The organism is Longimicrobium sp. (genome assembly GCF_035474595.1).
Lineage (GTDB): Bacteria > Gemmatimonadota > Gemmatimonadetes > Longimicrobiales > Longimicrobiaceae > Longimicrobium.
Genome location: NZ_DATIND010000107.1, coordinates 57672 through 112938 on the forward strand (window position 1 = coordinate 57672; position 55267 = coordinate 112938).

Annotated in this window: 56 protein-coding genes and 2 pseudogenes (2 of these 58 only partly in view); 37 read left to right on the forward strand and 21 right to left on the reverse strand. The window is 70.4% G+C overall.

What is annotated here, in order from left to right; all coding sequences use genetic code 11:
- Positions 1 to 558 carry the final stretch of a threonine ammonia-lyase gene (gene ilvA / locus VLK66_RS19280; RefSeq protein ID WP_325311098.1) on the forward strand. Its footprint begins 651 nt before the window's first position, so only the last 558 of its 1209 coding nucleotides appear in the window; the start codon falls outside the window, past its left edge; the stop codon is at positions 556 to 558.
- A 513-nt stretch (positions 559 to 1071) separates the two neighbouring features.
- On the opposite strand, the pseudogene VLK66_RS19285 reads toward ilvA, so the two are convergent.
- A pseudogene (locus VLK66_RS19285) lies at positions 1072 to 2262 on the reverse strand (IS4 family transposase); the annotation flags it as partial.
- 178 nt (positions 2263 to 2440) lie between these two features.
- On the opposite strand from VLK66_RS19285, the gene VLK66_RS19290 reads away from it, so the two are divergent.
- Together VLK66_RS19290 and VLK66_RS19295 are read left to right on the forward strand one after the other, a co-directional pair.
- Positions 2441 to 2755 carry an HNH endonuclease signature motif containing protein gene (locus VLK66_RS19290; RefSeq protein WP_325311099.1) on the forward strand — a complete coding sequence of 105 codons (315 nt, stop codon included), beginning with the start codon at positions 2441 to 2443 and terminating at the stop codon, positions 2753 to 2755.
- Positions 2756 to 3088: 333 nt separating this feature from the next.
- Positions 3089 to 3580 carry a hypothetical protein gene (locus VLK66_RS19295; protein ID WP_325311100.1) on the forward strand — a complete coding sequence of 164 codons (492 nt, stop codon included), beginning with the start codon at positions 3089 to 3091 and terminating at the stop codon, positions 3578 to 3580.
- 130 nt (positions 3581 to 3710) lie between these two features.
- Here the strand turns inward: VLK66_RS19295 and hisIE are convergent, their stop codons facing one another.
- Positions 3711 to 4394 carry a bifunctional phosphoribosyl-AMP cyclohydrolase/phosphoribosyl-ATP diphosphatase HisIE gene (hisIE, locus tag VLK66_RS19300; protein ID WP_325311101.1) on the reverse strand — a complete coding sequence of 228 codons (684 nt, stop codon included), beginning with the start codon at positions 4392 to 4394 and terminating at the stop codon, positions 3711 to 3713.
- 152 nt (positions 4395 to 4546) lie between these two features.
- On the opposite strand from hisIE, the gene otsB reads away from it, so the two are divergent.
- Positions 4547 to 5344 (forward strand): trehalose-phosphatase, encoded by a 798-nt coding sequence (otsB, locus tag VLK66_RS19305; protein WP_325311102.1) that lies wholly within the window; start codon positions 4547 to 4549, stop codon positions 5342 to 5344.
- Positions 5345 to 5647: 303 nt separating this feature from the next.
- On the opposite strand, the gene VLK66_RS19310 is transcribed toward otsB, so the two are convergent.
- Positions 5648 to 5809, reverse strand: coding sequence for a hypothetical protein (locus VLK66_RS19310; RefSeq protein ID WP_325311103.1), 162 nt, complete (start codon positions 5807 to 5809; stop codon positions 5648 to 5650).
- 152 nt (positions 5810 to 5961) lie between these two features.
- On the opposite strand from VLK66_RS19310, the gene hisZ reads away from it, so the two are divergent.
- The 6 genes from hisZ (at position 5962) to VLK66_RS19340 (ending at position 10683) form a co-directional block, all read left to right on the forward strand.
- A complete protein-coding gene (gene hisZ, locus VLK66_RS19315) occupies positions 5962 to 6945 on the forward strand; it encodes an ATP phosphoribosyltransferase regulatory subunit (RefSeq protein ID WP_325311104.1) in 984 nt (327 codons plus the stop codon).
- Positions 6942 to 7595, forward strand: a complete 654-nt coding sequence (gene hisG / locus VLK66_RS19320) for an ATP phosphoribosyltransferase (protein ID WP_325311105.1) — start codon at positions 6942 to 6944, stop codon at positions 7593 to 7595. Before hisZ ends, hisG begins: the two co-directional genes overlap by 4 nt.
- A gap of 213 nt (positions 7596 to 7808) precedes the next feature.
- Positions 7809 to 9095 (forward strand): histidinol dehydrogenase, encoded by a 1287-nt coding sequence (hisD, locus tag VLK66_RS19325; RefSeq protein WP_325311106.1) that lies wholly within the window; start codon positions 7809 to 7811, stop codon positions 9093 to 9095.
- Positions 9096 to 9256: 161 nt separating this feature from the next.
- Entirely contained in the window at positions 9257 to 9661 is a 405-nt protein-coding gene (locus tag VLK66_RS19330; RefSeq protein ID WP_325311107.1) for a DUF6941 family protein, read from the forward strand.
- A 92-nt stretch (positions 9662 to 9753) separates the two neighbouring features.
- The gene (locus tag VLK66_RS19335; RefSeq protein WP_325311108.1) at positions 9754 to 10332 is read left to right on the forward strand and encodes a hypothetical protein; all 579 of its coding nucleotides are present in this window, start codon (positions 9754 to 9756) and stop codon (positions 10330 to 10332) included.
- A gap of 129 nt (positions 10333 to 10461) precedes the next feature.
- Complete coding sequence (locus VLK66_RS19340) at positions 10462 to 10683, forward strand: hypothetical protein (RefSeq protein WP_325311109.1); 222 nt, start codon at positions 10462 to 10464, stop codon at positions 10681 to 10683.
- A gap of 532 nt (positions 10684 to 11215) precedes the next feature.
- Here the strand turns inward: VLK66_RS19340 and VLK66_RS19345 are convergent.
- The 9 genes from VLK66_RS19345 to VLK66_RS19385 form a co-directional block, all read right to left on the reverse strand.
- Positions 11216 to 12307 (reverse strand): hypothetical protein, encoded by a 1092-nt coding sequence (locus tag VLK66_RS19345; protein WP_325311110.1) that lies wholly within the window; start codon positions 12305 to 12307, stop codon positions 11216 to 11218.
- Positions 12304 to 13404: a quinone-dependent dihydroorotate dehydrogenase gene (locus tag VLK66_RS19350; protein WP_325311111.1), complete on the reverse strand. Its 1101-nt coding sequence runs from the start codon at positions 13402 to 13404 to the stop codon at positions 12304 to 12306. Before VLK66_RS19350 ends, VLK66_RS19345 begins: the two co-directional genes overlap by 4 nt.
- A 124-nt stretch (positions 13405 to 13528) precedes the next feature.
- Positions 13529 to 14596, reverse strand: a complete 1068-nt coding sequence (locus VLK66_RS19355; protein ID WP_325311112.1) for a DUF2235 domain-containing protein — start codon at positions 14594 to 14596, stop codon at positions 13529 to 13531.
- 162 nt (positions 14597 to 14758) lie between these two features.
- The gene (locus VLK66_RS19360; protein ID WP_325311113.1) at positions 14759 to 15568 is read right to left on the reverse strand and encodes an N-acetylmuramoyl-L-alanine amidase; all 810 of its coding nucleotides are present in this window, start codon (positions 15566 to 15568) and stop codon (positions 14759 to 14761) included.
- A gap of 160 nt (positions 15569 to 15728) precedes the next feature.
- Positions 15729 to 16493: a creatininase family protein gene (locus VLK66_RS19365; RefSeq protein ID WP_325311114.1), complete on the reverse strand. Its 765-nt coding sequence runs from the start codon at positions 16491 to 16493 to the stop codon at positions 15729 to 15731.
- A 43-nt stretch (positions 16494 to 16536) separates the two neighbouring features.
- A complete protein-coding gene (locus VLK66_RS19370; RefSeq protein ID WP_325311115.1) occupies positions 16537 to 17007 on the reverse strand; it encodes a nucleoside 2-deoxyribosyltransferase domain-containing protein in 471 nt (156 codons plus the stop codon).
- Between the two features lie 101 nt (positions 17008 to 17108).
- A complete protein-coding gene (locus VLK66_RS19375; RefSeq protein WP_325311116.1) occupies positions 17109 to 17471 on the reverse strand; it encodes a DUF3574 domain-containing protein in 363 nt (120 codons plus the stop codon).
- Between the two features lie 76 nt (positions 17472 to 17547).
- On the reverse strand, positions 17548 to 17751 hold the full coding sequence (locus tag VLK66_RS19380; RefSeq protein ID WP_325311117.1) for a hypothetical protein: 204 nt from the start codon (positions 17749 to 17751) through the stop codon (positions 17548 to 17550).
- A gap of 151 nt (positions 17752 to 17902) precedes the next feature.
- Positions 17903 to 19846 (reverse strand): ATP-dependent metallopeptidase FtsH/Yme1/Tma family protein, encoded by a 1944-nt coding sequence (locus VLK66_RS19385; protein WP_325311118.1) that lies wholly within the window; start codon positions 19844 to 19846, stop codon positions 17903 to 17905.
- Positions 19847 to 20200: 354 nt separating this feature from the next.
- On the opposite strand from VLK66_RS19385, the gene VLK66_RS19390 reads away from it, so the two are divergent.
- The 8 genes from VLK66_RS19390 to VLK66_RS19425 all read left to right on the forward strand — a co-directional run bounded on the left by VLK66_RS19390 (position 20201) and on the right by VLK66_RS19425 (position 26143).
- On the forward strand, positions 20201 to 20524 hold the full coding sequence (locus VLK66_RS19390; protein ID WP_325311119.1) for a hypothetical protein: 324 nt from the start codon (positions 20201 to 20203) through the stop codon (positions 20522 to 20524).
- A gap of 212 nt (positions 20525 to 20736) precedes the next feature.
- The gene (locus tag VLK66_RS19395; protein ID WP_325311120.1) at positions 20737 to 21957 is read left to right on the forward strand and encodes an acetyl-CoA C-acetyltransferase; all 1221 of its coding nucleotides are present in this window, start codon (positions 20737 to 20739) and stop codon (positions 21955 to 21957) included.
- 61 nt (positions 21958 to 22018) lie between these two features.
- A complete protein-coding gene (locus tag VLK66_RS19400) occupies positions 22019 to 22834 on the forward strand; it encodes a hypothetical protein (protein WP_325311121.1) in 816 nt (271 codons plus the stop codon).
- Positions 22835 to 22842: 8 nt separating this feature from the next.
- Entirely contained in the window at positions 22843 to 23190 is a 348-nt protein-coding gene (locus tag VLK66_RS19405) for a hypothetical protein (RefSeq protein ID WP_325311122.1), read from the forward strand.
- Between the two features lie 311 nt (positions 23191 to 23501).
- On the forward strand, positions 23502 to 24386 hold the full coding sequence (locus VLK66_RS19410; RefSeq protein WP_325311123.1) for a 3-hydroxybutyryl-CoA dehydrogenase: 885 nt from the start codon (positions 23502 to 23504) through the stop codon (positions 24384 to 24386).
- A gap of 183 nt (positions 24387 to 24569) precedes the next feature.
- Positions 24570 to 24740, forward strand: a complete 171-nt coding sequence (locus tag VLK66_RS19415) for a hypothetical protein (RefSeq protein WP_325311124.1) — start codon at positions 24570 to 24572, stop codon at positions 24738 to 24740.
- A gap of 167 nt (positions 24741 to 24907) precedes the next feature.
- Positions 24908 to 25426: an AAA family ATPase gene (locus VLK66_RS19420; RefSeq protein ID WP_325311125.1), complete on the forward strand. Its 519-nt coding sequence runs from the start codon at positions 24908 to 24910 to the stop codon at positions 25424 to 25426.
- Positions 25427 to 25654: 228 nt separating this feature from the next.
- Positions 25655 to 26143 carry a hypothetical protein gene (locus VLK66_RS19425; protein ID WP_325311126.1) on the forward strand — a complete coding sequence of 163 codons (489 nt, stop codon included), beginning with the start codon at positions 25655 to 25657 and terminating at the stop codon, positions 26141 to 26143.
- Between the two features lie 130 nt (positions 26144 to 26273).
- On the opposite strand, the gene VLK66_RS19430 is transcribed toward VLK66_RS19425, so the two are convergent.
- Entirely contained in the window at positions 26274 to 27143 is an 870-nt protein-coding gene (locus VLK66_RS19430) for a hypothetical protein (RefSeq protein ID WP_325311127.1), read from the reverse strand.
- A 385-nt stretch (positions 27144 to 27528) separates the two neighbouring features.
- Here VLK66_RS19430 and VLK66_RS19435 point away from each other — a divergent pair, with 385 nt between their 5' ends.
- The 6 genes from VLK66_RS19435 to VLK66_RS19460 all read left to right on the forward strand — a co-directional run bounded on the left by VLK66_RS19435 (position 27529) and on the right by VLK66_RS19460 (position 33207).
- Positions 27529 to 27705 (forward strand): hypothetical protein, encoded by a 177-nt coding sequence (locus tag VLK66_RS19435; protein WP_325311128.1) that lies wholly within the window; start codon positions 27529 to 27531, stop codon positions 27703 to 27705.
- 208 nt (positions 27706 to 27913) lie between these two features.
- Entirely contained in the window at positions 27914 to 28717 is an 804-nt protein-coding gene (locus tag VLK66_RS19440) for a carbon-nitrogen hydrolase family protein (RefSeq protein WP_325311129.1), read from the forward strand.
- 40 nt (positions 28718 to 28757) lie between these two features.
- A complete protein-coding gene (locus VLK66_RS19445; protein ID WP_325311130.1) occupies positions 28758 to 29264 on the forward strand; it encodes an HXXEE domain-containing protein in 507 nt (168 codons plus the stop codon).
- Between the two features lie 247 nt (positions 29265 to 29511).
- Positions 29512 to 30801, forward strand: coding sequence for a hypothetical protein (locus tag VLK66_RS19450; RefSeq protein ID WP_325311131.1), 1290 nt, complete (start codon positions 29512 to 29514; stop codon positions 30799 to 30801).
- Positions 30798 to 32555 (forward strand): peptidoglycan-binding protein, encoded by a 1758-nt coding sequence (locus VLK66_RS19455; protein ID WP_325311132.1) that lies wholly within the window; start codon positions 30798 to 30800, stop codon positions 32553 to 32555. Before VLK66_RS19450 ends, VLK66_RS19455 begins: the two co-directional genes overlap by 4 nt.
- 211 nt (positions 32556 to 32766) lie before the next feature.
- On the forward strand, positions 32767 to 33207 hold the full coding sequence (locus tag VLK66_RS19460; protein WP_325311133.1) for a hypothetical protein: 441 nt from the start codon (positions 32767 to 32769) through the stop codon (positions 33205 to 33207).
- A 100-nt stretch (positions 33208 to 33307) separates the two neighbouring features.
- On the opposite strand, the gene VLK66_RS19465 is transcribed toward VLK66_RS19460, so the two are convergent.
- The 3 genes from VLK66_RS19465 to bla form a co-directional block, all read right to left on the reverse strand.
- Positions 33308 to 34855 carry a hypothetical protein gene (locus tag VLK66_RS19465; protein WP_325311134.1) on the reverse strand — a complete coding sequence of 516 codons (1548 nt, stop codon included), beginning with the start codon at positions 34853 to 34855 and terminating at the stop codon, positions 33308 to 33310.
- Between the two features lie 97 nt (positions 34856 to 34952).
- Complete coding sequence (locus VLK66_RS19470; RefSeq protein WP_325311135.1) at positions 34953 to 36269, reverse strand: hypothetical protein; 1317 nt, start codon at positions 36267 to 36269, stop codon at positions 34953 to 34955.
- Between the two features lie 39 nt (positions 36270 to 36308).
- Positions 36309 to 37295 (reverse strand): class A beta-lactamase, encoded by a 987-nt coding sequence (gene bla, locus VLK66_RS19475; protein WP_325311136.1) that lies wholly within the window; start codon positions 37293 to 37295, stop codon positions 36309 to 36311.
- 152 nt (positions 37296 to 37447) lie between these two features.
- Here bla and VLK66_RS19480 point away from each other — a divergent pair, with 152 nt between their 5' ends.
- The 7 genes and pseudogenes from VLK66_RS19480 (at position 37448) to VLK66_RS19510 (ending at position 42704) form a co-directional block, all read left to right on the forward strand.
- A complete protein-coding gene (locus VLK66_RS19480; RefSeq protein ID WP_325311137.1) occupies positions 37448 to 37747 on the forward strand; it encodes a GNAT family N-acetyltransferase in 300 nt (99 codons plus the stop codon).
- Positions 37748 to 37936: 189 nt separating this feature from the next.
- Positions 37937 to 38242: a hypothetical protein gene (locus VLK66_RS19485; protein WP_325311138.1), complete on the forward strand. Its 306-nt coding sequence runs from the start codon at positions 37937 to 37939 to the stop codon at positions 38240 to 38242.
- A gap of 262 nt (positions 38243 to 38504) precedes the next feature.
- Positions 38505 to 40160 carry an FAD-dependent oxidoreductase gene (locus tag VLK66_RS19490; RefSeq protein WP_325311139.1) on the forward strand — a complete coding sequence of 552 codons (1656 nt, stop codon included), beginning with the start codon at positions 38505 to 38507 and terminating at the stop codon, positions 40158 to 40160.
- Between the two features lie 312 nt (positions 40161 to 40472).
- Positions 40473 to 41114, forward strand: coding sequence for an NADPH-dependent F420 reductase (locus VLK66_RS19495; protein ID WP_325311140.1), 642 nt, complete (start codon positions 40473 to 40475; stop codon positions 41112 to 41114).
- A 48-nt stretch (positions 41115 to 41162) separates the two neighbouring features.
- Positions 41163 to 41855: an SDR family oxidoreductase gene (locus VLK66_RS19500; protein ID WP_325311177.1), complete on the forward strand. Its 693-nt coding sequence runs from the start codon at positions 41163 to 41165 to the stop codon at positions 41853 to 41855.
- An 88-nt stretch (positions 41856 to 41943) separates the two neighbouring features.
- Positions 41944 to 42222: pseudogene (locus VLK66_RS19505) on the forward strand (HU family DNA-binding protein); the annotation flags it as partial.
- Positions 42223 to 42308: 86 nt separating this feature from the next.
- Positions 42309 to 42704: a hypothetical protein gene (locus VLK66_RS19510; RefSeq protein ID WP_325311141.1), complete on the forward strand. Its 396-nt coding sequence runs from the start codon at positions 42309 to 42311 to the stop codon at positions 42702 to 42704.
- 352 nt (positions 42705 to 43056) lie between these two features.
- Here the strand turns inward: VLK66_RS19510 and VLK66_RS19515 are convergent, their stop codons facing one another.
- The 4 genes from VLK66_RS19515 to VLK66_RS19530 form a co-directional block, all read right to left on the reverse strand.
- Positions 43057 to 44316: a hypothetical protein gene (locus tag VLK66_RS19515; RefSeq protein WP_325311142.1), complete on the reverse strand. Its 1260-nt coding sequence runs from the start codon at positions 44314 to 44316 to the stop codon at positions 43057 to 43059.
- Between the two features lie 385 nt (positions 44317 to 44701).
- Positions 44702 to 46045 (reverse strand): radical SAM protein, encoded by a 1344-nt coding sequence (locus VLK66_RS19520; protein ID WP_325311143.1) that lies wholly within the window; start codon positions 46043 to 46045, stop codon positions 44702 to 44704.
- Positions 46046 to 46137: 92 nt separating this feature from the next.
- Positions 46138 to 46716, reverse strand: a complete 579-nt coding sequence (locus VLK66_RS19525; RefSeq protein ID WP_325311144.1) for a Uma2 family endonuclease — start codon at positions 46714 to 46716, stop codon at positions 46138 to 46140.
- A 99-nt stretch (positions 46717 to 46815) separates the two neighbouring features.
- Positions 46816 to 47910 carry a PA0069 family radical SAM protein gene (locus VLK66_RS19530; RefSeq protein WP_325311145.1) on the reverse strand — a complete coding sequence of 365 codons (1095 nt, stop codon included), beginning with the start codon at positions 47908 to 47910 and terminating at the stop codon, positions 46816 to 46818.
- Positions 47911 to 48159: 249 nt separating this feature from the next.
- On the opposite strand from VLK66_RS19530, the gene VLK66_RS19535 reads away from it, so the two are divergent.
- Positions 48160 to 48765, forward strand: a complete 606-nt coding sequence (locus VLK66_RS19535; RefSeq protein WP_414676511.1) for an SGNH/GDSL hydrolase family protein — start codon at positions 48160 to 48162, stop codon at positions 48763 to 48765.
- A gap of 74 nt (positions 48766 to 48839) precedes the next feature.
- Here VLK66_RS19535 and VLK66_RS19540 read toward each other — a convergent pair whose 3' ends face one another.
- On the reverse strand, positions 48840 to 49877 hold the full coding sequence (locus VLK66_RS19540) for a hypothetical protein (protein WP_325311147.1): 1038 nt from the start codon (positions 49875 to 49877) through the stop codon (positions 48840 to 48842).
- Between the two features lie 290 nt (positions 49878 to 50167).
- On the opposite strand from VLK66_RS19540, the gene VLK66_RS19545 reads away from it, so the two are divergent.
- From VLK66_RS19545 to secF, 5 genes are all read left to right on the forward strand, one after another.
- Positions 50168 to 50566: a hypothetical protein gene (locus VLK66_RS19545; protein ID WP_325311148.1), complete on the forward strand. Its 399-nt coding sequence runs from the start codon at positions 50168 to 50170 to the stop codon at positions 50564 to 50566.
- On the forward strand, positions 50566 to 50934 hold the full coding sequence (locus tag VLK66_RS19550) for a helix-turn-helix transcriptional regulator (protein WP_325311149.1): 369 nt from the start codon (positions 50566 to 50568) through the stop codon (positions 50932 to 50934). Before VLK66_RS19545 ends, VLK66_RS19550 begins: the two co-directional genes overlap by 1 nt.
- A gap of 139 nt (positions 50935 to 51073) precedes the next feature.
- Entirely contained in the window at positions 51074 to 52672 is a 1599-nt protein-coding gene (locus VLK66_RS19555) for a TldD/PmbA family protein (protein WP_325311150.1), read from the forward strand.
- 425 nt (positions 52673 to 53097) lie between these two features.
- Positions 53098 to 54675 (forward strand): protein translocase subunit SecD, encoded by a 1578-nt coding sequence (gene secD, locus VLK66_RS19560; RefSeq protein ID WP_325311151.1) that lies wholly within the window; start codon positions 53098 to 53100, stop codon positions 54673 to 54675.
- A 12-nt stretch (positions 54676 to 54687) separates the two neighbouring features.
- Positions 54688 to 55267 carry the 5' portion of a protein translocase subunit SecF gene (secF, locus tag VLK66_RS19565; protein ID WP_325311152.1) on the forward strand. The gene runs 461 nt beyond the window's last position, so 580 of the gene's 1041 nt are visible here — the first part of the coding sequence; it begins with the start codon at positions 54688 to 54690; its stop codon lies beyond the right edge, outside the window.

A 55267-nucleotide genomic window follows, 5' to 3' on the forward strand; every position in this document is an offset into this window, starting at 1 on the left:
CGGGTGACCATTCCGCCGGCGGAGACGATCGCCGACGGGATCGCGGTGCGCATCGTGGGCGAGAACACCTTCGGGCTGATCGAGAAGTACGTGGACGAGCTGGTGGCGGTGGACGAGGAGGAGATCGCCTCGGCGGTGCTGCTGCTGCTGGAGCGCGAGAAGACGGTGGCCGAGCCCGCGGCGGCGGCGTCCGTCGCCGCCGCGGTGTACGGGCACCTGGGCGGGCTGGTGGGGAAGAACGTGGTGATGCTCCTTTCCGGCGGGAACGTGGACGTGACGCTGATCTCGCGCATCATCGAGCGCGGGCTGGTGAAGGACGGGCGGATGGCGCGGATGAACGTGCGCGTGAAGGACCGCCCGGGAACGCTGGCCACGCTGACCGCGTGCCTGGCCGAGAGCGGCGCGAACATCGTCTCGCTGGAGCACCGCCGCGGCCACGGCGAGATCTGGGTGACCGAGGCCGAGGTCGCGCTCACGCTGGAAACGCGCGGCCCGGACCACGTCGAGGACATCGCGCGGAAGCTGGGGGAGGCGGGGTATGTGGTGGAGCGGGAATGAGTGCTGAGTGCTGAGTGCTGAGTGCTGAGTGCTGAGTGCTGAGTGCTGAGTGCTGAGTGCTGAGTGCTGAGTGCTGAGTCCTAAGTCCTAAGTCCTAAGTCCTAAGTCCTAAGTCCTAAGTCCTAAGTGCTCGGGGATGACTGAATTCTTCGCGCGAGAGAGGCTTTGAAGGCGAATGAATTCGCGGCAACAACTGCACAAAGTCGCTGCGCGACTGCGGCCGCGGCATTGGTGTGGCGAGACGAAGCCCATGCGGCTGGAGTTATTCGGGCGACGGCGCCAGCCGGATTGCGAGGATGGTTCCGTGGGAGTCCGCGAAGGCGCAATACCGTTCAGTTAAGGATCAGCAGCACGGGCGCTTCTACCTTCCTGGACGGCTCAGTTCGCCTCCGGACTGGATACGGGCTCTGCTTGCGCTTCACCCCACGCTTGGCTGTCCGGTGCCGCCTTTCGCCGACGTCCACCTCCAGGATCTCCCGCACCACGGCCGCGTGTGCCCTTCGCCATGCCCGAGGGGGGAAGGGCCGCGAATCGCGGCAGGGTCCGGCGGACCACGTTCACCGTGTGGGTGAAGGAGATCCGGTCCGGGTCCCGGCCGGCCGCCAGCGCCGCCTCGTGCATCAGCCCGCGCAGCGCGAAGTGGGCCAGGAGCAGACCATAGACCTCCTGCTTCAGCAGGTCCGGCGTCTGGCTGCGCAGCACCGTGCGCGCGCCGCGCAGGTGCGTCTTGAACTCGTCCAGCGCGGTCTCGAACTCCCACCGCTCATGATACAGCGCCGCGAGCTCCGCCGCGGGGGCCGCCTGCCAGTCGAGGATCGTGGTGACCAGGCGGACCCGCTCCTCGCTGCCCAGCACCTCGTATTCGAGCACCCGCACCGGGATGCCTTCGCCCTGCGGCTTCCCCCGGTTCCACTTCGGGTAGAGGCGGCTCAGGTACGAGCCGTCGGGCAGCATCTCCTCGATCGGGAAGCGGATCTTCTCCCGCACCCGCCACACCAGCTGGGCGCCCGTCTTCACCGCCTGCTCCCAGAGCGCGTAGCCGGGGAAGTAGCGGTCGGCCAGGCAGAGCATCCCGGGACGCAGGTGCGGCACCACCTCGCGCGCCAGCGTGATCTCGCCCTTCTCGTAGCTGTCCAGCGCTGCTCCGAAGAGCACGTGCGTTCCCACCTCCACCAGCCCCACCCCGCGCAGGCGCGGGTACGCCGCCTCTCCGCCCGAGGGCGACTCCGGCCGTGCGAACGCGGCCCGGTTCGCCTCCGTGTCCGGCACTTCCAGCGTGAACCCGTCCAGCGCCACCACCCGCCAGTCCCGGTAGAAGGCGCCCCGGGTCTGCTCCGTCGCTACCGGTTTCACCACCCGCTCGTAGAGCTGCTTCATCGGCTCCATGCCCAGGCGGCTGCGCGCCTGCGAGATCGCGGCCTTGCCCGCCGTCCGGATCTCGCGCCGCCCGCCGAAGATCGCCTTCAGCCCCTCCTGCAGCACACGCAGCACCTCGCGCGTGTCCTGCGGGCGGAAGAGCCCCAGCGCGATCACGTAGTACATCAGCACGTGCGCCGGCAGCGCGCGCTCCCGCTGGCTCTCGCGTCCCGTCTCCTTCAGCACCTCGCGCACGACCTCCAGCGGGAACCGCGTCGTCAGCACCCCGATGTTCATCAGGTCTGTCAGGCGGTCGCCTTCCTGCCGTACTTTCTTCGAGCGTGCCATGGCGTCTCCTCGGCTCGGGGTCGGAGACAATATAGCACGCGTGGAGATCTAAGTGAACGGTATTGCGCGAAGGCGGACTTTGTGCAGTTGTTGCCGCGAATTTATTCGCCCGGTATGGTGAGGGCGAGCCGATGCCTCGGCAGATGGATGATGAAGCAGGCGTGATGGAGCAACCGTGATGGACGCGGCCGATCTTTCGCTGCGGGACCGGATCTTCGCGCGCGACGAGTACCGGTGCGTGTACTGCGCGGGCCTGTATCCGCCGGAGCAGCTGTCGCTGGACCACGTGCAGCCCCGCATGCGCGGCGGCGACAACTCCGAGGGGAACCTCGTCACCGCCTGCAAGGCGTGCAACACGCGCAAGGGCTCGCTCGCCGCGTGGGCGTGGCTCGCCGACCTCCCCCCCGAGCGCGCCAACTTCCTCCGCTTCGCCACCGCCGTCTGGCCACGCCACCGCCGCGCCGTCGAGGAGGCGGCCCGGCGGAAGGGGTGATCGTTCCGCATCGCCCATCCCATCTTCTTCCCCTGATCGCGGGTGCCGCACGGCGCCCGATCCTCCCCGGCTGGGTTCCGACATCTGTTTCGCAACGCCGAACGTTGTCGGAGGAAAACTGCAGTTTGCCTCGAATCTCCCTAAATCATTGAGGATGATGCGTGTATCCCGACGGAAACGTTTGGGAACGATGCGTGCATGGCGCGGTGAGCGAGCGCTCATGGCCGCCGATATGCATACCTCCGCACCGGGCCGGGGGATCGGCAGGCCGCATCCGCGGCGGGCCGAATCCGCCACGGCGTGCATGGGGCAGGGATGCAGGGAGAAGACGCAGTGCCGCGAAGCAGGATCCACCAGATGGAGCGCGTGCTGGCGTTCGCCACGCGCTTTCTGGACGAAGTCCGCGAAGACATCGCCCGCGCCCGAATGGACGACTCGGACACGCCCCCGAGGATCCGCAGCGTCCACGAGCGGCCGGGGCACGCCACCCCGGAGTTCCGCACCCTCACCATCCCCATCCCCGACGGCTTCGGGGGCATGTCGCCCGAGGTGCTCTCGGGGGCGATCGCCAGGTTCGCCGCCAGCAAGAAGCCGGACTGCCTGCTCCTGGCCTTCGACGCCGAGAACGGGGACGGCCCGGTGCTGATCGCCGAGGCGCGCTGCCGCTACGGGACGCGGCTGTTCTGGATGCAGCCGTACACGGTGGGCGGGTCGCACGGCGTGGAGTGGGGCGAGCCGGTGGGCGGCGGCTGGAACGACCCCGGCGAGGAGGAGATGATCCTCGACGGCGCGTTCTCGGGGGTGAAGGTGGCGGCGACCGTCTGAACGAAGTACAAAAGTACGGAGTACTGAAGTACGAAACGACCCTCGTCCGGTCTTGGCGAGGGTCATCCGTATTTTCGCGGGACCGACGACCCCAGATCTCACGCCGCGTGAGATTCAGGGATGCCGGGGCTCAGCCGACTTCGGAAGATCTGCGCGATGCCGGGTCGGCCGATCCCTCGCGCGGCTGCTGGCCGAAGCGGCGGTCGAACTCGGACCACAGGTCGTCGAGGGGGAGGCCCTTCGCGCGCCAGAGCACCAGGAGATGGTAGAGCAGGTCGGCGGACTCGCTGCGCAGCTGCTCGGTGCCGTCGTTCTTGGCGGCGATGATGGTTTCGGTGGCCTCTTCGCCCACTTTCTTCAGGATCTTGTCGATCCCCTGCGCGAACAGGTAAGTGGTGTACGATCCCTCCGGCCGCTCCACGTCCCGCGCGGCCACGATCTCCTCGACGCGGGCGAGCACCGGGCGCGAATCATCCCCCTGCCGCAGCTCCTCTCCGTCCACCGCGCGGAAGAAGCAGCTGCGCTCGCCGGTGTGGCAGGCGGGGCCCGTCTGCCGGACGCGGTAGAGCACGGCGTCGGCGTCGCAGTCCACGCGCACCTCGTCCACCTCCTGGGCGTTTCCGCTCGTCTCGCCCTTCTTCCACAGCTCGCCGCGCGACCGGCTCCAGTAGTGCGCGCGGCCGGTCTCGCGCGTCAGCCGCAGCGCCTCGGCGTTGGCCCAGGCGAGCATCAGCACCTCGCCGGTGCGCGCGTCCTGCGCCACCACGGGCACCAGGCCGCGGTCGTCGAAGCGGATGGAGTCGAGCCAGGACATCAGGAACCGGGTGCGAAAGTACGAAGGTGCGAGACTGCGAAAGTGTTGGGGGATGCGGCTCCGGGGCCGATCCCCTACCTTCGGCGCGGAACGTACCGGCGGGCGCGGCGGGGGGCAACCGGCCGCGCGATCTCCATCTCCCGATTCGCTGGATGACGATGCTTCCTCATGCGCTGGAGCGGGTCGCGGGGTGGGCCGAGGCGTGGCGCCGCACCGGCAGGCTGGTGCTGCTGCTGGACTTCGACGGCACGCTGGCGCCGATCGTGGACCGCCCCGAGCTGGCGGCGATGCCGGACTTCACGCGCCGCGCGCTGGAGCGGCTGATGGCCATGCCGGGCGTGGAGGTGGCCGTGGTCAGCGGGCGCGGGGAGGCGGACGTGCGCGAGCGTGCGGCCATCCCCGGCATCGCCTACGCGGGAAACCACGGCATGGAGATCCACGGCCCGGGGATCGACCGCATCCACCCCGAAGCGGCCGCCGCTCGCCCGGTTCTGGAGCGCGCCGCCCGCGAGCTGCGCGACGCCATCGCCGGCATCCCCGGCGCATTCGTGGAGGACAAGGAGCTGACGCTGTCGGTGCACTTCCGCCTGGCCCCGCGCGAGCGGCTGGGGGAGCTGCACGAGATCATCCGCCGCGTGGTGGACCCCCTCCCCGGCGTGCACCTGACGGAAGGAAAGCAGGTGATCGAGGTGCGGCCGAACGTGGATTGGAACAAGGGAAAGGCTGTGCTTTTCCTGCTGGAGCAGATGCACCCCCCCGCCGGCGCGCCCGTCCTCTACTTCGGCGACGACCGCACCGACGAGGATGCCTTCCGCGCCTTGCGAGACGCCGATGCCGGCGAGGGCGTCCTCATCGCCGAGCAGGTGCCGGAAGAGAGCGCCGCGTCGTCGTATCTCCACGCGCCAGCGGAGGTTGGGGAGGTGTTCGCGCGGCTGGCGGAGGCGGGATGATCCCCGGCAACCCCCAATGGAATTGGGGGGCTACAAAAGCACAAAGTCCCTGCGGGACTGCTGGGCAGCATTGGTGTGCGGGGGATGGCTTGGCTCGGGCCTTGGTGTTCTTGCGATCTGGATGCAGAGATGCTTCCCCCTAGCGGGGATGCCCGCCAGCAGTCGCGCAGCGACTTTGTGCGGTTGTAGCCCCCCAATTCATTGGGGGTAAGCGAGGTGGCATGCACCGGACGGGGGATAAACACACCGCGGGGGCCCCGGTTGGGGCCCCCGCGAGTGTCTGCTGATCGGTCCGGCCCGTGCTTACGCGACGGGGCGGCGGCCGGCGATGATGCGCCAGGCGATCACGATCACGGCGATGATCAGCAGGATCCAGGCAACGCTCTTCAGCGCCGCGATCACGCCGCCGACGCCAAGCAGGCCGAGCAGCAGCAGCACGATGGCGATGATCAGGATGATGTCCACAAGTGCCTCCCCTCAAGGGTGAATTCGGGTACTGCACCTTCTCGCCGGGGGATAAAGCAAGCGTTGTGCCGAAACCGTAAATTCGGTGCCGATCCGGATTTGCGCCGAACCCGCGTTGCCCCCTCCGCGGGGCGCCGATATCTTCCGCCGCCATGCCGACTTCCCTTCTCGCCCAGGTGCCGCCGGGCTCGCTGGATCTGCTCGCCGGCGACGTGCGCCGCCGCCGCCACGTGCAGCGCGAGTGGTTCGCGCTGGCCGAGGCACACGGCTACCAGGAGGTCATCCCCCCGACCTTCGAGTACGAGGAGGTGTTCACCCGCAGCGCCGGCCCCGAGCTGGCGTCGCGGCTGATCCGCTTCGTGGACCGCGACGGGCGCCTGGTGGCACTCCGCGCGGACTTCACCTCGGCGATCGCCCGCGTGGTCGCCACGCGGCTGGCGGACGCGCCGCTCCCGCTGCGGCTGGCGTATGCGGGGAAGGTGTACCGCCAGGAGCCCGAGGCCGTCGGACGGCGGCGCGAGATCTTCCAGCTGGGCGCGGAGCTGATCGGCGACCCGTCGCCCGAGGCGGACGTGGAGGCACTGCGGCTGGTGATCCTGCAGATGCGCGCGCTGGGGCTGGGCGAGTTCCAGATCAACCTGGGCGACATCCGCTTCGTGCGGCCGCTGCTGAACGGGCTGCCGCCGGAGCAGGCCGAGGCGCTTCGCATCGCCATCGACCGCAAGGACCGCGCGGCGCTGGCCGCCAGCGCGCGGGAGATGGGCGCGCCCGCCGCGGTCGCCCGCGCGCTGGTGGAGCTCCCCGAGCTGATCGGCCGCGGCGAGGTGCTCGCCCGCGCGGGCGCGCTGGCATCGGGCCCGGAGGCGGAGGACGCGATCGAGCGCCTGCGCCGCGTGGACGCGCTGCTGGCGGACGACGAGCGGCGCCACGTCGTCTACGACCTGGGCGAGATCCGCGGGCTGGGCTACTACTCGGGGATCCAGTTCGAGGTGTTCGTGGCGGGCGTCGGCCGCGCGGTGGGGTACGGGGGGCGGTACGACGGGCTGCTCGCGCTTTACGGCGCCGACCGCCCGGCCGTGGGCTTCGCGCTGGAGACGGACGCGCTGGCGGATTTGCTGGCCGTGGAGCCGTCGTGAGCCGCGCGCTCCGCATCGCCCTGCCGAAGGGGCGGATGATGGACGAGGCGCTGCGGCTGTTCGAGGCGATGGGATCTCCCGTCGACCCCGCCGCCCGCGACTCCCGCCGCCTGATCCTTCCCTCCGCCGACGCGCGCTTCGAGTTCCTGCCGGTGAAGAGCGGCGACGTGCCTGTCTACGTGGAATCGGGCGTCGCGGACGCGGGGGTGGCGGGGCAGGACGTGCTGGAGGAGGCGCAGCCGGACGTGCTGCGCCCGCTGGACCTGGGGTTCGGCGGATGCCGGCTCTGCGTGGCGGCGCCGGAGGGCGCGCCGTATCCGCGCATCGCGGGGGGCGGCATTCCGCGCGTGGCCACCAAGTACGTGGAGAGCGCGCGCCGCTTCTTCGCCGCGCGGGGAACGCAGGTGGAGCTGATCCGCATCTCCGGCTCGGTGGAGCTGGCGCCGCTGCTGGGATTGTCGGACTGGATCGTGGACCTGGTGCAGACCGGGCGCACGCTGGCCGAGAACGGGCTGGTGGTGGTGGACGACGTATCCTCATCCACCGCCCGCCTGATCGTGAACCGCGCCAGCCACAAGCTGCGCCTGGACGAGCACCAGCGGCTGATCGCGGACCTGGCGTCGGCGCTGGAGCGGGGAGCCGGATCGTAGCCGGGGCCGGGCGCGATGAATGGATTTGTCGCCCGCCCGGGCTGGGAAGGGCGAATGAATTCGCGGCAACAACGGCCCGAAGTCCGCCTTCGCGGACTGCTGTCCAGCATCCTGCCGGCACACGGGCATCTGCGCATGCGTCGGGGGATGTAGGGTGTGACGAGAGCCCCCGGCGGGCTGCGGAATAGAGAGGGAGCAGTGCTGAACATCCGGATGATTCGCTCCGCGCCGCCGTTCGCGGAGCTGCGGGAGATGGCGGCCGCGGCGTCGACCGACGATCCGCAGCTGCGCGAGGCGGTGGCGCGCATCGTGGGCGACGTGGCCGCGCGCGGCGATGCGGCGCTGGTGGAGTACACGCGGCGCTTCGACAACCTGGAGGTGGCGACCGGCGCGGAGCTGCGCATCGGCGCGGACGAGCTGGAGCGCGCCGCCGCCTTCATCGATCCCGAGCTGCTGGCGTCGCTCGGGCGCGCGGCGGAGAACGTGCGCCGCTTCCACGAGCGCCAGCGCGAGCACGGCTTCGTGGACTGGCTGCCGGACGGCTCGCTCCTGGGCCAGCGCATCACCCCGCTGCGCCGCGTGGGGATCTACGTTCCCGGCGGCCGGGCGGCGTATCCGTCGTCGGTGCTGATGAACGCCATCCCCGCCGCGGTCGCGGGGGTGGACGAGATCGCGATGGTGTCGCCGACGCCGGGGGGCGAGGCATCTCCCGTGGTCCTTGCCGCCGCGCACGTGGCGGGGGTGACGGAGGTGCTGCGCATCGGCGGGGCGCAGGCGGTCGCGGCGCTGGCGCACGGCACCGAGACGATCGGGCGCGTGGACAAGATCGTGGGGCCCGGCAACAAGTGGGTGGCCGAGGCCAAGCGCCAGGTGTTCGGCCTGGTGGACATCGACATGATCGCGGGGCCGTCGGAGATCCTGGTGATCGCGGACGAGTGGGCGAACCCCACGCACGTGGCCGCGGACCTGATCGGGCAGGCGGAGCACGACCCCGACGCCATCGCCTGGCTGGTGACGAGCTGCCCGTCGCTCCCCGAGGCGGTCGTCGCCGAGCTCGACCGGCTGCTGGAGCGCAACCCGCGGCGCGACGTGGCCCGCGCGGCGCTGGAGGCGAACGGCGCCATCGTCGTCGTCACCTCGCTCGCCGACGCGGCGGCCGTGGCCGACCTGCGCGCGCCGGAGCACCTGGAGCTGCTGGTGGCCGAGCCGCTGGCGCTGGCGGGGCGTATCCGCAATGCCGGCGCGATCTTCCTGGGCGCGCACTCGCCCGAGCCGATGGGCGACTACTTCGCCGGGCCCAACCACGTGCTGCCGACGGGCGGAACGGCGCGCTTCGCCAGCCCGCTGGGCGTGTACGACTTCGTGAAGCGCACCAGCCTGATCGGCTACTCGCCCGAGCGCCTGCGCGCGCACGCGGCCGACGTCATCCGCCTGGCCGAGGCCGAGGGGCTGCACGGCCACGCCGAAGCCGTCCGCGTGCGGCTGAGCGGGGAATCGTAGCGCCGAATCCTCCCGGAAGGGCGAATGAATTCGCGGCAACAACGGCCCGAAGTCCGCCTTCGCGGACTCCCGGTGCGGGCATCGGCGCGCTCGGCGAGCCGTTGGGCGGTTTCGTACTTCCGTACTCTCGTACTTTCGTACTTCTACCTGAACTCTCGCACATGAAGATTCTCTACGCCCTCCTCTGCGAATCCGCCCAGGAGCGCCCCGACGGAAGACTCGATGTCCACGGCGTGTTCCACCAGCTGTACGCGCCCGGCTTTCCCGCGCAGCAGGAGCGGATGACGTTCGCCGTCGCGCTGGAGTGGGAGGCGCACGAGCGCGGCCGCATCGAGTTCTCCATCGAGCTGGTCGATCCGGCGCGCAGCCCCGTGCTCAGCATCACCGGCCACACCGAGGTGGCGGAGCAGCAGCCCATGCAGGGCCCGCCGCAGACGCGCGTGGTGATGCCGCTGGACAACGTCGTCTTCCCCGCCGAGGGCACCTACGCCTTCGAGCTGGTGGTGGACGGCGAGCGCCAGCGCCTGACCCCGCTGCACCTGCTGAAGGACACGGCGATGAACTGAGCGGGTCGATGGAGACGGGTGTCAGTTCCGGGCGGATCGGGGCGTTCTACGGGTGACCGCAGCCACGACCCACCGCCCGCCGGGAGATGCCGATGATCCAGATGCTCCGTTCGCGCTTTACCGCCGTTCTCGCCGCCGCCGGGCTCGTGGCGGCGTCCGCCTCGTGCGCGGAGACGTTCATCCCGCGGCTGGAGCCCGGGAGCGCGCTGTTCGAGGTGGAGTACACGAACGCCGCGTGGGGCAGGCGGTGGAACGGGTTCTACGTCGACGCGCAGGACCGCGTCTATTCGTACGACCTGGGCGACGCCCGGTTCGACCTCGAGGGGAGCGGCGACGAGTTCACGGCCGCCGAGCTGGCGGCGAAGTACGCGCACGACGCGAAGCTCGTCACCACGCTCGCGCCCGGCGAGGCGCTGGCGCGGTACGATGGCGTGCGCGCGGTGCTGACCACCCCGCTCACCGCGCCGCGGGGCATGTGCGCCGACGCGGGGACGCTGCGCTTCAGCGCGCTGGTCTACGACGCGCGCACCGACACCTACCATCGCGTCCTCCTGCACCAGAGCGGCGACGTGGCGCAGGCCAACCTCTCTCCCGTGGCGCTCAACCTGTATCACTGGCTCAGTGGCGTCACCGGCACAAGCTCCGGCGCCTGCGACCCGTTCGACGCCTGACCGGAACGGGGGATGGAGATGCGAAGGGCCGCGCGTGCAGCGCGGCTCTTCGCGCATCTCCGGACGGGGTGCGCTCCTTGCGGCGCAATCCGCCGAGGATCGAGAAACCCGTGACGAGGAGATGAAGCGATGTCCATGATGGACGAGCTCGTAGGCCAGATCAGCCAGCGCACCGGCATCCCCGCCGACAAGGCGCAGGAGGCGGCCCGCACCGCCGTGGAGTTCCTGGATTCGCGCCTCCCCGCGCCGATCGGCGGCAACCTCGCCAAGATCGTGCAGGGCGGCGGCGGCGGGATGCCGGACCTCGGCGGCCTCGCGGGCGGCCTCGGCGGGATGTTCGGGGGGAAGTAGATCGAAATCAGAAGGGCCGGCGCCGATGGGGTGCCGGCCCTCTTTCCTCGTTCGATGCGCTTCCCAGGGCACGCCCGGAGAGACGTCATCCTGAGTCGAACACCGCGCTGTGCGGGACCACGATGGATGAAAGGGAGGCGTCCTCCGGAGCCGGGCTTTCGACCCGAACAGCCTCGCGCAGTTTGCGAGGCTTCCCGTAGTTGTTGCTGCGACTTCAGTCGCCGGTGACCGGCTGCGCCCGGAACTTTCCATTCAGGCCGGCCACACCGCAATCGGCCGCATGATGAATACTCTGCAGGCCGAAGGATCTGTAGCCCGCCAAGCACGTCAACAGAGGATGCATACCGAGGTTCGTTCCCGCAGCGTGTCGACACGCATGCGAACGAAGCGCAGGTGTGATTCGCAGAGTGACGGGTGAGACAGGCGATAGATCCTTCGGCCTGCGAGCATTTGCGTGGGGACAGCTACCGTGTGGCCGGCCTCAGGATGACGTCGGGGCGGGGACGAACCGGGCGAGAGGTCCATCGTCCTGTCACACCGCGTACAGCGCGCGGTCCAGCAGGCGGACGAACGTCGCGGTCTCGCGGAACCAGTGGATGGGGTGCAGCCAGGCGCCGGTGGAGTGCGCGAACAGGCCGGTGATGGTGGCGGGCGCGGCGACGTGCGGCGGAAGCATGGAAACCAGCCGCAGCGTTTCGGTGAAGGGGATCAGGCGGTCCTGCCGGCCGTGGCTCAGCACCACCTTTGCATGGAGATTCGGGAGATGCGGGCGCGGATCCAGCCCCGGGTCGTGCTCCAGCGCCGCCGCGGTGAAGCGCGCCGCCAGCTCCCCCGCCGCCTCGACGTCCACCGCGACGTCCGTCTTCGGCGCGATGGTCCGCCACACGCGCCGCTCCTCGGGCGTGAAGCCGCGCGAGAGCTCGTCCTTCATGGCGTCGTAGTGCGGGCCCCACGCCCACTCGCCGCGGCGGCCGCACTCCACCGCCAGGGCCAGCGCGGCGTCGGCCAGCCGTCCCATCTCCCGATATTCGTCCAGCAGCGTCAGGTAGTTGCCGACCACGATCCAGCGGCCGTACGGGTCGGGGTCGAGGGTGTACTCATCCCCCCGCCACTCGTGGCGGCCGGTGAACAGGCAGCGCAGCATCCGCCCCAGGTCGCAGTATCCCCCGAAGCCCACCACCGCCTTCAGGTGCCCGCGCATGGCCTCGTCCGCCGATGCCATCAGCACCTGCGTGGCGCCGAAGGAGAAGCCGATGGCGCCCACGCCGCCCGGCCGCACCTCGCGCATCCCGTCCAGGTGCAGCACGCCCGCCTCCACCGTGGCGCGCGCGGCCTCCACGTCCAGCCGCAGCTCGCGCCACGCGGGGACGTCGGGGACCAGGACGACGGCGCCGGACGCGGCCAGCGAGCGGACGAAGCGCAGCATGGAGACGTGCCGGCGGCCGGGGACGGTGAGGCCGTGCAGCACCACCCATCCCGGCGCGGGGTGATCTCGTTGTCCGGGCGGGAGATACAGCGTCGCCTCGCGCTCCTCGCCGGCGACGCGCACGGTCGTCTCCACCTCGCGGACGCCGCGCGCGCCGGCGACCCACGCGCGCAGGAACTTCGCGGTTCGCGCCTTCATCGGTGCGCGCTCCCGATGGCCTCTTCCAGCGTGCGCATCCCCTCGCGGCGCAGGCGCTCGCGCAGGCCGATGCAGATCTCCCGCGCCACCAGCGGGCCGCGGTAGATGAAGCCGGTGTAGAGCTGGACGAGCGCCGCGCCGGCGCGCACCATCTCCCACGCGTCGTCGGCGGTGAAGATCCCGCCCACGCCCACGATCGGCATCGCCCCGCCCGCCGTCCTGCGGATGAGGGAGACGACCTCGCGCGCGCGGGTCCGCAGCGGCGCGCCGCTGACGCCGCCCGCGCCCAGCGCCTCCACGCGCGCGGGCGCCGTCCGCAGCCCGTCGCGCGAGACGGTGGTGTTCGTGGCGATGATCCCCGCCATCCCCTCCTCGCGCGCGATCCCCACCGCCTCCTCGATCTGCGGGTCGGTGAGGTCGGGGGCGATCTTCAGCAGGACCGGCCGCGCCTCGCCCGCGCGCGCCGAAGCCAGCTCGCCCGCGCGGCGGCGGAGGGCGCGCAGGAGGTCGCGCAGCGGCGCCGCGTCCTGCAGCTGCCGCAGCCCCGGCGTGTTGGGCGAGCTGACGTTGACCACCAGGTAGCGCGCGAACGGCTCCAGCAGCTCCAGCGAGCGCAGGTAGTCGCCCGCCGCGTCCTCCAGCGGGGTGACTTTGCTTTTACCGAGGTTGATGCCGAGCACCGGCTCGATCCGCGTCCGCCCGAGCCGCGCGGCGACCGCGTCCGCGCCGGGGTTGTTGAAGCCCATCCGGTTCAGCAGCGCGCGGTCGGCGGGGAGGCGGAAGAGGCGCGGGCGCGGGTTTCCCGGCTGGGCGTGCGCGGTGACGGTGCCGATCTCCACGAACCCGAAGCCGAGCGCGCCCAGCGCGTTGAACATCTCGCCCGTCTTGTCGAACCCCGCCGCCAGGCCGACGGGGTTGGGGAAGCGGATGCCGAAGCGCTCGATGGCCAGCGCCGGATCGTCGATGGCGACGGCGGAGCGGACGAGCGCGCGCAGCGGCGGGGGAGCGAGCGAGAGGTCCAGCAGCCCGCTACCGACGTGGTGCGCCGTTTCCGCCGGGAGGGTGAAGAGGAAGGGGCGCAGCAGGTCGTAGAGCATCGGCGCGGGGGCGGCGGGCGTACGCAGGCCCGGACCGCGCGTTGCGGTCCGGGCCGTCTGTCATCCGCCGAAGCTAGATGCGGCGCGCGGCGGCGGCAAGCGAGGGCCGCGTGCGTCTCGGTGGCTACGCCGGCGGCGGAGGCGGGTTGCGGTCCAGGAACTTCCGCAGGTTCGGCGGATCGTAGCGCGGGTCGAGGGGGGCGCTCAGGCGCTGGTACACGCTCGGGTGGATGGCCTGGTTGCTCGCCAGCTCGTTCTTCTGCTTGTCGAGAACCTTGTTTCCAATCTCCCGCTCCAGCTTTCCCAGCACTTTCCAGTGGCCCAGCGAGTCGACGATCTCGCCCTCGAAGCTGCCTTTGACTCTCGATTGGACGAACTCGCTGTCGAACTGCAGCCCGGTACTCTTCGCCTTCTCCACCATCCACTCGAACGCGATGTCGGACAGGCCGGCGTCGGGGTAGCCGCCCCCCACGTTGGAATGCACGCCGCAGAACCACACCTGCTCGAAGTGCCGCCTGTCCTCCAGGTGCGAGCCGGCCTTGATCCCCCACAGCGTGGGCTCGAACGGCTTGCGCTGCTCGTCGATGGAGAGGGCGTGGAACGCGTAGTCCACGGTGCTGCTGAGCGCCACGTCGTGAAACTCGAAGCGCTTCCTGGCGATGAACCGCATCGCGCCGGGGATGCCCAGCGACCCCACCGTGTCCCACACGCCGATCATCTTGATGCGAACCGGTATGCTGTATCTCTCGCGGAACTGCACCGCCTCGTCGTCGTCGGGATGGACGCCGCTGCGGTAGAAGTTGAACGCCTCGGGGATGCGGTGGGTCTCGTTCGGCTTCAGCACGCCGCACTTGCGGATCATTCCGCCCAGGCTGCGCGCGGTGAACGCGCCGCGGCTGAACCCGAACAGGTAGATCTCGTCCTCGTGCTCGTAGTTGTCGACCAGGAAGCGGTAGCAGTCGCAGATGTTGCGCTCCAGCCCCACGCCGAATCCGCCGCCCAGCACCTTGTCCAGCAGCCCGAACCCGGTCCCCACGCCTTCGTGGTAGAAGACGATCTGCGACACGCCGTCGTCGCCGGTGGAGCAGACCGCCCGCGCCATCTTGGTCACGTTGGTGGGGACGGGCGTGCCGTGCGCGGTCTTGTCGGGGGTGTTCCAGGTGCCGTCGGCACAGATGACGAGGCGTCTCATCGGTGGGGTCTCCGGGGCGGATGCGTTCGCGGCGGAAAGGACGGACAGAATTAGAGGGGAGCGATGAAGGGTTTTTCCAGCGATGATTGCACGACCGGCCGGGTGGCGCGGGCCCGGAGCGCGTTCGGCGCGCTCCGGGCCGTTCCGATCAGGGGATGGGGATCAGCCGCCCGTTCCCGCCGGCGTGGCGACGTTCGCGACGGGGACCGTGCCCAGCGCGGCGATCACGCGCGCCCAGTCGAACGCGGGGCCGATGTCCCACTTGCCGTAGCTCTCGGGCTGGTAGTTCACGTGCGTGGTGATCCCGCGGAACTTGGCGACGTCGGCGTACACGTCGTAGCGCTTGGCCTCGGGGAGGAAGGCGGCGGGGACCTTGTAGGTGGCGGTCAGGTAGCGCAGCAGCCGGGTCAGGCTGGCGTACTGCGCCTCGGCGAACGCCGCGTAGCGCGTGCGCTTGCGGAACGGCTGCGGCAGCGTGACGTACGCGTCCCTGTCGGCCACGTTGCAGTACGGCGCGCCGTATGGGTCCAGCAGCGTGTCGCCCTTGGGCGTCAGGTAGCCCACGTTCGACAGCTCGATCCCCACCCCGCTGCTGCTCATCTCCTTGTTCCCGCCCTGCGCCTTGGGACCCAGGTGGTACGACCAGTACTTCGACGAGAACAGCTGGTAGATGGTGCCGTCGCGGGCGATGACGAAGGGGGTGGAGACGTGGTTGCCGGGCCTGGTCAGCGCCGCCAGGTCGCCCTTGAGGTACCCGGCCGTGAAGTGCACCACGATGCGCTGCTTGGGCTTCTCCTCCTTGTAGAAGAAGCTCTCGTCGCCGTTCGCGGGCTTGCAGGTGACCACGTCCAGCGTCTCCACCGTGCCGGGGATGGTGACCTTGGCCGGCGTGAGCGAGAACTTCTTTCCGTCCGAGTCCACGCCCTTGGCGCGGAAGTCGGCTTCGTGGGCGGGGATGTTCTTGTAGTTCATGGCAGGGCTCCGGGGATGGAGACGGGGAAAGGCGGCGCCGTTGGACGCGGCGCGCGAGGATACCGCCGATGATATGATACGCGCCCCGGCGGCGTCTGTTAAGCTTCGCGTCGCCAGACGTTTGTCCGCCGCTGTCGAGCGGGCGCTCCCGGATCCGGCGTCAGGTGTAGAGGTCCGCGGGGTCGGCGGATGCCAGCTCCACCAGGAAGCCGGCGATGCGCGCGGTGACGGCGGCGAAGAAGGCGGCGCCCTTCTCCGGCGTGGAGGCGCGCGGGTCGCCCACGCCGGTGTCGGCGCTGATCCTGGTCCAGGGGCGCGGGGCCCACGCCCAGCCTTCGCGAAAGCCCGCGATGCGAGACTTCCGCTCCGCGCCGTCGCCGGCCTGGTCGAGCGGGAGGACGAGATCGGGGGCGAGATGCATCACCACGCTCGTCTCCAGCTCGCCCGCGTGGTCGCCGGGCTCGCGGAAGAACGGCCGCGGATCGACGCAGCTCCACCAGTCGAGGGTGCAGAGGAAGACGTTCACGCGCGGCTGCAGCTCGCGGATCATGGCGCGGAAGTCGTTGCCGCCGTGCGCGTTCAGCACCAGCAGCCGGCGGACGCCGTTCCCCGCCAGCGTGGCCGCCACGTCGGCGAGGATGGCCGCCTGCGTGGACGGGTTCAGGTTGATGCAGAGCGGGATGTCGAGCTGCCCCGTCTGCACGCCGAAGGGGATGGCGGGGAGGACGACCGCCTTCGCGCCCGCCTCCCACGCGATGCGCGCGGCCTCGGCGGCCACGCTCTCCGCGGCGATGACGTCGGTGGCGTACGGGAGATGGTAGTTGTGCGCCTCCGTGGCGCCCCACGGCAGGACGGCCACGTCGAACGCGGTGCCGCGCACCGACTTCCAGCTCGTCTCGCCCAGGATGTACGGTCGTCCCGCCACGATCACGCGTCCCGCGGAAGGTGGAGCACCCGGCCCGCCGGGCTCACAGGGTGCTCGCCCACGACCGGACGGCCGCGGCGAGCTCGTCGAGACTGGAATGGACCGTGTGGTCGCCAGGGCGCGCCAGCTTCAGTTGCGTCTCTACGTCGAAGCGCCGCTCGTAATCCGGGTGCGCACCCACGAAGAGCGGGTCCGCCCGCTCGCAGTACTTGCCCAGCTCGAACAGCGTGATGGGGCAGAGGGTTTCGGGCGGGAACCAGAAGAGCCGCGCCCGCGCCAGCCGCAGATGGTGGTGCTCCCACTCGATCTGGAAGCGGCCCATCGCGGGGTCGGCCACGTCGAAGTCCCTGCGGCGCGGGTTGATCGCCACGATCCCCGAGCCGGCCAGCCGCTCGGCCATCCACTCCTGCCAGTTCCCGCACCCGGTGATCCCCCCGCCCAGGAACAGGGTGCGCCGCAGCATCCCGGGATCGTCGGTCTGCAGCATCGCGGGGCATTGAACGTATGCGTCCATCGATGCGGCAGGGGGGTGAAGGCGGACAAGACGCCGGGGGATGAGGCGGTCGCTCGAACGTAGCCGTCCGGCCGCGGCAGCGGCAAGCCGGGATGGAGACGCTACTCGTAGAACCGCATCCGCACGGGGGTGGTGATGCGGAGCACCGCGTCCTGGCGGAAGCGGCGCTTGTACTCGTCGGCGATGTCGCGCAGCGCCGCGTCGACCTGCGGCGATGCGGCGTGGATCACCTCGACGACCATCGACTGCTCGTGCTCCAGCGTGCCGCGCGAGTCCAGCCACTGCCCCTCCGCGCGCCACACCGACAGCCCGTCGGGAAAGCGTGGCGTCACCACGTCGCGCAGGAACGCCGCCCACTCCTCGTCCGTCACCATCCCCCCGCCGGGAATCGACCGCCCGAAGAACAGCCGGTCCGCCACGGTGTCGGCATGGGCGACGGCCGCGGGCGCGCTCCCCGGCGCCACGGCGACGGCGGGCGCACACGCAGTTGCCAGTCCGGCAAAGAGCACAATCCAGGTTCCTCGCATCGTAGCCTGTCAATCAGGTGCTGGTGTTCCGCGCTGCGCGCAGCTTTGCTGCCGCGCTGTCGAGCCTAGCGTGCTTCTCTGGGCGCATCTGGAAGAGGGCTGCGTGATTACCGAGCGGATCAGGTGGTGTACTGCGCGGATTGTCGATGTTGTACTTCGCGTACCTGATGGATTCGAGAACTTCCGAGATCTCCTCTGCATCAAGATCAACGAGCATGACTTAGCTCCTTACTCAATTCTCTGGGATGTGAGCAGGAAAACAGATACACCGGATCACACCTTGGCGGAAGAATCTCCGGCAGTACCATGGCACGAAGGCCCGGACGGCGCCTGCCGTCCGGGCCTTCGAACATCGGTCTCGGCGGTGATCAGACCGCGGCGGCCAGCGCCTCGCGGGGCTCGCCGACGCCCATGGGGAGGAGCGCGGCGGGGCGGGAGAGGCCCGCCTCCTCCATGATCTCCACCGCCTCGGCGCCGTCGATGGTTTCGCGCTCCAGCAGCGCCACGGCCAGCGCGGCCATCGCCTCGCGGTTGGCGGCCAGCAGCTCCACCGTCTGGCGGTACAGGCGGTCCAGGATCGCGCGCACCTCGCGGTCCATGGCCGCGTGCATCTCGGGGCTCAGCGAGCCCGGCTCGCCCTCGTGGATCATGAGACCGGTGTCGGGCCCCATTCCCAGGTGGTACACCATCTTGCGGGCGATGCCGTTCACCTGCTGCAGGTCGCTCTGGGCGCCGCTGGTCACCGCGTGCGCGCCGAACACCAGCTCCTCGGCCGCGCGCCCGGCAAGGCCCTTCATGATGAGGCCCTCCAGGTAGTTGCGGCGGTACAGGAAGCGGTCGTCCTCGGGCGAGAAGAAGGCCACGCCCAGCGCCTGCCCGCGCGCCTGGATGGTCACCTTGTGCAGCCCGTCCTCGGGCGCGCACACCACGCCGGCCAGCGCGTGCCCGGCCTCGTGGTAGGCCACCGTGCAGCGCTCGCGGTCCAGCGCGCGGAAGCCCTTGCGCTCCTTGCCCAGCAGCATGCGGTCGCGCGCCTGCTCCACGTGCGCCCAGCGCACCAGCGTGTCGCCCTCGCGCGCGGCGGCGATCGCGGCCTCGTTCAGCAGGTTGGCCAGCTCCGCGCCGCTGGCGCCGGGCGTCAGCCGGGCGATGCGCGACAGGTCCACGTCGGCGGCCAGCGGCACGCGGCGGCGGGTGGCGTGCAGCCGCAGGATCTCCTCGCGGCCGCCGGCCGTGGGCGGGCTCACCGAGATGGTGCGGTCGAAGCGGCCCGGGCGCTTCAGCGCCTCGTCCAGGTCCTCGGGCCGGTTGGTCGCCGCGATGACGACCACGCCCGCCAGCGGGTCGAAGCCGTCCATCTCCACCAGCAGCTGGTTGAGCGTGCGGTCGTCCTCGTTGTGGCTGCGGTTGCGCCCGCGCTTGCCGCCCAGCGCGTCGATCTCGTCGATGAAGATCACGCCGCCCTTCTTGCGCGCCTTCTTGAACAGCGACTTGATGCGGTGCGCCCCCATCCCCACGATGAAGCCCGTGACCTCCGAGCCGGAAAGGGAAAAGAAGGGCACCCCCGCCTCGCCGGCCACCGCGCGCGCCAGCAGCGTCTTCCCGGTTCCCGGCGGGCCCACCAGCAGCGCGCCCTTGGGGATGCGCGCGCCCAGCGCCGCGAACGACTCGGGGCGGCGGAGGAACTCCACCATCTCGCGCAGCTCCTCGGCGGCGCCCTGCGTCCCCGCCACGTCCTCGAAGGTGGTGTCGCTCTTCCCGCCCTGGCCCAGGTCGCCGCTCTGCCCGCCGCGCATCTGGCGGAAGAGGAAGAAGACGATGCCCACCAGCACCAGCACCTCCAGCGCCATCCCGATCGTCTTCTGCACGCGCGAGCCGTCGGGCGCGGGCGCCAGGGTAATGGTGACGCCGTGCGCCTGCGCCTGCTGCGCCAGCGCGTCCACCGTCTGCACCGGATAGGCGACGGTGAAGTCGGGCGCGTCCGTCCTTACCCCGCCCGCGCGCTTCCACGTGCCCTGCACGTCCGCGCCGGGGCGCACGGTGATGGACTGCACGCGCCCCGCCTCGATCGACGAAAGCAGCTGCGAGTAGGCCACGGTGGGAAGGTCCGGCTCGCGGAAGCCCAGCCAGGTGCGCCACCCGCCGTACGCGAGCAGCGCCAGCAGCACCAGGCCGCCCAGCACGCGCGCCAGCACCGGCGAAACCGCCAGCTCCAGCCGGTTGCGCGGCTGCTCGCCGGTTGCGGCGGCGGGTTCCTGCCGCGGGGCCGGCTCCTGCCGGGGCGTTTCGGAATCGGGGAGGTTGGAAGCCATCAGGATACTGCGATTGCTCGTATGGAGATGAAAATCGGGCGGACGCCGGCCCGCGGCTCCGCCAGAATTCGTAAGTCCGGGTCGCGCCGGCCGGATGGGGTACCGCGGATCAGGGGGTGGGGTTCCCGCGAAGTCGCGATCCGGCCACGACTTGCGAAAGATAACAAGAGCGCGCCCGGAAGGGGAGCCCGGCGTCCCCCATCCGCGCGCGGCCTCCACTTCCCGCACCGGCCGGTTGCGGCTCCGCGCGGCGGACCGTAGATCAGGCGCGAGAAACGGATGCCGGTCGCGTCCGCGTTCTCCGGCCCGTTCCGAGCGGGCCCCACGCCACCCCTCGCACCCCCGGAGCCGCCGATGCGGAGCAAACTGAAGCTCGACGTGGAACAGCTGCAGGTGGAGTCGTTTTCCGTGCAGGAGGCGCGGGTGGAGCGCGGAACGGTGCACGGCCTGATGAGCGACGCGCCGCAGGTCTGCATCAGCGAGGACCCCTCGTGCAACGCGCAGCCCAGCTGCGACGGCACCTGCGCCAGCTGCAACGGGAGCTGCGGGTACAGCTGCGACTACACCTGCGGGTACACCTGCGAATACAGTTGCGGGTGGACGTGCGGCTCCACCTGTGAGCTCAGCTGCCGCTGCGGCAACACCCTGACCGGCGATCACGACGACGTGACCTTCTAGATCGCCGAGCCCGCCCGCCGCAGGCGCCCCGGCCCCGCTCCTCCCGGAGCGGGGCCGTTCCGCGGGGCGCCCCCCGCGCCCGCCGGAGCGGTGAACCGGGCTCACCCCCGCGGGCCGGAAGTCCGCTTGACGCAACGATCTCGGGCCGGTATTCTGCCCCGCTTCCCTTCCGGCTGTCAGGTCAATCCGACGCAACGAGGTCAGATCCGCATATGGCTACGCAGGGCAAGGATACAGACGTCGTCTTCCTCTCCGCCAAGCGCACGGGGATGGGCACCTTCGGCGGCGCGCTGAAGGACTTCTCGGCCACCGACCTGGGCGTCTTCGCCGCCAAGGGGGCGCTGGACGCCGCCGGCGTGAACGCCGCCGACGTGGGGCACGTGGTGTTCGGCAACGCGCTGCAGACCAGCGCCGACGCCATCTACCTGGCCCGCCACATCGGCCTGCGCGCCGGGCTGGGGATCGAGGTTCCCGCCCTCACCCTCAACCGCCTCTGCGGCTCGGGGTTCCAGGCCATCGTCACCGGCGCGCAGGAGATCCTGCTGGGCGAGTGCGAGGTGGCGCTGTGCGGCGGCACCGAGAGCATGTCGCAGGCGCCGCACGTGATCCGCGGCGCGCGCTGGGGCGACCAGCGGCTGGGGCCCGCCGGCAAGTTCTACGAGGACCTGCTGTGGGAGGCGCTCACCGACCCGTTCGCCGGGTGCAGCATGGCGGTGACGGCCGAGAACCTGGCCGACCTGCACGGCATCAGGCGGGAAGACGTGGACGCCTATGCCTGCACCTCGCAGACGCGCGCCAAGGCGGCGTGGGACGCGGGGCACTTCACCGAGGAGCTCACCCCCGTCACCATCAAGACGCGCAAGGGCGAGACGCAGTTCATGGCCGACGAGCACATGCGCCCGGAGACCACGCCGGAGTCGCTGGGCAAGCTGAAGCCGTACTTCAAGGAGGGCGGCACCGTCACCGCCGGCAACGCCTCCGGGATCGGCGACGGGGCGGCGGCGGCGGTGATCGCCAGCGCCGGGTACGCCGAGCGGAGCGGCCTGCAGCCGATCGGCCGCCTCGTCTCTTGGGGGATCGCGGGGGTGGAGCCCAAGCACATGGGGATCGGCCCGGTGCCCGCGTCGCGCGCCGCGCTGAAGAAGGCGGGGATGGAGCTGGAGCAGATGGACCTGGTGGAGGTGAACGAGGCGTTCGGCAGCCAGTACTGCGCGGTGGAGAAGGAGCTGGGCCTCGACCGCGAGCGCACCAACGTCTCCGGCGGCGCCATCGCGCTGTCGCACCCGCTGGGCGCCAGCGGCGCGCGCATCACCGTGCACCTGCTGCACGAGCTGCGGCGCCAGGGGAAGCGCTTCGGGCTGGGCACCGCCTGCATCGGCGGCGGCCAGGGGATCGCGGTCGTGGTCGAGGCCTTCCCCGCAAAGAACTCCTGATCCGCGCCCGCGCCGCCGTCCGTCACTGCCGACGGGCGGCGGCGCGCCGCATGAACCGTCCATGAGCGACCAGCATCCCGTCCCCGGCGGATCGAACCTGCCCGCGCGCAAGCTGTCCTCCACCGAGCTGGAGGCGGTGATCAAGCGCGCGGTGGAGCTGCAGACCGCGCGCGAGACGGAGATGACCGACGGCCTTTCCGACGCCGAGGTCGTCCGCATCGGCAAGGAGCTGGGGATCGAGCAGCACCTGGTGCGCCGCGCCATCTCGGAGGTGCGCAGCCGCCCGCCCGAGGAGCACGGGCTCACGGCGGCGATGATGGGCCCGGGGATCGTCCGCGCCGCGCGCACCATCCGCCGCCCCGCGGTGGAGCTCGGCATCTTCCTGGAGAAGTACCTGCTCGAGGCCGAGTTCATGGTGGTGGAGCGCCGCTTCCCCGACCGCACGCGCTACGTCCGTGCGCAGGGGATCGGCGCCGCGGTGGGCCGCACCCTTGGCAAGGTGGGAAGCCGCGTGGCCCCGCTGGACCTGCAGACGGTGGACGTGGGCGTGGCGCTGGCGGACGAGGACTCGTCGGTGGTCACGCTGCAGGTGGACCTCTCCACCGGCCGCACCTGGGGCGCGGTGGGCGGGCTGCTGGGCGGCACGGCGGGCGGCGGCGGCCTGGCGCTGGCGGTGCTGGCGACCACGGCGCCGCACATCCTGGCGCTGGCGGGGGTGGGCGTGCTGGCGGCGGGGGTGTTCGGGTCGCGGGGGATCTACCGGATCGTGGCCCGGACCATCCACAACAAGCTGGAGGCGTTCCTGGACCGCCTGGAGCACGGCGAGCTCCGCCTGCCGCAGCAGAAGCAGGAGTGGCAGAAGCGCTTCGGGCTGTGAGGCGGCAGATGCGATCCCTCCGCTCGTCCCCGGCCGCCGCGGCGATGCTGGTCGCGCTCGCCGCGTGCGGGCGCGATCCCGCGAAGGCGGTGCTGGGCGAGTGGAGCAGCGGCACGGGGCGGATGGTCTTCTATCCCGACGGCCAGCTGCTGATCCAGCAGGCCGGCAGCGCCGCCACGGCCTCGGAGGCGCGCTACGAGCTCACGGGCAGGCGCCATCGCCTTCTCCGCATCCGCGCGCTGGCGTCGTCGCCCACGGACTACGCGGTCGAGGTGTCGCGCGACAGCCTGGTGCTCTGCGCCCAGGCCCGCCCCGCCGAGTGCTTCCGCATGAGCCGGGTGAGGACGGATCGCTGAGGCAAACGCGTGGAAGAGACGTCATCCTGAGGCCGGCCACTCTGGACGTGCGGCATGCGCGAGCGTCGGCAGGCCGAAGGATCGATAGCCGAGGCCGGCACTGCGCTTCGGAGACGCTGCAGCGGTGTCACCGTCATGAGCAGCGGCGCGTCCGAAGCCGACATGCGAGGCAGGCTATGGATCCTTCGGCCTGCAAGCGATGGCGCGGAAGGCCAGGTCGGCGTGGCCGGCCTCAGGATGACGTCTCTCCAGGTGTGACGGGATAAAAGCTGTCCGAACATCTTGAACAACGAACCTGTCAGGAGATACAGATGGCCGAGATCAAGCGCGTGGGCGTGCTGGGGTGCGGACTGATGGGGAGCGGGATCGCGCAGGTGTGCGCCGCCGCCGGCTACGAGACCATCGTCCGCGAGGTCAGCGACGAGGTGGTGCAGAAGGGGATCGGCGGCATCGGCAGGCAGCTGGGCAAGCAGGTGGAGAAGGGGAAGCTCGCCGCCGAAGACCGCGACGCGCTGCTCGGCCGCCTGCGCGGCACCTCGAACCTGGAGGACCTGAAGGACTGCGACATCGTCATCGAGGCGATCGTCGAGAACCTGGACCTGAAGAACGAGATCTGGCGCACGCTGGACGGCCTGTGCCCGGCGCACACCATCTTCGCGTCGAACACCTCGTCGCTCACCATCGCCGACATGGCGGCGGCCACCAAGCGGCCGGAGCGCATGGTGGGGCTGCACTTCTTCAACCCCGTGCCGGTGATGAAGCTGGTGGAGGTGGTGAAGACCATCGCCACCGACGCCGCGGTGTTCCAGACCGCGTTCGACTTCGCGAAGTCGCTGGGGAAGGAGCCCATCGTCTGCAAGGACAACTCGGGCTTCGTGGTGAACCTGCTGCTGGTGCCGTACATGATGGACGCCATCCGCGCGCTCTCGGAGGGCGTGGCCAGCATCGAGGACATCGACAAGGGGATGCGGCTGGGCACCGGCTACCCGATGGGCCCGTTCGTGCTCTCGGACTTCGTCGGCCTCGACACGCTGGACAAGATCGGCGACATCATGTTCAACGAGTACAAGGAGAAGCGCTACGCCTCGCCGCCGCTGCTGAAGCGGATGGTCAGCCTGGGCTACTACGGCCGCAAGAGCGGCAAGGGCTTCTACGACTACTCGGGCGACGAGCCGAAGCCGATGCCGCTGGTGTGATCGGCGGGTGCGGGATGATGGACGGGGGAGGGCGCCGCGAACGTGGCGCCCTTCTTCGTTTCCATCCTTTTCGACGTCACCGTCATTCCGTTCCTTTTGTGACGTAGGTATGGTTCTTGTAATGAGTTACGCGCAATTCCGGTCGGGGGACCGGACGGGGAAATCTTCAAGGGGAGGGTGATCATGAAGAAGCTGACGCTGAACCTCGAGACCTTGGACGTGCAGAGCTTCGAGCCCGTCGGCGCGCGGCAGCAGGCCGGGGGAACCGTATTCGCGGCGGCCTCGCCCTCGAACACCTCACCGGCATGCTGCTACACCTTCGGCTGCGGCGATTCGATCCAGCAGGCCTGCTGAGGCGTTTCGCCCCACCGATGATCGTGAACGAGGGGCGCCGCGGCCGCGGCGCCCCTCGCCGCATTCCGCGGACGCGCGCCGCTCGGGGGAAGATTGCGCCGGGGAGGGCTCCCGATCACATTCGCCTGGGCGAAAACGGACCATGCTCGCCGTCACCATCGGGCATCATGAACGACTTCGCGGCAGGGACGCGCATCGCGATCCTCGGCAACTCCGGCTCGGGGAAGTCCACGCTGGCGCGGCGGCTGGCGGCGGAGACCGGCGCCGCGGTGCTGGACCTGGACACTGTGGCGTGGGAGCCGGGGAAGATCGCCGTTCCCCGTGAGCCGGCCGCCGCCGCCGACGACGTGCGGACATTCTGCGGCACGCACGCGCACTGGGTGGTCGAGGGATGCTACGCCCGCCTCGTCCGCGCCACCTTCGCGTTCCGGCCGCGGCTGGTCTTCCTCGATCCCGGCCTGGAGCAGTGCCTGGCCAACTGCCGGGCGCGGCCGTGGGAGCCGCACAAGTACGCGTCGAAGGAGGAGCAGGACGAACGGCTGGCGTTCCTGCTCACGTGGGTCGCCGGCTACTACACGCGCGACGGCGACCTGTCGCTGGCCGGCCACCAGGCGCTCTACGACGCGTACGACGGGCCGAAGCAGCATCTCCGCGCGCTGGCCGAGGCCGGGCCCGCGCCGGTGTGATACCGGATCTGGCTATCATCTGTGCATTACAATCGCACAGAGAGAGACGTCATCCTGAGGCCGACCACACCGTCGTTGCCCCTGCACGAGCGATTGCAGGCCGAAGGATCTATAGGCAAGGTCGCACGTGCTTCCGGATTGCACGATCGATCTCCGAATCCGGTATGACGCTTCGCGGTACGACCGATGTCACACCGCTGGTGATGGTCCCCTCTCCCGGAGATGACGATGAAGATTCTGAGCGTGGCGGCATTGGCGGTCCTGCTGGCGGCCGGCTCCGCGACGGCGGATGCCGCCCCGCGGGTGCGCGCCTCCGCGGTGCAGGCCGATTCCGCCCACACGCCCGCGCGCGGCAGCGCCGAGCGGGCGGCGATCATGGACGCGCTGCGGGCGCACCGGCGGCGGTTCGACGCGCGGCCCGTCATCTTCGTGGTCAACCATCTCCGGGTGCAGCGCGGATGGGCGTGGGCGGCCGTCGCGCCGCAGTCGCCGGACGGGCGTTCGCGCTACGAGGAGGAGAGCGCGCTGCTGCGCCTGCGCGCCGGCCGGTGGCAGGTGGTGGAGCTGATGCCCGCGTTCGGCGAGCGCGAGGGCACGCCCGACGAAGAGGATTGCGCCTGGTTCCAGCACCTGCGCCGCCGCCTCCCCGCCGTTCCCGCCGCCATCCTTCCGGCCGAGGGACGGCGGCCCTGTCTCGCGCCGCATCACGGCCACTGATCGGCCGAGGAGCCGGCGAGGATCGATTAGGGCTCCCCGTCGCGTTCGTCACGACGACGCGGCCGGCAGGCGAAAACGAACAGGGGCGCCGCTGCGATGCGGCGCCCCTGCTCGTATCACCCCGGATGGATCACCAGCTCAGGTTGGCGGTGCGGCTGAAGGAGAACGAGCCGTCGGCCCACACCCCCGAATGCGTCGTGGTCGGGGTCCCGTGCGCGGGCCAGAAGTAGCCCACGTCCCAGGTGTCGTACGCGCTCTGGGTGGGGCAGTGGAAGCAGAAGTTCTGCGCGCCCGGCGAACCCACCTCCGCGCGGGCCTGGAGGAAATCGATGTTGGTGAGCGGGCTCCCGCCGCTGCAGCCCCCGCCGCCGTCCGCGCCGTACGCGGCGATGCTGGTCCCGGCCTCGTACCAGCGATGGAACCCGCCGTGATAGAGTGCCCACGGGCTGAACGAGAAGCAGCGCCATGCGAACGGCGATGCGGCGTACGCGCTGGGAACGAGGAAGTCGAGGAGCTTGCCGCCGAGCGACGCCTGCCGCTCTCCTCCCTGGACACGGTACGTCTCGTTGTTGATGAACAGGGCGACGGGCTCGCCGTTGCGGTCCACCAGCGAACCGTCCGGCCGCGCGGTGAGACCCTTGGCCTGAAGGAGCTCCGGCAGCTCGCGGGGAACGTAGTCGGTGCCGACGATGAACAGGCCGGTACCCTGCCTGGCGACGTCGAGCTTCCGGACGTCGTCCACCGACACGAACCGGGCGCCGCGGGCGGCCTCGCGGGGCAGCCCCACCGCGCCTCCCGTGACCCGGCTGGCGGTGATGCCGTTCGCGGCTCCATCCTTCGGCCACTCGCCGAGGTCGGTCGTCTTCATCTTCTCCTGCAGGGTGCGGTGCGGGATGCCGAGGGAATCGAGCTTGCCGGCGTAGCCGGGGTTCTCGTGCTGTGTGCCGCGGTGGTTACACGCGGCGAGGACTACGAGGAACAGGCTCGCGATGCGTTTCATCTCCGGTCTCCATTCAGGGGTAGGTCTCGCGGGAAGTACTTCGAGGAGGGCCGGCGAAAGCCGGAGTGCTGCGGAATGTGTCGCATGGATGTAGTCGGCACAGGGCATGCCCGCCCGCGCCGGCGTCGGACGATCCGGTCCAACCGCAGCATCTACTTACGCTTGGGCCGCAATCGTAAAGGCCTCGCGGCGACACTGGGGATGTCCTTCTGCGGCTCAAATGTCCCGCTCTCATGGGGCAGTCGGCCCGTCGGCGTGATTGGCGCGAGCGTGTACGCTTTGCATCAATTAGCATTGTAGGTAGAGTTATTGCAGTGATTTACGCTTCCACTCGCCTCGTCGGAGGCGGAGAAGGAGCGGGAGACCAGCAACGCGGAAGGCGATGATGAAGAAGCTGAGGCTGGAACTGGAGCGGCTCGACGTGCAGAGCTTCGATCTCGTGGATGGGCGCCAGCAGACGCAGGGAACGGTGCTCGGGGCGGACGCCGCGATGACGCTGCCGGAGTACTGCATCACCTTCACCTGCGGCGACTCGCGAATCCGGCCCTGCCTGGAGGATTGAGCTGCGGGCGGGCGGGCATCGCCGTCTGGCGAAAGCGGTCGATCGGGGGCGTCGCGGATGCGGCGCCCTTTCGCTGTCCGGTGATGGCGCGACGCGCGCCTCACCGCCCGCCGCGTCGTCCGGCGTTGCGCCCGACCGGGTTCCCGATAACTTCGCTCGTGCGGACGATCGGGATTTTCTCCGCGTCGTAAAACCATCGATCTCACTCATGATCATCGCCCTCGCATCGCCGCGCGTTGCGTCCTCCGTGGGCGGGGCGCTGGAGAAGATCAGGCTGCACATCGCCGAAGCCGCAGGGCGGGGCGCGGAGATCGTGTGCTTTCCGGAAGCCTATCTCCCGGGCCTGCGCGGGCTGGATTTCGAGGTGCCGCCGTTCGATCGCGAGCAGCAGGAGCAGGCGCTCGCTTCCGTCTCCGGGTGGGCGCGGACGCAGGGGATCGCTGTCGTTCTCGGGATGGAGTGGATCAGCGACGCCGGGCGGCAGATTGCATCCGTGGTGTTCGACAGCAGCGGGGAGAGCCAGGGGGTTCAGACGAAGAACCAGCTCGATCCGACCGAGGAGCCGCTGTACGTGCATGGGGACCGGCGGCAGATCTTCGAGATCGGCGGCGTGAAGTTCGGCATCGCCATCTGCCACGAGGCGTTCCGCTACCCCGAGACGGTGCGGTGGGCGGCGGTGCGGGGGGCGAAGATCGTCTTCCACCCGCACTGCACGGGAAGCGACCGCGCCGGGCCCGAGCTGGCAGAGTGGGGATCGGCCGCCGCGCCGTACTACGAGAAGGCGATGATGTGCCGCGGCCTGGAGAACGGGATCTTCTTCGCCAGCGTCAACTACGCGTTCCGCTACCAGGAATCGGCGACGACGATCGTCGGCCCGTCCGGCGAGTGCGTGGCGCATCTGCCGTACGGCGAGGAAGGCGTGCTGGTGCGGGAGATCGACACGGACGCCGCCACGGGCCTGCTCGCATCCCGCTACGCCCCGGAGCGATACCGGGACTCGATCGCGGAGTGAGCGGTCGGCTCGCGCGGCAATCACCCTCCTCCGCATCCGGATGTCACGTCGCGCCGCGCTCTGGCTGATCGCGCTCTTCCTCCTCCTCCACAACGCGGAGGAGGCGCTCACCTTTCCGGCTTATCTCCCCGAAATCCCGCGCCGCCTTCCCGCCGGGATCGCCCGGCTCGTGCACGTCACGTATCCGCAGATGCTCGCCGCGCTCGCGCTCGCGACCGTCATCCCCATCCTCCTGATCGCCTGGGTCGCGCGCTGTCCCGACCGGCCAACGCGGCTGTGGCTCGCGCTGCTGCTGCAGGCCGTGGTGCTGCTGAACGTGTTCTCCCACCTCGCATCGGCGGCGCTGGTGATGCGCGGATATTCGCCCGGCCTGCTCACGGCGCTGCTCATCAACCTTCCGTTCTCCATCTACCTGCTCCGGCGGGCGATGCGGGAGCGGTGGGTGAGCCGGCGGGCGCTCTGGCTGGCCGTACCCGCGGCGGTCGTGGTGCACGGCCCGCTGCTGATCGGCCTCGTCCTTCTCGCCGGATCGCTGTCGGGCCGCTGATCGGACGAGCTGGCCTGCATCCCGACAGCGGCCCGATTTCCGCGCGTCCGGCGACGCGGCGGAAATATCCATCCTCCCGTCCTTCCAAGCCTTTGCAGGTGGAGCTGAGCCGGTCCGCGCCCCGCGGGTCCGGGCGCGCCCGCGAATTTCATTGACTTCGGCGCTTTTTCAGGCATAAACTGCTCGTCCGCAGTCTTCCCGCCTGGAATCCCTCCCCAGCGTCGCTTCCGCCCTCCCGGAGGTTGCCATGTTCGGCTCCGAGATCCTCGAAGTCGCCATCGGGATCATCTTCATCTACATCCTGGTCAGCGTCATCTGCTCGGCGGTGCGCGAGGGGATCGAGGCGTTCATGAAGACGCGCTCGGCGTACCTGGAGCACGGCATCCGCGAGCTCCTGCACGACGCCGACGGCAAGGGGCTGGCGGAGAGCTTCTTCAAGCATCCGCTGATCTACGGGCTGTACCTGGACGAGTACAAGCCGCGGCCGCCGCTGTCCGTGAAGGGCCTGTTCCCGTGGACCCGGGGCCGGCGGCCCAGCTACGCGGCCAAGGGCTCGGGGCTGCCGTCGTACATCCCCACGAAGAGCTTCGCGCTGGCGCTGATGGACCTGGCGGCGCGCGGCCCCGCCACCAACGCCATCAGCAGCTCGCCCGAGTCCACGCGCATCTCGCTGGACTCGATCCGGCAGAACGTGGAGAACCTGGGCAACCCGGGGGTGCAGCGCGCGCTGCTGACCGCGCTGGACACCGCGCAGAACGACCTGGACAAGCTGCAGGCCAACCTGGAGGCGTGGTACGACAGCGCCATGGACCGCGTGTCCGGGTGGTACAAGCGCTCGTCGCAGTGGATCATCCTGGTCATCGGGTTCGCGGTGGCGGTCGCCTTCAACGTGAACACCCTCACCATCGCCGACTACCTGTACCGCAACGACGCCGCGCGGCAGGCGCTGGTCGCCCGCGCCGAAACGGCCGCGCGAGACAGCACCTTCGTCGACTCGATGAACTACAAGCGGGCGAGGCTCGCGCTGGACTCGCTGAGCCTGCCCATCGGGTGGACCCAGAAGCGCATCGTGCCGAAGGAAGTGGATACGGGGCTGGAGAGGGCATGGTTCTTCATCGGGATTCCCTTCTTCGGCTGGCTGATGACGGGGATCGCGGCCACCATGGGCGCGCCGTTCTGGTTCGACCTCCTGAACAAGGTGATGGTGATCCGCTCGACGGTGAAGCCGCGCGAGAAGAGCCGGGAAGAGGGCTCGGAGGACCGCCAGCCGAAGAAGGACGCGGCGCAGCCGCAGGTGGTGGTGCAGGTGCCCCCGGCCGCGCCCGCGGGAGGCGGCGGCGCGGGCGGAGGCGGTGGCGGAGGCGGCGGACCCGGCGCGGCGGCACCGCCGGCGGCATCCCTGCCGCCCGCGCCCGGATCGCCCGGCGCGCCGGACCCCGGCGACGTGGAGGCCGACGTGGACGCCTGCGCGATGGAGATGGACGACGAGACGCCCGACGACGAGCTGCCGGCGGCGGAAGGAGGGGTGCAACCATGACGTTCAAGCTGACCTGGCTGCCCAGGGTGCTGAAGGACGCGGGGCTGAAGGTGGCGCTGGTGGACGGGTGGGAGGAGCGCGGCCGCGGCGACGTGGGCACCATCCGCGGCGTGATCTGCCACCACACCGAGGGCTCGCGCACCGGCAACATGCCCAGCCTGAAGCTGCTCATCCACGGCCGCTCGGACCTGCCGGGGCCGCTGGCGCAGCTGGGGCTGGGGCGCGACGGGACCTTCTACGTGATCGCCGCCGGCCGCTGCAACCACGCCGGCAAGGGCGAGTGGCAGAAGATCACCACCGGCAACAGCAGCTTCATCGGGATCGAGGCCGAGAACACCGGCTCCATCAAGGACTTTCCCTGGCCGGCGGTGCAGATGGACGCCTACCAGCGGGGCGTGGCCGCCATCCTGGCCCACGTGGGCAGCGGCGCCGAGTTCTGCGCCGCGCACCGCGAGTACGCGCTGCCCAAGGGGCGCAAGGTCGACCCCATCTTCGACATGACGGCGTTCCGGGCGAGCGTGGCCGCCTTCATCAAGAACCCCGCGCCTGCGCTCATTCCCAAGGTGGAGACGGGCGGCGCCGGGCGCGCCACGCTGCGGCGCGGCGACACCGGCGCGCTGGTGAAGCAGGTGCAGGCGAAGCTGGGGATCGACTCGTCCGCCGGCACCTTCGGCCCGAAGACCGAGGCCGCGGTGCGCGAGTTCCAGCGCGACCACGGGATGGTGCCCGACGGGATCGTGGGCCCGAAGACGTGGGCCGCGCTGGACGCCTTCAAGCCCGCGCCCGCGGCGATCGTCGTCCCCGCCGCGGCTGCGGCCGGAGGCGGAGCGCCGCCCGCCGCAGCCGTCCCGCTGCTGCTGGTCCCCGAGGCGACGGTGGAGCCGAACGTCGCCAAGACGCCGCCGCTGCCGCTGACGACGGACGAGCTGCCGCTGGCGGAGGCGCACGCGGAGCTCGGCCGCGTCACCGGGACGGCGGTGCCGGTGGGGCAGTGGGGCCCCGCGCTCAGCCGGGCGGTGCAGCGCTCGCTGGCGGAGCTGTACCTGCTGAACCCCGCGGACGACGTGGACGGCAACGCCGGGCCGCGCACGCAGAACGCGTGGTCGCTCTTCCGCGCCGCGGCCGGGGTCGGCGGCGGGGCGGCCATCGACCAGGCCGCCGCGCGGGAGCTGATCAAGCATTCCAGCAACCGCGCGGGGCTGATCGGCACGCCGCTGGTGAAGCTGGAGCCGGACTTCGCCTACCGCCGCAACCAGCGCACGGCCAACCGCCAGGCCAGCGCGGCCGCCATCATCCGCGCGGCGAAGGCGCAGGGGCTGTCGCGGGCGCAGATCGCGTACGTGCTGGCCACGGCGGAGCACGAGTCCGACCGCTTCGCCACGCTGGAGGAGTACGCCAGCGGCGCCGCGTACGAGGGTCGCGCCGACCTGGGCAACACGCACGCGGGGGACGGAAAGCGCTTCAAGGGGCGGGGATACGTGCAGCTGACCGGCAGGAACAACTACACCGCGTACGCCAAGCGCACGGGGATCAAGCTGGTGGAGCTGCCGGTGATCCCCATGAACTGGGCGGCCCTCTCGGTGTTCGTGATCGTGGACGGGATGATGCGCGGCGCGTACACCGGCCGGCGGCTGGACGAGTTCGTGAACAAGGACCGCCAGGACTTCGTGAACGCGCGCCGCGTGGTGAACGGCACCGACCAGAAGGAGAAGATCGCCCAGCAGGCGCGCGACTGGCTGTCGAAGCTGGACTGATATCGGGAAGTACGGAAGTACGAGGAGTACGGGAGTACGAAACAGACAGTGCGGAAGTGCGGAAGTGCGGGAGTGCGCTGGGCTCGAGCGAGTCCGGCGCACTTCGCGCTTCGGCACCGTATCGCAGGTGCTTGCGCGGGGGGATGCGGCGCGCGCATCGTTCGGCACCCTTTGCCTGTCACGCGGACCGAGCCTCGCCAGACTCTTGAGGATGATGAAGATGAAGATGGGGTGGAGATGGGCGGCCGCGGCGGCCGTGCTGCTGGCGGGGTGCGCGACCGGCGGCTCGTCCGCGGCGACGACGCGGCTGCCGGTGGCGCGGGCGAAGCTGGGGGAGAACTTCCGGCTGGCGGTGAAGCAGATCGCGGTCATCGACGGCGAGCCGCTGACGGTGCGCTTCGCATCGGTGGTGGCGGACTCGCGCTGCCCGGCGGGCGTGCAGTGCGTCCGCGCGGGCGAGGCGCGGCTGGAGATCACCATCCAGCAGGCGGGGATGAACCCGGGGATCGACACGCTGGCGACTGCCCCGCCGCAGCCGCAGCAGGCCTCGTACGGCGCCTACGACGTCGCCGTCGTGGGGCTGGAGCCGCAGCGGCGGCAGGACGTGCCCGCCCCCGCCTACGTCGCCACGCTCCGGGTCACGAAGCGCTGACGGCTTGGCTGGGCGCACAACGAGGCACGGACACAGAGAGGCACGGAGAACTCATTGCGGTTCTCCGTGCTTCCGTGTCTCCGAGTGATTCCAACAACGGTCAGGGCGGCGACATGGCCCCGTAGCGCGCTTCGAAGTCGCGGAAGGCGAGCTCCAGGTTGCGCTGCAGCCGGGCGCGCGTGCTGCGGCCGGCCAGCGCGGCGCAGCGGGCGCCCGCCCATCCCCCCGCGGCGGGGGCGCAGTCGGCCACGGGGGTGAAGCCGCGGCCGTCGCGCCAGACGCCGTCGCCGTCCAGGAAGGCGTGGCGGAGCGAGGTGCGCGCCATCTCCTTCAGATCCCCGTAGCCCAGCCCCTGCTCCTCCACCGCCTTCTGGTACTCGCGCGGCATCTCCGAGCGGGCCACGCCCTGGTCGTCGGTGGCCAGGGCGACGGGGACGCCCGCGCGGCGGTACGCGGCCAGCGGGTGGTCGCGCCCGCGGACGCCCAGGATCACGTCGTTGCTGGTGAGCGCGATCTCCACCATCACCCCGCGCGCCGCCATCTCCCGCAGCAGCTCGTGCGGCCGGTCCTCGTACATCACGTCCACCCCGTGGCCGATGCGGCTGGCGTGGCCCAGCTCCACGGACTGGCGGATGTGGAAGCGCATCCCCTCGGGCGGCACCAGCCCCGCCGACAGCTCGCCCGCGTGCAGGGCGATCCTCACGCGCGGATACAGCGCGTGCAGGAAGTCGATCATGCGCATCTGCAGGGTGAAGTCGCGCGTGGAGACGAGCCCGTCTTCCGGCATCACCAGGTTGAAGCCGACCACGCGCGGGTCCGCCTGCGCCAGCTCGAAGCCGGTGAGGATCTGCGCGAACACCTGCGCCGGCTGCCGCCCGCGCCCCACCTGGTACAGCCACCGCACCTCCACGCCGCACCCCGCGTCCGCCGACGCCCGGCCGCACCCCAGCACCGTGTCGCGCCGCGCGGCGATGCGCGTCAGCGCCCGGCGCGCCGAATCCAGCACCGGCGCCATCCGCGGCAGCAGCGCCTGCCGAGCCGCCGCGAAGTCCGGCGTGGTCCCCGGCGCGAAGGCGTTGCCGAGCACCGCCGAGCCGAGATTCGACGCCATCGACCCGTCGGGCGTCAGCATCAGCTCCAGGTAGCTCACGCGCCCGTCGGCCGCGCGCGCCTGCGCCTCGGCCAGCTCGTCGCCGATGCGGCGCGGCTGGGCGCCGAAGCGGGCGAAGGCGTCGAAGAACTGGTCATGGCCGCTGCGCTGCGCCGGGTTCCAGTTCCGCATCGACCACGCGTCGATCAGCTGCCCGTACAACGTGCCGTCGCCCAGCGCGGCGGCGGCGGGGACGGTGTCGCCCTGCGTGCCCGTGCAGGGGCTCCACACCATCGCCAGCGCGCTGCGGCTCACGCAGAGCGAGTCCTCGGCGGCCCAGCGCAGGAAGCTCTCGGCGTACACGGCGCCCGAGAGGTGGCTGTGCAGGTCGGCGCCCTTGGGCATCTCGCGGACGAAGGCGTACAGCAGCGGCGGCCGCTCGCGCACGGAGGCCAGGTACGCGGCCGTCCGCGCCTCGTTCGTCGCCTGCGCGTGCACCGGCCCCGCGATCGCCATCAGCGCGGCGGCGATGGCCGCGGAACGGAATCTCATCATCATCAACCCAGCCTTTGTCGTTTGATTTACGATCGATTTACGATCCTGGAATCTCACGTCGGCCTCCTCGGCGCCCTCTGCATGAGATTATTTCGATCTTCTACTGGATGCGGCGGACCAGCGCGTCGTAGACCTCGCGGCCCAGCTCGTCGCTCAGACCGGAGACCAGCTCGCGCACCGTCTCGCGGCCGTATCCCCGGTCGCCCTCGTCGAAGAGCACGCGGTCGCTGGCCGGGAGGACGAGCGTGCGCCAGTCGCCCCTGTACTCGGCCTTGCGGAAGTCCGCGCCCGAGCGTGCCGTCGCCGACCCCTGGTCGATCACGCTCCCCCAGCCGGAGGCGTCCACCACGCGCCAGGTGACGCGCGCCCACGTCTCCATCCGCCCCTCGCGCACGGTGTAGGCGGTGTCGGCGCCGCTGGTCGTCTTCGCGGTGCGGCGCTGCGTCACCACCTCGCCCTCGGTCTGGCGCACGCTGTCCAGCGCCATCACCACCGCCAGCCGCGCGCCCATCCGCTGGGCCGCCGAGGCGCCCTGCGACGGCTCCAGCGCTCCGCGGTTGTAGCCGGTGCCCGCGCGGCCGGACTCGTCGATCACCTCCAGCCACTGCGGCGACTGCCGCCAGAAGCGGTCGGCGAGCTGGCGGTTCAGCGCGGGGAGCACGTTGTCGGGCAGCCGGTTGCGCGTGTTGGGGAGCGTGCCCACGTGGAAGATGGCCACGCGCACGGTGCCGCGGCGCAGCGCCTCGCGCTGGAGCGACTCGGCCATTCCGTTGCCGTCGAAGCCCAGCGTGGCCGCCTGCCCGGCGCGCTCGTACGCCGAGCGGAAGCGCCCGGCCTGCATCTCCGCCTGCGCCCAGCCGTAGAGCGCGTCGTAGCGGGTGCGGTCCAGCCGGCCGCGCACCGCCGGGCCGGGCTCCCACTGGCGGCCGGCGCGGTCCAGCCAGCGCACCGCCTCGGCGTACTCGCGGCGCTCCATCGCGGCGCTCGCCTCGCTGACGGCCTGGTCGGCCGCGCGGTCGAAGGTCGCGCGGCGCCGCGCCAGGTAGTCGGCGGGGGCGGCGAGCTGGACACCGACGCCGGCCGCGTCGGCGCGGAGGGCGTCCAGCCGCGCGAGGGCGTCGGCGGCCTCGGCGTAGCGCTGGGCCGTCTCGTCGGCGTCGGCCTCGCGCAGGAAGTCGGCGACGGCCAGGTCGCCCGACTGCTGCAGCCGCGCGCGGGCGTCGGCCAGCGAGCGGTCCTTCTTCAGCGCCTGGATGTAGCGCTGGGCGGCGTCCACGTTGCGGCCCTGCTGCTCCATCCGCACTCCCTGCTCGTAGCGCTTGTTGGCGCTGGCGCAGGCGGCGAGCGCGGCGGCGGCCAGGACGGCGGCGGCGCCGAGGCGGAGGCGGGTGCGGAGGTGCGTCGGTGTGCGGCGCATGGTGTTCGGGCTCGGTTCGGAGGGTGGGTCCGGCCGGGGTCAGCGGGGGCGGCGCGGGCGCGCGGCCCGGTCGTACACGGCCCGGGAGATGAGGGCGATGGCGCGCTCGGCGGCCTCGGTGCCGCGCGCCGAGCGCTTCGCGAGCACGGCGATGGCGACGCGGCTTCCGTCCGGCAGGGTGACGATCCCCACGTCGTTCACCACCGCCGTCACGCCACCCACGTCCCCCGCCGTCCCCGTCTTGTGGGCGACGCGCGTTCCCGCCGGGAGAAGGCCGCGCAGGCGGTTGGGCCCGGTCGGCGTTTCCGTCATCATCCCCAGCAGCAGCGTGGTGGAGGATGGGGAGATGAGCCGCCCGCGCGCGAGGAGGACGAGCAGCCGCGCCATCCCGTCCGGCGTGGCCGTGTCGCGCGGGTCGCGGAGATACGCCTCGAACGCCGCCTGGCGCCCCGCGGCGGAGACGCGCGCGGCCAGCGAGTCGGAGACGCGCTTCGCCTCGCGGCCGGGCGCGTACGCGACGCCGCGGAAGTCCAGCGCCAGCCGCCCCTCGCCGCGGTCCACCCGCACGCCGGAGATGCCGAGCGCGCGCAGCTGCCGCGTGACCCCCGCCGGGCCGCCGGCGAGGGGGAGAAGGAGGTCCGCCGCGGTGTTGTCGCTCTCGCCGGCGGCCAGCCGCAGCAGCTCGCGGACGGTGTAGCGCCCGCCCCCGTTCGGCCAGCGCTCGGCCACGGGGCTGTACCCCGCGCGCAGGTCCGCCGCCGTGACGGGGATCGACGCATCCAGCCGCACCCGCCCCGCATCCACCCGGCGGAGGAGGGCGATGGCGAGCGGGAGCTTGAACACGCTCTGCATCGGGAACGCCTCGCCGCCGCGGACGGAGAGCAGCGATTCCCCCGTCTCCACCCGCACCACCGCGACGCCGATCCGCGCGCCGGACGCCGCCGCGATGCGCTCGACCTCCGCGCGCAGCGAGGTGTCCCGCGGCGCGGCCTGGAGGATGAGGGATGCGGCGAGGGCGGCGAGCACGGCGGGGCGGGGCAGGGGGGATGACGGTGAGCGAAGAGGATTTTATCGGCGTGGCGGGGGGCGGAGCAAGCGGGCGCATGCCTTGCCACGTGCATTATGTTCCCGGATCCGGTGGGGATTCCACGATCGGTTGACTGCGAATGGGAGCGGTGATGGCGGAGGAAGCGGCCCGCGTGGAGGTTACGCGCAACGAGGAGAAGGAGCAGTGGGAGGCGCACGCCGGCGAGCAGGTGGGGGTGCTGACCTATTCGGAGAGCGACGGCAAGCTCTTCCTTCTCCACACCGAGGTCCCCGAGGCGCTGGAGGGGCAGGGGATCGGCGGCAGGCTGGTGCGCGCGGCGATGGACTACGCGCGCGAGGCCGGGGAGAAGGTGGTGCCGTTCTGCCCCTTCGCCCGCGTCTGGCTGGAGCGCCACCAGGACTACGCGGACCTGGTCGCGGAGTCGGACTGAGCCTGCGGGCGGTGGCGCGGCGCCTGTGGCCCGAGGGATCGTGCCGGGATCGGCGCGGCGATATGGCGCTCGACCTGCCTTGTCTCTATTGTGTCGCCTAACGTGCTGTTTCTGACGCATTCCCCAGGACCGCGCAGACAGGTGACGCGACGCTGGTCCGATCTCACGACACCATCCCTGGAGGACGCCATGCCGGGCAAGCTGAAGCTGAACCTGGAGCAATTGACGGTGGACTCGTTCGACACGTCGGCGACGAAGACGGAGAAGGGGACGGTGTTCGGCGAGCAGGTCACCGTTCCTACTCGCCCGGGCGACCCCACGTGCGAAGGGTCGTGCAACGGCTCGTGCGACACCGGCCCTTGTGTCTCGTATTGCGCAAGCTGCAACAACACCTGCGACGGGTACACCTGCGACGGGCGCTGGAGTGACTGTACGTGCGGATACATCTGCGGGTACACCGCCAACTTTACCAATTGCAACGAGATCTGCATCTGATGCACCATGGGCGGGGCGATTCTTCGGCGCCCCGGGAGGCAGGGGAGCGGGTAGCAGCCCCGCCGGGCGAATGGCCCGTCGGGGCTGTCTTCTTACCCAGAGGGCCGAGGTACGCAGGAGAAGCGAGCGTTTCACGGTGACGTGGGGACGGTGGTTCCCCGCCTATTCTATGGACCGCGCGAGCCTTGCCAGCCATGCTAGGTTGACGAGAAGCCCGGCGCACGTCCGCGGCATCTCCATCTCCTCCCATGCTCCCACTGCCATGGCCACCGACTACGAGACCGCGTTCCCGCGGCTGACCCCCGCGCAGATCCACGCGCTCTGCCCCGCCGGCACGCGCCGCGACACGCGGGACGGCGAGTTCCTGTGGCGCGCGGGCGACCGCGGGTTCGGCTTCTTCGTGCTCATCTCCGGCCGCGTGGAGATCCTCGACCCCTCCGGCGACGCGCCCCGGCAGGTGGTGATCCACGAGCCCGGCCACTTCACCGGCGACGTGGACGTGCTCACCGGCCGCGCCAGCCTGGTGGACGCGCGGGTGATCGAGCCGGGCGAGGTGCTGGAGCTGGCCCCCGACGCGCTCCGCCGCGCCGCGGGCGAGCAGCCGGAGCTCAGCGAGCTGCTGCTGCGCGCCTTCCTCATGCGGCGGACGCTCCTCCTGGACCAGGGATATCAGGGGATCAAGATCATCGGCTCCAGCTTCTCGCCCCAGGCGCACCACCTGCGCGAGTTCTGCAGCCGCAACGCCATCCCCTACACCTGGCTGGACCTGGAGGCCGACCCGCACGCCGAGGAGCTGCTGCGCGCCTTCGGCGTGGGGCCCGAGCAGACGCCCATCGTCATCGGCCGCGACGGAAAGTGGGTCAGCAGCCCGGACGTCGCCGACCTGGCGCACTACATGGGGCTGGACGTGCGCGTGGCTCCCGGCGCCGTGTACGACCTGGTGGTGGTGGGCGCCGGGCCGGCGGGGCTGGCCGCGTCGGTCTACGCCAGCTCCGAGGGGCTGAAGACGCTCACGCTGGACGGCGTGGCCGCGGGCGGGCAGGCGGGCACCAGCTCGCGCATCGAGAACTACCTCGGCTTTCCCATGGGGATCAGCGGCGCCGAGCTCACCCGCAACGCCATGCTCCAAGCGCAGAAGTTCGGCGCGCAGATCTCGGTTCCCGGCACCGTGTCGGCGCTCCGGCTGGAGGGCGGCTTTCGCGTGGTGACGCTGGAGGACGGGAGCGAGGTGACCGCGCGCTGCCTGGTGATCGCCAGCGGCGCCGAGTACCGCACGCTCGACGTTCCCGGGCTGCGGCAGATGGAGGGCGCGGGGGTCTACTACGCCGCCACCGAGATGGAGGCGCGGCTCTGCGGCGGCGGCGAGGTGGTGATCGTGGGCGGCGGCAACTCGGCCGGGCAGGCGGCGATGTACCTGTGCCGCTATGCCCGCGTGGTGCACGTGGTCATCCGCGGCGGCGACCTGGGGAAGAACATGTCGCGCTACCTGGTGGACCGGGTGGAGCACGCCGGCAACATCCGCGTGCACCGCAACACCGAGGTGGTCGCGGTGGAGGGGAACCCGTCGCTCCACTCCGTCACCCTGCGCGACGCAGGGAGCGGCGGGGAGACGCCCATCCCCGCCCGCGCGCTCTTCCTGTTCATCGGGGCGCTGCCGAGGACGGAGTGGCTGCGCAACTGCGTGATGCTGGACCGCGCCGGCTTCGTGCTCACCGGCGACGCGCTGCCGCTGGAGGTGCGCGAGAGCGCCATGTGGCGCGGGGCGGGACGCGCGCCGTTCTTCCTGGAGACCAGCCTCCCGGGCGTCTTCGCCGTCGGCGACGTGCGCAGCGGCTCCGTGAAGCGCGTCGCCTCCGCCGTGGGCGAGGGCTCCATGGCCGTCAGCTTCGTGCACGCCCACATCGGCACGCCGGCGTGAGGGGGATGATGGACGATCAATCATCGAGCCCCACGATGACGTCATCCTGAGGCCGGCCACGCCGCAACTGACGTCCACGCGGATGCTTGCAGGCCGAAGGATCCAAAGCCCGTCGAGCACGTCGGCCGAAGCTTCGCGCCGGACTTGCCTGGCGTGATGCCCCGGACGCCAGACCAATTGGGTGATCTGGCAGCGCACGTGCGTCCCCGGCTATGGATCCTTCGGCCTGCCGTAATTCGTGAGCGCCACGGATTTCGTCGTGGCCGGCCTCAGGATGACGTCTTTTTGTTGCGAGGGAGAGGGAGGGAGAAGATGAAGGTCGGGATCATCGGCTCGGGGCTGATGGGGGCGGCGCTGGGGCGGCTGTGGGCGCGCGCGGGCCACGAGATCGTCTACACGTTCGCACACAGCCGCGAGAAGCTGGAAGCGCTGGCGCGCGACTCCGGCCCCGGCGCGCGCGCCGGCGAGGTGCGCGACGCGGTGCGGGGGACCGACGCGGTCCTCCTCGCCGTGCGCTGGTCCACGCTGGACGACGCGCTCGCGCAGGCCGGCTCGCTCGACGGCAGCATCGTCATCACCTGCTCCCTCCCGATGACCGAGGACGATTCGGAGCTGGCGATCGGCCGCACGACCTCGGGCGCCGAGGAGCTGGCCCGCCGCCTCCCCGGCGCGCGCATCGCCCTCGCCTTCAACACCATCCCCTCCGAGCTGATGACGCTGCGCCTGGAGTCGCACGCCGAGGGCTCGTCGGGCGACGTGATCTACTGCGGCGACGACGATGAAGCGAAGTCCGTCGCCGCCACGCTGATCCGCGACGCCGGCTTCGATCCCGTGGACGCGGGTCCGCTCCGCATCGCGCGCTACCTGGAGCCGTTCGCGCTCCTCGTCGGGCAGCTCGCGTACGAGACGGAGCTCGGCCCGGAGCTGGGCTATCGCCTTCTGCCGAGCCGCTGAAACCGCTGTTCAACTGAATTCGAGTAGACGGAGGGATTCGTGGCGGAGATGAAGACGGCGCTGGTGACGGGCGGCAACCGCGGGATCGGGCTGGAGGTCTGCCGCCAGCTTGCGCGCCGCGGCTACCGCGTGGTGCTCGGCGCGCGCGATGTCGACCGCGGCGAAGCGGCGGCGCGCGCCCTCGCCGGCGAGGGCGAGATCGTCGCGCGTCGGGTGGACGTGACCGACTTCGCCAGCCTTCCCGGCGTCGCCGCGGAGATGGAGCGCGAGTTCGGCGGCGTGGACGTGCTCGTCAACAACGCCGGCGTGCTGCTGGACGAGGAAATGCCGGTGCTGGAGCTGCCGATCGAGACGGCGAAGGCCACGTTCGAGACCAACGTCTTCGGCGCGCTGGCCGCCTGCCAGGCCTTCGTCCCCGGGATGATGCGGCGCCGCTGGGGCCGTGTGGTGAACGTCTCGTCGGGCGCCAGCCTGCTGGCGTACATGCAGGGCTACGCGCCGTCGTACTCCATGTCGAAGACGGCGCTGAACGCGGTCACGCGGCAGGTGGCGCACGCCGCGCGCGGCCGCAACGTGCTGGTGAACTCCGTCGACCCCGGCTGGGTGCGCACCGACATGGGCGGGAGCTCCGCGCCGCGCTCGGTGGAGAAGGGCGCCGAGACCATCATCCAACTCGCCACGCTGGACGACGGCGGGCCCACGGGCGGCTTCTTCAAGGACGGCCAGCAGATTCCCTGGTGAGCCGATCCCGCGCGGCGGGTGGGAAAAGCCGCGCATCGATCCGTCGAATGGAGGGAATCAACGAGATCTCCTCTTCTTCGGGACGATGATGAACAAGCGAGAGCTGGTCCGCGCGCTGGCGGAGGACGCGACGCTGGGCGTGGCGGAGGCGGCGCGGGTGGTGGAGGCAATCTTCGGCGTGAGGGGCGGCATCATCCCCGAGGCCATCCGCGCGGGCGAGCGGGTGCGGATCGCCGGCTTCGGCACCTTCGAGCGCAAGAGCCGCGAGGCGCGCAAGGGCCGCAACCCGCGCACGGGGAAGGAGATCGACATCTCCGCATCGTCATCCCCCGTCTTCCGAGCCGCCCGTAGCCTGAAGGAGGCGATCGCCGCCGGCGGGGAGCGCGGGATCGTCACGCGCGGCGCCACCGGCACCGGCAGCACCGGCCCGCGCAAGACGCGGCGGGAGCACCGATGACGACGCTGGCCGAGGCGCGCGAGTCGTACTACACGCTCTCCGGCAAGGCCAGCGACGCGGTGCGGCAGCTCGGGTTCGCGGGGATCGCGGTGATCTGGGTCTTCAAGTCCGAGACGCGCGGCGCCGTCTCCGTTCCCGATGCGCTGCTCCTGCCCGGGCTGCTGACCGTGGCCGGCCTCTTCCTGGACCTGCTGCAGTACGTGTTCGCGACGGTGCTCTGGAGCACCTTCATCCGCCGCCGCGAGCGCGCCGGCACCCTCCCCGGCGACCTCATCACCGCGCCGCCATCGATCAACTGGCCCGCCAACACCTGCTTCTACCTCAAGATCGCGCTGATCCTCGCGGCCTACGTCGGCATCGGCCTCTACCTTCGCGGCCTGGTAGCCCGGTAGTACCATCTCCCGTGAAGCAGTCCCTTGAGATTCGCCTCACCCAGAGACGTCATCCTGAGGCCGGCCACACCGCAACCCGCTTCCACACAATCATCTGCAGGCCGAAGGATCCATAATCCGATCGCACGTCCGCATGGAGACGCAGCGATCTCCTCGTCCGGATACCAGAACGGGGACGATTGTGCAATCCGCCGGCGCACGTGCGGCCTCGGCTATAGATCCTTCGGCCTGCAACTGCTGGTGCGGAGTCAATGACCGCGTGGCCGGCCTCAGGATGACGTCTCTCTGTACGTTTGTAATCCCCAGACCCGGCACGGGATGAAGATCGGCCGATCCGCGCCCCGCCGTCCGATCACCGCTGCCGCAGGATTGCGTCGAGCGCCGGATCGCGCCCGGCGAAGTAGTCGCGCGAGGTGAGCGGCGTGCGGATCTCGGGGGTGATGCGGTCCACGTACAGGTCCATGTAGCGGAACTCGCGCTCGGCGCTCGGCTTCACCCGCGCGTAGCTGTGCATCCAGTTGCCGTAGTGCAGCGTGAGGCGCGACCGCGGCATCAGCAGGTTTCCGCCCTCGGCCCAGAACTCCGCCGCGTCGCCCGGCCCCTCGCCCACCAGCGTGGCCCCGCCGAACTGCCGCAGCTGCGCCACGTGGAAGATCCCCGCCGAGAAGGTCGCGGGCCCGGTGATCACGAACAGCCGCGCGTGCCGCTCCCGCGCGAGCGCCGCCAGCCGCCGCAGCACGCCCTCGGCCACGTAGAAGTTGCCGCCGGTGTTGAAGCGCAGGTCGAACACGATCTTCGCCGGCCGCAGCGAGTCCGCCTGTGCCAGGAGCCGCCGCCCGAACGCCCGGAACGATTCCATCCCCGCCTGGTCTCCCGCGCGGTTGTACTGCACGTAGAGCGTGCGGTCGCGGGGGAGATACCGGGCCCAGTACTGGTGGACGGGATCGCGCAGGTAGAGCGGGAGCGCCGCGGAATCGGCCGCCAGCGCGCTCACCCACGGCCCCTGCACCCCGGGATGCGCCGGCGCCAGGTCCCACCACGCCTCGGTCGCGTCGGTCGAGCGGCGGAGCGGAAGCGGCTCCAGCGTCCGCTCGCCGCGCCGCCCCGCGCGGTCGACGAATGCGAATGTCGGCGCAGCGCCCGCCGGGCAGATGCGCACCCCGGCGAGCACTTCGGGGCTGGTCATCGTGTACGCGGCCATGTAGTCCGCCCACGCGCCGCTCCCGGAGTACAGCGGCCGCACCGCGCGCCGCACCTCGTCCAGCGGCCGCCCGCAGATGCGCAGCAGCCGCGCCCCGAGCAGCGCCTCGTAGCCGGGCTGCGCGCGCACCACGAACGGCCCGTCCGCGAACCACCAGATCCGCACCGGCAGCCGCCGCACCTCGCTCCGGTTCCGCACCAGGTACAGCCGCGTGTGCGCGTTCTCCGCGAGCGCCACCGCCCGCGCCAGCCCCACCGTCATCTCCTCGTTCGACAGCCGGTCCGCCGAGTCCGCGAGCGCCCCCACCGCCGCCCGGAACCGCGCCCGCGCCGCGTCGCTGAAGCTGCGATCGCGCGGCAGGAACGAATCCACCGCGAACCGGAGATCGGCCCGCCACGCCTCCGGCGACATCGCGCTCTGCGCACGCGCCGAAACCGCGCTGGAGACAAGGGTGAAGACGAGCGCTGCGGCGCGAACGCAATTCGGGATGGCCATCGGCTGATGGAGGAGGGTTTGGGCGAGAATGGGAGCTTGTGGAGGCGGTCCGCGGGCGGATGCAGCCGCAGGTTCATCACTCGCATCTTCCGCGAAATCCGCTTCGCAGATTCGAAGGACGCGATAGGGCTTGCGGTGAGTTCGTAGGCTCGGATGGTCGGGAGATGCAGAAGGATTGAAAACGGAGACAATCTGCACGAAACGCCAGCGGCCCCGCTCCGAAACCGGAGCGGGGCCGCATCGACATCTACCGAGAACTTCTTTGCGTACTCTCGTACTTCCGTACTCTCGTACTCCATGTTCAGACCGTCGCCGGAACCGCCTCTTCCTCGGTGACTTCCTCCGGCCGGAGCGTGTCCATGAACGAGCTGACGGAGAACACCGCGTTCCCGGCGCCTGCCACGCCGTACCCCGGCGGCGGCTTCAGGCCGTGCTTCTCCAGCGTCTCGCGGTACACCTCGAGCAGGCGGATGTGGTACTCCAGCGGCGCGCCTTCGGGGTTGTCGCGCCCCAGCGGGGTCGCGGGCTCCGGACACCAGGTGGTGAAGCGCGGCGTCACCCCGCGGCTCATGAAGTAGTCCAGCCCCTCGGCCGTGGAGGCGATCGCCTCGTCCACCGTCTGGAAGCCGAACGGCTTCGCCATCTCCACCCCGGCCACGAAGTTGGGGATCACGTACCGCGCCCCGAACACCTCCGCCGCGTCGAAGATGCGCCGGTGCCACTCCTCGCGGCCCACATAGCGCTCCTTCCCCGGGCAGATGATCTCGAACAGGCGTTTGTCCCACACCTCGTAGTTCGGGTGGTAGATCTTGATGCCGTAGTCCTTGTACCGCTGCACGTCCTCGCGCGGCAGCGCCTGCGCCACCACCTTGCCGATCCAGCGGTTGGGGAAGCGCTCCTCGATGGCCTGCGCGTAGCGGCCGTAGAAGTCCGCCTCCTCCAGCCCGTCCACCTTGCTCGTTACCGAGCCGCCGGTCAGCGTGTACGCCTTGCTCGCCTTCGCCGTGTCGTAGCGGTCGATGATCGCCAGCGCCTCCAGCACGTCGTCCACCGGCTTCACGCCGGTGTAGGGGCGGCCCTCCTGCTTGTGCTGGCGCCAGTTGTGGTTGATGTCGCAGTACTGGCACTCCTCCCTGGCGCCGAAGTACTGGCACAGCCGCAGCACGGTCAGGTAGATGAGGTAGCCCCACTGGATGGTGGGCGCCGTCTCCATCACCGTCTTTCCGTTGGCCAGCGTATGCCGGTAGTACTCCGGCATCGGCGGCAGCCCCACGTCGGCGATGGTGCGCCCGTCCAGCGACAGCCGCAGGCCCCCGGCCTCGTCGCGCGCCACGCGGTACGGCGAGTCCGGGTTCACGCGCACGGAGACGATGGTGCGGCGCAGCTCGTACGGCCCGCCGGTGAGCGCGATCTCCTCGGGCGGGCGGCGCCGCGCGGCCTCGCCCAGCTGCGCCAGCGGCTTCTGGTCGAACGAGAAGATGAAGTACGACTTGGGCTTGACCTCGCCGTCCAGGTTGTCGGTCAGCGCCGAGTCGTCGAACGCGATGCCGGTGCGGAGCAGGTCCTCCTTGAGGACCGCCTCGCGCGGGATGTGCGGAAAGCGGGCGATCAGCCCTTCAACGAGCGCAGTGCGTGTCTGGTCCAATGCGTCCTTCCGGGTCAGAATGGGCGCATGAATCTATCGACGCCGCAACGAATTGGCTACCGGGCGAAGCCCGAACCGTGGGGAAAAGCGTTCTACTCGGCCGCCGAAAAATCGACCTGCTCGTAAATCTCCGCGAGGGAGATCTCGCAGCCCAGCGTGTCGATCCTGAGCGAGTCCGCGAGGTCGGAAATGTCGTTGAACACCCAGTGATCGCCATGCCTGACGAAACGCTCTACGCGGATCATGTTCTGCGAGATGAGAATGTACTCCCGGAGTGATTCGATTCTGCGATAGTGCGCGAACTTCTCCCCCCGGTCGTGCCGCTCGGTTGATTCGGAAAGCACTTCGAAGATCACGGCGGGGTTCAAGAGCGTATCGCCATACGAATCCTCCAGGCGCGGCGGCTCGCAAAGCGCGACCACATCGGGATACGTGTACATCACCGTATGGCTCGCTTTCACCCGCATGTCGTTCGACAGCACGCTGCAGCCGCGGTTCCGCAACCGGTTCCGGAGACTTGTCAGGATGTTGCCAACGATCGTGTTGTGAACGAAGCTCGCGCCGGTCATCGCGTAGATCTGCCCGTTGATGAGCTCGCTCTTGTGGTCCGACGCGCGTTCCAGCGCGAGGTACCGCTCGGGCGTGTATCGAGGCTGTGCGAGTGGTGACATACAGGCTCGTCGAGGATGAACGTCGGGCGTCGTTGTGCACAGTTGCCTAACAAGAATGTAGACACGGCTCCCGGCGCACCAGACGCCTGCGTCTGTCGCCTACGCCGCCTCGAAAAGCGCGAGCTGGCCGCGCGTGTCGTGCGGGCGGCGGAAGTGCTCCGTGCTGAGCGCCGGGATTCCGCCGGTGAGGCCGGCCTTGCGGCAGGCGGCCTGGTGCAGCGTGCGCAGCTGGTCCGCATACTGCCCCACGCCCTGCATCCGGCTGCCGAAGTTGGGGTCGTTCAGCTTTCCGCCGCGGATCTCGCGGACGCGGTGCAGCACCTTCTCCTTGCGGTCGGGGAAGTGCGTCTCCAGCCAGGTCTCGAACAGCTCCTTCAGCACGAACGGCAGGCGCAGGGGGATGTAGTGCACCTCGCGCGCGCCCGCGTCGGCCGACGCCTTGATGATGGCGGGGAGCTCGTGGTCGTTCAGCCCCGGGATCATCGGCGCGGCCAGGACGCGGACGGGAACGCCGGCGCGGGTGAGCTTCTCCACCGCCTCCAGCCGCCGCTTCGGCGTGGAGGTGCGCGGCTCCATCACCCGCTGCAGCTTCTCGTCGAGCGAGGTGATGGAGACGTTCACCGACGCGCCGCCCCACGAGGCCATCTCGCCCAGGACGTCCACGTCGCGCGTGACCAGGTGGTTCTTGGTGATGAGCGACGTCGGGTTGCGGAACTCCGCCAGCACCTCCAGGCAGCCGCGCGTGAGCCGCAGCCTGCGCTCGACCGGCTGGTAGCAGTCGGTCACGCCGCTCATGGCAATCACCTCGGGCTCGTAGCGCGGGTTGGCCAGGGCGCGGCGGAGCAGTTCCGGCGCGTCCTCCTTCACGAAGATCTTCGTCTCGAAGTCCAGCCCGGCGGAGAGGCCGAAGTACTCGTGCGTGGGCCGCGCGAAGCAGTAGATGCAGCCGTGCTCGCAGCCGCGGTACGGGTTCACGCTGGCGCCGAACCCCACGTCGGGGCTGTCGTTGCGCGCGATGATCGTCTTCGTGTGGTCGCGCAGGAAGACGGTGCGCGGCGCCGGCTCCTCCTCGTCGAGCGCGTCCATCCAGTCGCCGTCGGGGACGAGCTCCTGCTGGACGAAGCGGTTGGCCGGGTTGTGCGCCGTCCCGCGCCCCCGGATCTGGATCAGCGGCCGGCTCTCCGTCTCCTGCATTCCTCATCTCCTGCGCTGGTTCCGGCATTCGGACTTCCAATCTAGAACCGAATGGAATCCGAAGCAACGTTTCCGCCGTCGCCGCGGGCATCCGGCCGGCAGGAGCGCGCCGTATCTACCTGCATGACGAAGAGGATGAGGATGCGAGGCTTGCCCGCGCTCCGGCGCGGTGGTATCTGCGTCTGCGTGCTGGTGGCGTGCGCGGTCGCGGGCGCCTGCGGAGCGCAGCGGACGAGCGGGGGAGGACGGGTGAGCGGAAGCCTGCGGTACCTGGCGCTGGGAGATTCCTACACGATCGGCGAGGGGGTGGCGCCGGAGGAGCGGTGGCCCACGCAGCTCGCGGCGATGCTGCGGGCGCGCGGGATCGGCGTCGCCGACCCGGAGATCGTCGCCACGACCGGGTGGACCACGGACGAGCTGGACGCCGGGATCGATGCCGCGGCGCCGCGCGGGCCCTACACGTTGGTGTCGCTTCTCATCGGCGTGAACAACCAGTACCGCGGCCGCCCGGCGGACGAGTACCGCGCGCAATTCCGCGCCCTGCTGCGGCGCGCCATCGGCTTCGCGGGGGGAGATGCGGGGCGCGTGGTCGTCCTCTCCATCCCCGACTGGGGGGTGACGCCGTTCGCGGAGGGGCGCGACCGCGCGCAGATCGCGCACGAGATCGACGCGTTCAACGCCATCAACCGCGACGCCGCCCGCGAGCTCGGCGCGCGCTGGGTGGACGTGGCGCCCGCCTCCCGCCTTGCGCCGAGCGCCGTCGTGGGCGACGGGCTGCATCCGTCCGCCGAGCAGTACCGCGACTGGGCCGTGCTCGCGTTCCCCGAAGCGCTCGCCGCGCTAGGCGCAAACTGATCGCCATCTCCCGAAAATGAAGAAGGCGCCCTCCGAGCGGGGGCGCCTTCTTCGTTTCGATATCGTCCGTCGTCCTACCGCTTCGCCGCGGTGTCGATCTGCGCGCGGCTGCCGTTCACCTTCAGCGGCACGTGCTCGCCGACGTGGTGGCTGGTGAACTGGGGGAGCGGCACTTCGGGCGCGTAGGTCTCGCCGTCGCCGTCGCGGAAGGTGATGACGTAGCGCTGCTTCTTCTCGCCCTCGCGCGTGGTGTCGTCGGCCACCGTGGACGGCCAGCGCGGCTCGGTGTCGGCGCCGTGCTCGCTGAGCAGCGTGTCCGGCACCCAGCGCTTGATGCGGTACTCGTACCTGGTGTCCCAGACGGGCTCCTGGCGGTAGACCGGGTCCTGGTACGTCTCGGTGTGATACCGCGTCTCGTACGTGGGCCGGGTGCAGGTGCGGTCCTCGAAGTAGCCGTTGCCCTTGCTGGTCGATCCGCAGGAGTACGACTCCGTTCCCGTCTGCACGCGCTCGGAGACCTGCCGGCTGCGCGTCTCGTAGTGGTCCAGCACGCGCCGGTACTCGCGGATGGCGCGGTAGGAGCGCACCAGCCGCCCGCCGTCGGGGAGCGACCACCCCTCCTCGGTGACGGTGCGGTACGCCTCCACCTGCACCGAGCGCTCCCACTGCTTGGCCGTGACCAGGCCCTCCACGTGGCGCGTCCGGTTCGACCAGCCGATCCACCCGAAGAACGACACCAGCAGGAGGACGAAGACGTTGCGCCCGAAGTGCGACTTCTTCGCCGGCCTGGCCATGGACGGCGGCGGCTGCATGGCCGTGCGCGGCGTGGCCACGTAGGAGCGGCCGGCGCGGGGGATGTTCTCCTCGTCGTACTCCGTCACCTCGCGCTCGATGCTGGAGCCGCGCGGCGCGCCGCACCCGGGGCAGTCGGCGTCGGCCGCCCGCGCGCTGCCGCCGCAGTGCTCGCACACCCAGTCGGCGCCGGCGTTCGCCTGCGCGAGCTGGCCCGCGTCGGTCACCGCAGCCGCATCCTCGGGAAGGTAGAACTGGATTTCCTTCGGGCGCGGCGAGCCGCACCCGATGCAGTAGACGTGGCGTCCCAGCTGGCCCACGGAGCCGCAGCTCGGGCAGTCCCAGCGTCCTTCGCGAATGGCCATATGCGGGAGAGGTGTCGATTCGACCGGAAGATGCGGCAACAACCGCCGCGAGCGAGCAGCGCCCGTAAGATGTGCAATCGCAACGATTCCGGCAACGGGTGAGCCGATCGCCAAACTGGAATTCCTGGAATTACTGGACAAAGTTTACAGAACATCATTCACTATGTATACTGGTGCTCCACCGATCGAAGAAAGCAGAGGGTTGTGCGCAGATACGGAATAACGTATAATCAGGGAGGCAACCGATGGCGGAGTACTATCGAGATGTGGAGATGTATGTTGATGTCGCGGGTCGCTCGGATGTGGCAGACGCGATCGAACTGCTCTCCAGGAGCGACAGGCGGGCAGGCCGGGCAATCGAGAACAGGATCAACCTTCTCCGGCAGCATCGGGTGCTCGCGGATGCGCTGGTGACGCAATGGCTCAAGCAGCCGACTCCGCGCATCTACGTGCTTCGGGTTCAGAGTGGGCCGGTATCGTACCGCCTGCCGTTCTTCGAAGCTCCGGACCGCGAGGGGAGGCTGGTGATCCTGACGCATTGTGTGCACCGATCGACCCTGAGAGGTGATCGCTACAAGGCACTGATCGAAGCAGCAGAGCGCAGGCGGCAGGACTGGATCCGACGAAACCCGGGAGGAGAATGATGCGATTCGACGACCTGATGGCAAAGATCCATGCCGAAAATCCTGAAATCATGGAGATCGCCCACGAGATCGATCCTCCGTACATCCTTGCGTCCAACGTCCTCCGGGTTCGCAACCAGCGCGGATTGACGCAGGCGCAGCTCGCCGAAGCGGTCGGCGTCGCGCAGCCGCGCATCGCGGAAGTGGAGCGCGGGGATGCCAATCCGCGGCTGATCACGCTGTCGAAGATCGCGCACGCGCTCGGCATCACCCTCCCCGAGCTGCTGGAGGACAACCTCTACGGAGACCGGAGCGCCGCATCCGCGAAGCCGAGGGCAGATGCCGTGGAGGCGGCCGCTCCGGAGCCGCGGAGGCGCCGCGCGGGCTGATTCAGTCATCGAAGAGAATACATCAGCGGCGTCCGAGCTTCGGTGGCCGCTGCGTCGTTCGGGGCAGGGCGTTGACGGCGGATGCGCGGCCGGAGTATCGTCCCGGCGACCCTCCCCGATTCCCCCGATCGCGAAGCAGATGAACCGCCGAGAGTTCCTTGCGCGCGGCGCCGCGGCGGCCGCCGGGCTGTCGCTTCTCCCCAGCGGGGTGGCGCACGCCGCGCGGCTGCCGCTGGACGACCCGGAGTACCGCGAGCTGGCCATGCGCGCGCTGGACGCCGCCCGCACCGCCGGGGCCACGTACGCCGACGTGCGCATCAACCGCAACCGCAGCCAGGCCGTGTCCACGCGCGAGCGCCGGATCACCGGCTTCCAGGACGCGGAGACCTTCGGCTTCGGCGTGCGCGTGCTGGCCAACGGCGCCTGGGGCTTCGCCGCGAGCCGCGACGTGAACCTGGACGAGGTGCAGCGCGTGGCCCGCCAGGCCGTGGCCCAGGCGCGCGCGAACGCCACCATGCGCAAGGAGCCGGTGCGGCTGGCGCCGGTGGAGCGCTACCCCGACGCCAGCTGGCGCTCGCCCATCCAGACCGACCCGTTCGAGGTGGCGGTGGAGGAGAAGGTGGCGCTCCTCCTCTCGGCCAACGACGCGGCGCTGAAGGCGGGGGCGCGCTTCGCCACCTCGTCGATGTTCTTCGTGCGCGAGGAGAAGACCTTCGCCAGCACGGAAGGGTCGTTCATCACCCAGACGATCTACCGCGCCTATCCGCAGATGAACGTGACCGCGGTGGCGCCGGACGGCTCGGACTTCCAGAGCCGGATGTCCACGCCGGTGCAGCCGATGGGGCTGGGATACGAGCATGTCCGCAACGCGCGGCTGGTGGAGAACGCGCCGGTGTGGGCCCAGGAAGCCGTTCAGAAGCTCAGTGCCAGGCCGATCCAGCCGGGGCGCTACGACCTGGTGCTCCTCCCTTCGCACCTGTTCCTGACCATCCACGAGTCCATCGCGCACCCCACGGAGCTGGACCGCATCCTGGGGTACGAGGCCAACTTCGCGGGAACGTCGTTCATCTCCCCCATCCAGGACTACCTGGGCAAGTTCCGGTACGGGCCCGACATCTTCAACATCCAGGCGGAGCGGTCGGCGCCCGGCTCGCTGGCCACCGCGGGGTGGGACGACGAGGGGGTGCGGCCGGAGGAGTATCTCATCGTGAAGAACGGCATCCTGAACGACCTGCAGACCACGCGCGAGCAGGCGCCCATGCTGGCCGACTGGTACCGCACGCAGGGGCGCCCGGTGCGCAGCCACGGCAACAGCTACGCGCAGAGCTGGGCCGACGTGCAGTTCCAGCGCATGCCCAACGTGAACCTGATGCCGCACCCCACGCGCGACGTGACGCTGGACGAGCTGGTGGGCGACGTGAAGGACGGCATCCTGATCGAGGGGCGCGGCTCGTACTCGATTGACCAGCAGCGCTTCAACGCGCAGTTCGGCGGGCAGGTGTTCCACGAGATCAGGGACGGCAAGGTCGGGGGGATGCTGAAGGACGTGGCGTACCAGATCCGCACGCCGGAGTTCTGGAACTCGCTGGACCTGCTGGGCGGCCGCAGCACCTACTTCGTGGGCGGATCGTTCAACGACGGCAAGGGCCAGCCCTCGCAGTCCAATGCCGTCTCGCACGGCTGCCCGCCGGCCCGGTTTCGCAAGGTGAACGTGATCAACACGGGTCGGAACGGCTGAGACCGAGTACGAAAATACGGAAGTACGAGAGTACGGAACTGCAGGGATCACGCGGAGGACGCAGAGATCGCGGAGTGGGGATGACTCTCCCTCGGCAACCTCTGCGTCTTCTGCGTGAGGATCTTTCGGGGGATCGTCGCGCGGAACGCCGATCGACGGTCGGGAAGCCGCCCCGCGCAAGGGTGAAGCGTACTTTCGTACTCCCTCTACTTCCGTACTCGTCCGCCGCGGGGAACTTCTTCCCGTGCACCGGTTTAAGCGACGCTTCAGACCCTCCCGCGGACGGCCCGCAGAGCACCCGAAAGGGGGCCGCGCGCGGTTGACAGAGGCCGGTGCGGGGGGCTAGCTTTGCAAGTTTCCTGAAGACAACCCAATCCCGTCTTCGCGGAGTTCCTCCAACCTTCTCCGGGAGTCCGCTCCTTCCGATGTTTCAGAATCTAAAGGTCCGCCTGGGCCTGATCGTCGCCCTCACCATCGCCAGCCTGGCCCTGCTCGCCTACCGGTACAACAAGACCGGGCAGCCGATCACGCTGGGGCTGGACCTGCAGGGCGGGTCGCACTACGCCATGGAGATCGACGAGTCCAGGACGGTGCTGACCCCCGCCGCACGCAGGGACGCCATCGACCGCGCGCTGAAGGTGGTCCGCCTGCGCGTGGACGAGCTGGGCGTGAGCGAGCCGGTGGTGCAGAAGGCCGGCGAAGACCGCATCATCGTGGAGCTGGCCGGGAAGAACACCGACCAGAGCCGGGCCAAGGAAGTGCTGCAGAAGTCGGCCTTCCTGGAGTTCAAGATCGTGCGCCCGCTGAGCGAGCTGCAGGGCATCCTCCCGCGGATGGAGACGGCCATCGCCGCCGCCTTCCCGGCCGAGGCGAAGCCCGCGGCCGGCGCGGCTCCGGCCACGGGCGGGCTGCTGCAGAACAAGGCCGGGCAGAACGGCCAGGCGGTGGACTCGCTGACCGCGGCCAAGCCGCTGGAAAGCAAGTTCGCCGGGCAGGGCTCGGGCGGGCAGCTCCTGGTCGACACCGCGCAGGTGAAGGCGGTGGAGAAGTACCTGGCACTGCCGCAGGTGCAGGCGCTGCTTCCGCGCGGCGCCCAGTTCCTGTGGGGAATGCCGTCGTCCGAGGAGCAGAAGGGCTTCGCCAGCCTCTGGTACGTGAGCCGCGACGCCATCATGACCGGCGAGCACCTGCAGAACGCGCAGGCGCAGACCGACCAGTTCAACCGCCCCATCGTGGCGTTCGAGCTGTCGCGCCGGGCGGGGCGCCGCTTCGAGAAGGAGACGGGCGACCACCTGCACGAGCAGATGGCCATCGTGCTGGACCAGCGCGTGTACACGGCGCCGGTCATCAACGGCGCCATCAACACCCGCGGCCAGATCGAGCTGGGCAAGAGCACCATGGCCGACGCCTCGGACCTGGCGCTGGTGCTGCGCGCCGGCGCGCTTCCCGCGCCCCTGCACATCGTGGAGGAGCGCAGCGTGGGCCCCTCGCTGGGCGAGGACTCCATCCGCAACGGCCAGATCGCCGCGCTGGTGGGGATCGGGGCGGTGATCCTGATCATGATCGGGATCTACCACTTCTCGGGGCTGCTGGCGGTGGTGGCGCTGGCCATCTACGTGATCGTGTCGATGGGGATGCTGGCGCTGCTGGGCGCCACGCTGACCTTCCCCGGCATCGCGGGGCTCATCCTCTCGGTGGGCATGGCGGTGGACGCCAACGTGCTGATCTTCGAGCGCATCCGCGAGGAGCTGGACCACGGCCGCAGCGTGCGCGCGGCGGTGAACGAGGGCTTCCACCACGCCATGCGCGCGATCGTGGACTCCAACGTGACCACGCTGATCACCTGCGCCATCCTGTTCTACACCGGCACCGGCCCCATCCGCGGCTTCGCGGTGACGCTGGCGGTGGGCGTGGTGGCCAGCTTCTTCACCGCGGTGTTCACCACCCGCACCTTCATGCAGCTTTACCTCGAGCGCCGCAGGGCGCAGAGCCTGTCGATCTAGGGGAACGGGACGATGAGATTCTTCCAGAACGCGAACTACCCGTTCCTGCAGTGGCGCACGCGCGCCTACATGATCACCGCCGCGCTGCTGCTGCTGGGAATCGGGTCGATGGTCTACCACGCCGTCCGCGGCGAGGGCTGGCTGAACTACGGCGTGGACTTCACCGGCGGCACCGTGGTGCAGGTGCACTTCACGCACCCCGTGAGCGCGCAGCAGATCCGCGCGGCCACCTCGGCCGCCGGCCACGCCGACTGGGAGATCACCCAGTTCGGCTCGGGGAACGATTACGAGGTGCGCACGCCCAGGTTCGGCCAGGAGGCCGGGGCCGACGCGCAGTCGCGGGTGGCGCAGGCGCTGCAGACGCGCTTCAAGCCGGTCGTGCAGGGCCAGCGCGCCGGTGACTACTCGATCGTGCGCACCGAGGCGGTGGGCCCCAAGGCGGGCGCCGAGCTGGAGCAGCGGGCGCTGATCGCCATCCTGCTCTCGTTCGCGGCCATCCTGGTGTACCTGGGGATCCGCTTCGAGTGGCGCTTCGCGCTGGCGGCGGTGATCGCCACCGTGCACGACATCGTGGTGACGCTGGGCTTCCTGT

Bases quoted from the DNA above. Each gene is read 5' to 3' on its own strand.
- hisZ (WP_325311104.1), top strand. From the start codon at position 5,962: ATGCCGACTTCCCTTCTCGCCCAGGTGCCGCCGGGCTCGCTGGATCTG.
- VLK66_RS19360 (WP_325311113.1), bottom strand. From the start codon at position 15,568: ATGAACTACAAGAACATCCCCGCCCACGAAGCCGACTTCCGCGCCAAG.
- hisD (WP_325311106.1), top strand. From the start codon at position 7,809: ATGATTCGCTCCGCGCCGCCGTTCGCGGAGCTGCGGGAGATGGCGGCC.
- VLK66_RS19290 (WP_325311099.1), top strand. From the start codon at position 2,441: ATGGACGCGGCCGATCTTTCGCTGCGGGACCGGATCTTCGCGCGCGAC.
- VLK66_RS19485 (WP_325311138.1), top strand. From the start codon at position 37,937: ATGCCGGGCAAGCTGAAGCTGAACCTGGAGCAATTGACGGTGGACTCG.
- VLK66_RS19495 (WP_325311140.1), top strand. From the start codon at position 40,473: ATGAAGGTCGGGATCATCGGCTCGGGGCTGATGGGGGCGGCGCTGGGG.
- VLK66_RS19555 (WP_325311150.1), top strand. From the start codon at position 51,074: ATGAACCGCCGAGAGTTCCTTGCGCGCGGCGCCGCGGCGGCCGCCGGG.
- VLK66_RS19550 (WP_325311149.1), top strand. From the start codon at position 50,566: ATGCGATTCGACGACCTGATGGCAAAGATCCATGCCGAAAATCCTGAA.
- VLK66_RS19530 (WP_325311145.1), bottom strand. From the start codon at position 47,910: ATGCAGGAGACGGAGAGCCGGCCGCTGATCCAGATCCGGGGGCGCGGG.
- VLK66_RS19390 (WP_325311119.1), top strand. From the start codon at position 20,201: ATGCGGAGCAAACTGAAGCTCGACGTGGAACAGCTGCAGGTGGAGTCG.
- VLK66_RS19440 (WP_325311129.1), top strand. From the start codon at position 27,914: ATGATCATCGCCCTCGCATCGCCGCGCGTTGCGTCCTCCGTGGGCGGG.
- VLK66_RS19490 (WP_325311139.1), top strand. From the start codon at position 38,505: ATGGCCACCGACTACGAGACCGCGTTCCCGCGGCTGACCCCCGCGCAG.
- VLK66_RS19340 (WP_325311109.1), top strand. From the start codon at position 10,462: ATGTCCATGATGGACGAGCTCGTAGGCCAGATCAGCCAGCGCACCGGC.
- VLK66_RS19545 (WP_325311148.1), top strand. From the start codon at position 50,168: ATGGCGGAGTACTATCGAGATGTGGAGATGTATGTTGATGTCGCGGGT.
- VLK66_RS19380 (WP_325311117.1), bottom strand. From the start codon at position 17,751: ATGCTCGTTGATCTTGATGCAGAGGAGATCTCGGAAGTTCTCGAATCC.
- VLK66_RS19450 (WP_325311131.1), top strand. From the start codon at position 29,512: ATGTTCGGCTCCGAGATCCTCGAAGTCGCCATCGGGATCATCTTCATC.
- VLK66_RS19410 (WP_325311123.1), top strand. From the start codon at position 23,502: ATGGCCGAGATCAAGCGCGTGGGCGTGCTGGGGTGCGGACTGATGGGG.
- VLK66_RS19515 (WP_325311142.1), bottom strand. From the start codon at position 44,316: ATGTCGCCGGAGGCGTGGCGGGCCGATCTCCGGTTCGCGGTGGATTCG.
- VLK66_RS19470 (WP_325311135.1), bottom strand. From the start codon at position 36,269: ATGCGCCGCACACCGACGCACCTCCGCACCCGCCTCCGCCTCGGCGCC.
- VLK66_RS19510 (WP_325311141.1), top strand. From the start codon at position 42,309: ATGACGACGCTGGCCGAGGCGCGCGAGTCGTACTACACGCTCTCCGGC.
- VLK66_RS19335 (WP_325311108.1), top strand. From the start codon at position 9,754: ATGATCCAGATGCTCCGTTCGCGCTTTACCGCCGTTCTCGCCGCCGCC.
- VLK66_RS19455 (WP_325311132.1), top strand. From the start codon at position 30,798: ATGACGTTCAAGCTGACCTGGCTGCCCAGGGTGCTGAAGGACGCGGGG.
- hisIE (WP_325311101.1), bottom strand. From the start codon at position 4,394: ATGTCCTGGCTCGACTCCATCCGCTTCGACGACCGCGGCCTGGTGCCC.
- VLK66_RS19350 (WP_325311111.1), bottom strand. From the start codon at position 13,404: ATGCTCTACGACCTGCTGCGCCCCTTCCTCTTCACCCTCCCGGCGGAA.
- VLK66_RS19385 (WP_325311118.1), bottom strand. From the start codon at position 19,846: ATGGCTTCCAACCTCCCCGATTCCGAAACGCCCCGGCAGGAGCCGGCC.
- VLK66_RS19480 (WP_325311137.1), top strand. From the start codon at position 37,448: ATGGCGGAGGAAGCGGCCCGCGTGGAGGTTACGCGCAACGAGGAGAAG.
- VLK66_RS19420 (WP_325311125.1), top strand. From the start codon at position 24,908: ATGAACGACTTCGCGGCAGGGACGCGCATCGCGATCCTCGGCAACTCC.
- VLK66_RS19425 (WP_325311126.1), top strand. From the start codon at position 25,655: ATGAAGATTCTGAGCGTGGCGGCATTGGCGGTCCTGCTGGCGGCCGGC.
- secD (WP_325311151.1), top strand. From the start codon at position 53,098: ATGTTTCAGAATCTAAAGGTCCGCCTGGGCCTGATCGTCGCCCTCACC.
- otsB (WP_325311102.1), top strand. From the start codon at position 4,547: ATGACGATGCTTCCTCATGCGCTGGAGCGGGTCGCGGGGTGGGCCGAG.
- VLK66_RS19395 (WP_325311120.1), top strand. From the start codon at position 20,737: ATGGCTACGCAGGGCAAGGATACAGACGTCGTCTTCCTCTCCGCCAAG.
- VLK66_RS19355 (WP_325311112.1), bottom strand. From the start codon at position 14,596: ATGAGACGCCTCGTCATCTGTGCCGACGGCACCTGGAACACCCCCGAC.
- VLK66_RS19500 (WP_325311177.1), top strand. From the start codon at position 41,163: ATGAAGACGGCGCTGGTGACGGGCGGCAACCGCGGGATCGGGCTGGAG.
- VLK66_RS19400 (WP_325311121.1), top strand. From the start codon at position 22,019: ATGAGCGACCAGCATCCCGTCCCCGGCGGATCGAACCTGCCCGCGCGC.
- VLK66_RS19405 (WP_325311122.1), top strand. From the start codon at position 22,843: ATGCGATCCCTCCGCTCGTCCCCGGCCGCCGCGGCGATGCTGGTCGCG.
- VLK66_RS19460 (WP_325311133.1), top strand. From the start codon at position 32,767: ATGATGAAGATGAAGATGGGGTGGAGATGGGCGGCCGCGGCGGCCGTG.
- VLK66_RS19415 (WP_325311124.1), top strand. From the start codon at position 24,570: ATGAAGAAGCTGACGCTGAACCTCGAGACCTTGGACGTGCAGAGCTTC.
- VLK66_RS19345 (WP_325311110.1), bottom strand. From the start codon at position 12,307: ATGAAGGCGCGAACCGCGAAGTTCCTGCGCGCGTGGGTCGCCGGCGCG.
- VLK66_RS19430 (WP_325311127.1), bottom strand. From the start codon at position 27,143: ATGAAACGCATCGCGAGCCTGTTCCTCGTAGTCCTCGCCGCGTGTAAC.
- VLK66_RS19330 (WP_325311107.1), top strand. From the start codon at position 9,257: ATGAAGATTCTCTACGCCCTCCTCTGCGAATCCGCCCAGGAGCGCCCC.
- VLK66_RS19445 (WP_325311130.1), top strand. From the start codon at position 28,758: ATGTCACGTCGCGCCGCGCTCTGGCTGATCGCGCTCTTCCTCCTCCTC.
- VLK66_RS19370 (WP_325311115.1), bottom strand. From the start codon at position 17,007: ATGGACGCATACGTTCAATGCCCCGCGATGCTGCAGACCGACGATCCC.
- VLK66_RS19525 (WP_325311144.1), bottom strand. From the start codon at position 46,716: ATGTCACCACTCGCACAGCCTCGATACACGCCCGAGCGGTACCTCGCG.
- VLK66_RS19435 (WP_325311128.1), top strand. From the start codon at position 27,529: ATGAAGAAGCTGAGGCTGGAACTGGAGCGGCTCGACGTGCAGAGCTTC.
- VLK66_RS19465 (WP_325311134.1), bottom strand. From the start codon at position 34,855: ATGATGATGAGATTCCGTTCCGCGGCCATCGCCGCCGCGCTGATGGCG.